This is a genomic window from Ructibacterium gallinarum (genome assembly GCF_014982785.1).
Classification (GTDB): Bacteria; Bacillota; Clostridia; order Monoglobales; family Monoglobaceae; genus Ructibacterium; species Ructibacterium gallinarum.
Map to the genome: position 1 here is coordinate 1 of NZ_JADCKB010000010.1, position 57,671 is coordinate 57,671.

37 protein-coding genes (1 of these 37 running past the window's edge) are annotated in these 57,671 nt (G+C 47.0%); 12 read left to right on the forward strand and 25 right to left on the reverse strand.

The window, feature by feature from the left end; all coding sequences use genetic code 11:
- The first annotated feature begins 134 nt into the window (after positions 1-134).
- The 4 genes from INF28_RS05985 (at position 135) to INF28_RS06000 (ending at position 3,588) form a co-directional block, all read left to right on the forward strand.
- Positions 135-974 (forward strand): YitT family protein, encoded by an 840-nt coding sequence (locus INF28_RS05985; protein ID WP_226392561.1) that lies wholly within the window; start codon positions 135-137, stop codon positions 972-974.
- Between the two features lie 52 nt (positions 975-1,026).
- Complete coding sequence (locus INF28_RS05990; RefSeq protein ID WP_226392562.1) at positions 1,027-1,878, forward strand: transketolase; 852 nt, start codon at positions 1,027-1,029, stop codon at positions 1,876-1,878.
- Positions 1,879-1,886: 8 nt separating this feature from the next.
- A complete protein-coding gene (locus tag INF28_RS05995; RefSeq protein ID WP_226392620.1) occupies positions 1,887-2,828 on the forward strand; it encodes a transketolase family protein in 942 nt (313 codons plus the stop codon).
- A gap of 166 nt (positions 2,829-2,994) precedes the next feature.
- Positions 2,995-3,588 (forward strand): nitroreductase family protein, encoded by a 594-nt coding sequence (locus tag INF28_RS06000; RefSeq protein WP_226392563.1) that lies wholly within the window; start codon positions 2,995-2,997, stop codon positions 3,586-3,588.
- A gap of 86 nt (positions 3,589-3,674) precedes the next feature.
- Here INF28_RS06000 and INF28_RS06005 read toward each other — a convergent pair whose 3' ends face one another.
- Together INF28_RS06005 and INF28_RS06010 are read right to left on the reverse strand one after the other, a co-directional pair.
- On the reverse strand, positions 3,675-4,604 hold the full coding sequence (locus INF28_RS06005; protein ID WP_226392564.1) for an AEC family transporter: 930 nt from the start codon (positions 4,602-4,604) through the stop codon (positions 3,675-3,677).
- Positions 4,605-4,680: 76 nt separating this feature from the next.
- Entirely contained in the window at positions 4,681-6,351 is a 1,671-nt protein-coding gene (locus INF28_RS06010; protein ID WP_226392621.1) for a ribonuclease J, read from the reverse strand.
- A gap of 416 nt (positions 6,352-6,767) precedes the next feature.
- Between INF28_RS06010 and ung the strand changes: the two genes are divergently transcribed.
- Complete coding sequence (gene ung / locus INF28_RS06015) at positions 6,768-7,439, forward strand: uracil-DNA glycosylase (protein ID WP_226392565.1); 672 nt, start codon at positions 6,768-6,770, stop codon at positions 7,437-7,439.
- Positions 7,440-7,516: 77 nt separating this feature from the next.
- Here the strand turns inward: ung and INF28_RS06020 are convergent, their stop codons facing one another.
- The 8 genes from INF28_RS06020 to INF28_RS06055 all read right to left on the reverse strand — a co-directional run bounded on the left by INF28_RS06020 (position 7,517) and on the right by INF28_RS06055 (position 20,801).
- Positions 7,517-8,956 (reverse strand): L,D-transpeptidase family protein, encoded by a 1,440-nt coding sequence (locus tag INF28_RS06020; protein ID WP_226392566.1) that lies wholly within the window; start codon positions 8,954-8,956, stop codon positions 7,517-7,519.
- 186 nt (positions 8,957-9,142) lie between these two features.
- Positions 9,143-10,774 carry a hypothetical protein gene (locus INF28_RS06025; RefSeq protein WP_226392567.1) on the reverse strand — a complete coding sequence of 544 codons (1,632 nt, stop codon included), beginning with the start codon at positions 10,772-10,774 and terminating at the stop codon, positions 9,143-9,145.
- 87 nt (positions 10,775-10,861) lie between these two features.
- Positions 10,862-12,292, reverse strand: a complete 1,431-nt coding sequence (locus INF28_RS06030; protein ID WP_226392568.1) for an MATE family efflux transporter — start codon at positions 12,290-12,292, stop codon at positions 10,862-10,864.
- Complete coding sequence (gene hemZ, locus INF28_RS06035; protein WP_226392569.1) at positions 12,276-13,505, reverse strand: coproporphyrinogen dehydrogenase HemZ; 1,230 nt, start codon at positions 13,503-13,505, stop codon at positions 12,276-12,278. Before hemZ ends, INF28_RS06030 begins: the two co-directional genes overlap by 17 nt.
- On the reverse strand, positions 13,502-14,122 hold the full coding sequence (locus INF28_RS06040) for an MBL fold metallo-hydrolase (RefSeq protein WP_226392570.1): 621 nt from the start codon (positions 14,120-14,122) through the stop codon (positions 13,502-13,504). The genes hemZ and INF28_RS06040 overlap by 4 nt, the downstream gene beginning before the upstream one ends.
- Before the next feature lie 57 nt (positions 14,123-14,179).
- A complete protein-coding gene (locus INF28_RS06045) occupies positions 14,180-16,363 on the reverse strand; it encodes a RelA/SpoT family protein (RefSeq protein WP_226392571.1) in 2,184 nt (727 codons plus the stop codon).
- Positions 16,364-16,480: 117 nt separating this feature from the next.
- A complete protein-coding gene (gene recJ, locus INF28_RS06050) occupies positions 16,481-18,193 on the reverse strand; it encodes a single-stranded-DNA-specific exonuclease RecJ (protein WP_226392572.1) in 1,713 nt (570 codons plus the stop codon).
- Positions 18,194-18,431: 238 nt separating this feature from the next.
- Entirely contained in the window at positions 18,432-20,801 is a 2,370-nt protein-coding gene (locus tag INF28_RS06055) for an endonuclease MutS2 (protein ID WP_226392573.1), read from the reverse strand.
- Positions 20,802-21,235: 434 nt separating this feature from the next.
- Between INF28_RS06055 and INF28_RS06060 the strand changes: the two genes are divergently transcribed.
- Genes INF28_RS06060 through INF28_RS06070 form a run of 3 tightly spaced genes read left to right on the forward strand, consistent with a single transcriptional unit; the run spans position 21,236 to position 24,861 of the window.
- Complete coding sequence (locus tag INF28_RS06060; RefSeq protein WP_226392574.1) at positions 21,236-22,381, forward strand: cysteine desulfurase family protein; 1,146 nt, start codon at positions 21,236-21,238, stop codon at positions 22,379-22,381.
- 30 nt (positions 22,382-22,411) lie between these two features.
- Positions 22,412-23,590 carry a tRNA uracil 4-sulfurtransferase ThiI gene (gene thiI / locus INF28_RS06065; RefSeq protein ID WP_226392622.1) on the forward strand — a complete coding sequence of 393 codons (1,179 nt, stop codon included), beginning with the start codon at positions 22,412-22,414 and terminating at the stop codon, positions 23,588-23,590.
- Between the two features lie 11 nt (positions 23,591-23,601).
- A complete protein-coding gene (locus tag INF28_RS06070; RefSeq protein ID WP_226392575.1) occupies positions 23,602-24,861 on the forward strand; it encodes a competence/damage-inducible protein A in 1,260 nt (419 codons plus the stop codon).
- A 190-nt stretch (positions 24,862-25,051) separates the two neighbouring features.
- On the opposite strand, the gene INF28_RS06075 is transcribed toward INF28_RS06070, so the two are convergent.
- Positions 25,052-27,676: an S-layer homology domain-containing protein gene (locus INF28_RS06075; protein ID WP_226392576.1), complete on the reverse strand. Its 2,625-nt coding sequence runs from the start codon at positions 27,674-27,676 to the stop codon at positions 25,052-25,054.
- Positions 27,677-27,720: 44 nt separating this feature from the next.
- Positions 27,721-28,743: a hypothetical protein gene (locus tag INF28_RS06080; protein ID WP_226392577.1), complete on the reverse strand. Its 1,023-nt coding sequence runs from the start codon at positions 28,741-28,743 to the stop codon at positions 27,721-27,723.
- A 403-nt stretch (positions 28,744-29,146) separates the two neighbouring features.
- Here INF28_RS06080 and INF28_RS06085 point away from each other — a divergent pair, with 403 nt between their 5' ends.
- Complete coding sequence (locus INF28_RS06085; protein WP_226392578.1) at positions 29,147-29,953, forward strand: M14 family metallopeptidase; 807 nt, start codon at positions 29,147-29,149, stop codon at positions 29,951-29,953.
- A 324-nt stretch (positions 29,954-30,277) separates the two neighbouring features.
- On the opposite strand, the gene ftsH is transcribed toward INF28_RS06085, so the two are convergent.
- The 8 genes from ftsH to rhaB all read right to left on the reverse strand — a co-directional run bounded on the left by ftsH (position 30,278) and on the right by rhaB (position 41,539).
- Positions 30,278-32,086: an ATP-dependent zinc metalloprotease FtsH gene (ftsH, locus tag INF28_RS06090; RefSeq protein ID WP_226392579.1), complete on the reverse strand. Its 1,809-nt coding sequence runs from the start codon at positions 32,084-32,086 to the stop codon at positions 30,278-30,280.
- Positions 32,087-32,120: 34 nt separating this feature from the next.
- Positions 32,121-32,924 (reverse strand): prolipoprotein diacylglyceryl transferase, encoded by an 804-nt coding sequence (lgt, locus tag INF28_RS06095; RefSeq protein WP_226392580.1) that lies wholly within the window; start codon positions 32,922-32,924, stop codon positions 32,121-32,123.
- A gap of 13 nt (positions 32,925-32,937) precedes the next feature.
- Entirely contained in the window at positions 32,938-34,224 is a 1,287-nt protein-coding gene (gene yfmH / locus INF28_RS06100) for an EF-P 5-aminopentanol modification-associated protein YfmH (protein ID WP_226392581.1), read from the reverse strand.
- A gap of 4 nt (positions 34,225-34,228) precedes the next feature.
- Positions 34,229-35,506, reverse strand: coding sequence for an EF-P 5-aminopentanol modification-associated protein YfmF (gene yfmF / locus INF28_RS06105; RefSeq protein WP_226392582.1), 1,278 nt, complete (start codon positions 35,504-35,506; stop codon positions 34,229-34,231).
- Positions 35,507-35,669: 163 nt separating this feature from the next.
- Positions 35,670-36,014 carry a histidine triad nucleotide-binding protein gene (locus tag INF28_RS06110; RefSeq protein WP_226392583.1) on the reverse strand — a complete coding sequence of 115 codons (345 nt, stop codon included), beginning with the start codon at positions 36,012-36,014 and terminating at the stop codon, positions 35,670-35,672.
- A gap of 64 nt (positions 36,015-36,078) precedes the next feature.
- Complete coding sequence (gene alaS, locus INF28_RS06115; protein WP_226392584.1) at positions 36,079-38,715, reverse strand: alanine--tRNA ligase; 2,637 nt, start codon at positions 38,713-38,715, stop codon at positions 36,079-36,081.
- A gap of 144 nt (positions 38,716-38,859) precedes the next feature.
- Positions 38,860-40,101 (reverse strand): L-rhamnose isomerase, encoded by a 1,242-nt coding sequence (locus INF28_RS06120; RefSeq protein WP_226392585.1) that lies wholly within the window; start codon positions 40,099-40,101, stop codon positions 38,860-38,862.
- Between the two features lie 34 nt (positions 40,102-40,135).
- Complete coding sequence (rhaB, locus tag INF28_RS06125) at positions 40,136-41,539, reverse strand: rhamnulokinase (RefSeq protein ID WP_226392586.1); 1,404 nt, start codon at positions 41,537-41,539, stop codon at positions 40,136-40,138.
- 153 nt (positions 41,540-41,692) lie between these two features.
- Between rhaB and INF28_RS06130 the strand changes: the two genes are divergently transcribed.
- The 3 genes from INF28_RS06130 to INF28_RS06140 all read left to right on the forward strand — a co-directional run bounded on the left by INF28_RS06130 (position 41,693) and on the right by INF28_RS06140 (position 44,381).
- On the forward strand, positions 41,693-42,331 hold the full coding sequence (locus INF28_RS06130) for an RpiB/LacA/LacB family sugar-phosphate isomerase (RefSeq protein WP_226392587.1): 639 nt from the start codon (positions 41,693-41,695) through the stop codon (positions 42,329-42,331).
- 10 nt (positions 42,332-42,341) lie between these two features.
- Positions 42,342-43,301 (forward strand): type I phosphomannose isomerase catalytic subunit, encoded by a 960-nt coding sequence (locus tag INF28_RS06135; protein WP_226392588.1) that lies wholly within the window; start codon positions 42,342-42,344, stop codon positions 43,299-43,301.
- A gap of 168 nt (positions 43,302-43,469) precedes the next feature.
- Entirely contained in the window at positions 43,470-44,381 is a 912-nt protein-coding gene (locus INF28_RS06140) for an AraC family transcriptional regulator (RefSeq protein ID WP_226392589.1), read from the forward strand.
- Between the two features lie 221 nt (positions 44,382-44,602).
- Here the strand turns inward: INF28_RS06140 and INF28_RS06145 are convergent, their stop codons facing one another.
- From INF28_RS06145 to INF28_RS06165, 5 genes are all read right to left on the reverse strand, one after another.
- Entirely contained in the window at positions 44,603-46,720 is a 2,118-nt protein-coding gene (locus INF28_RS06145; RefSeq protein WP_226392590.1) for an alpha-L-rhamnosidase, read from the reverse strand.
- A gap of 3 nt (positions 46,721-46,723) precedes the next feature.
- Complete coding sequence (locus INF28_RS06150) at positions 46,724-48,865, reverse strand: family 78 glycoside hydrolase catalytic domain (protein WP_226392591.1); 2,142 nt, start codon at positions 48,863-48,865, stop codon at positions 46,724-46,726.
- A 72-nt stretch (positions 48,866-48,937) separates the two neighbouring features.
- Positions 48,938-53,797: an S-layer homology domain-containing protein gene (locus INF28_RS06155; RefSeq protein ID WP_226392592.1), complete on the reverse strand. Its 4,860-nt coding sequence runs from the start codon at positions 53,795-53,797 to the stop codon at positions 48,938-48,940.
- 26 nt (positions 53,798-53,823) lie between these two features.
- Complete coding sequence (locus tag INF28_RS06160; RefSeq protein WP_226392593.1) at positions 53,824-56,538, reverse strand: S-layer homology domain-containing protein; 2,715 nt, start codon at positions 56,536-56,538, stop codon at positions 53,824-53,826.
- 20 nt (positions 56,539-56,558) lie between these two features.
- Positions 56,559-57,671: the final stretch of an S-layer homology domain-containing protein gene (locus tag INF28_RS06165; protein ID WP_226392623.1), read on the reverse strand. Its footprint extends 6,669 nt past the window's final position; only the last 1,113 of its 7,782 coding nucleotides appear in the window; its start codon lies beyond the right edge, outside the window; the stop codon is at positions 56,559-56,561.

A 57,671-nucleotide genomic window follows, 5' to 3' on the forward strand; every position in this document is an offset into this window, starting at 1 on the left:
CATTTTACTCAAAAATCGTACTGAAATCAATCAGATACAATGATTTTATCCATAAACTCATTATGAAACTTTTGAAATTGTAAGAAAAACGGAGAAAATTAAAGAAAAACTAAGATTATATAGGGAGTGATTTTATGTACGGAAAAATTAAAAAAGGTTTTTTTACGATTCTTGGCGCCGCGGTAATGGGATTTTCTCTGGATCTTTTTCTGGTTCCCCTACACATCGCCGCTGGAGGCGTAAGCGGCCTTGCCACTGTAATCAGTTATCTGACTGGGTTGAGCGTTGGTCTGCTGATCTTGCTCATTAATATCCCCATTTTTATTGTGGGTGCGATTAATTTTAACCGCAAATTTCTGCTCTATTCCCTGCTGGGGACGCTTTCCCTTTCCATATCTACACAAGCCTTTGCCCTCATGCCCCCGCTGATCAGCGATCTTTTTCCCGCTTCTATTTTCGGCGGCGCTGGAATGGGTTTGGGTTTAGGTTTGGTACTTTGGATCGGCGGAAGTACCGGCGGAACTGACATTTTGGCCATGGTTTTAAAGAAGCGGTTTCCAAGATTTTCTCTGGGACAATTTTTCCTGCTAATTGACGGGACAGTCATTATAACCGCAGGACTAGTGTTTGGCGGCTGGGAAATCATTTTGTATTCCTCCGCCGCATTATTTGTTTCCAGCAAGGTGATTGATGCTGTTTTATCCGGTGTGGATTACGCCAAAATGGTTTATATCATGTCCGAAAACGCGGAAAATATCGCCTCAGAAATATACAGCCGAATGAAACGGGGCGTTACTGGATTGCAATCCATATCGATGTACACTGGAAAAAACAAACGAGTTCTGCTTTGTGTTATCCGGAAAGCAGAGCTTCCCAAATTGAAACGGCTGGTGCATCAAACTGACCCTGAATCCTTTCTTATTATATCAGATGCCCGCGAGGTATTGGGCAATGGATTCAAAGGCATAATTTAGAAAAAATAAATCACATATATACACATATATTTCAAACGGAGGTAATTATTTCATGAACGCTGAACAAATCTTAGACTTAAAAATTCATGCGGCTCATGTGCGGAAAATGGCTTTGGAAGCTGTTTATAGTGCAGGGGCCGGTCATCCAGGCGGCTCTCTCTCCGCCGCGGACATTCTTACATACCTGTATTTCAGGGAAATGAATGTCAAAGCCGATGACGCCAAAAATCCAGACCGGGATCGCTTTGTCCTTTCCAAAGGACACTGTTCCCCCGCACTTTACGGTGTACTGGCAGAAGCCGGCTTTATTCCCAAGGAGGACATCAAAACTTTTCGGAGCATTGACAGCTATCTGCAAGGGCACCCGGATATGAAAGGGGTAAACGGCGTCGATATGTCCACCGGCTCTCTGGGGCAGGGCATCAGCGCCGCGTGCGGTATGGCCATTGCTGCAAAACTGGATAAAAAACCTTACCGGGTCTATGCCATGATGGGCGACGGCGAAATTGAAGAAGGTCAGGTATGGGAGGCCGCCATGTTCGCCGCCCACTACAAACTGGACAACCTTACCGCGTTTTTAGACTTTAATGGTCTGCAGATCGACGGCGATGTAACCCAGGTCATGAACCCCACCCCCATTGATAAAAAATTTGAAGCTTTCAACTGGAACGTCATTTCCATTGACGCCCATGATTTTAACCAGATTGACGCGGCCGTACAGCAAGCAAAAGCAACTGCTGGAAAGCCAACTTTGATCCTTGCCAAAAGCATTAAAGGCAAAGGTGTATCCTTTATGGAAAATCAAGCGGGCTGGCACGGTGCGGCTCCCAACAAGGAACAATACGAACAAGGTATCCGTGAACTCGATGCTTATATTGAAAGTCTGGGAGGTGAGGCAAAATGAGCTATCAAATTGGAGAAAAAATTGCAACTCGTGAGGCATACGGAAAAGCGCTGGTGGAATTTGGATCTGATAAAAATATTGTGGTTCTGGATGCAGATCTTTCCAAATCTACCAAAACAGAGGGATTTAAAAAAGCCTATCCCGACCGCTTTATCAACATGGGAATTGCGGAAGGCAACATGATGTCCACCGCTGCGGGCATTGCCACCTGCGGAAAAACTGTTTTTGCCAGTTCCTTTGCCATGTTTGCCGCTGGCCGAGCTTTTGAACAAATCAGAAATTCCATTGGCTATCCGCACCTGAACGTAAAAATCGGCGCAACCCATGCGGGTATTTCTGTAGGCGAAGACGGCGCAACCCATCAGTGTCTGGAGGATATTGGTATTATGCGCACCATTCCGGGTATGGTTATTTTAAACCCTGCCGATGCCACCGAATCCCGCCTTGCTGTAAAGGCTGCTATCGAGCATAACGGCCCGGTCTATCTGCGGTTTGGTCGTCTGGCTGTTCCCGTTATTTTTGATGAAAGCTACCGTTTTGCCATCGGAAAAGGTGTTCAGCTGGCCGACGGTACTGACGTCACCCTGATTGGCACCGGATTGCTGGTTCCTGCGGTTATGGAAGCAAAGAAATTGCTTGCCGAACAGGGAATCAATGCGCGGGTCATCAATATGGCAACCATTAAGCCCATCGACAAAGACATCATTGTCAAAGCCGCCCTGGAGACCAGCGCCATTGTTACCGCTGAAGAGCATAATATCATTGGCGGACTGGGTTCTGCCGTAGCAGAAGTTCTGTGCGAAACTGTGCCTGTACCCATGCTCCGGGTAGGGACACAAGATGTATTCGGCAGAAGCGGTAAGCCCTATCCGCTGCTTGAAATGTACGGATTGGACGCAAAAACCGTTGTAGAAAAGGCAAAAGCTGCTGTTGCAATGAAGGCAAAATAGATGCACCGGTTTTCCCATTTCTCATCGGGTTTTGTACAGGGAAAAAGGATGATACTCGCATCTGTAAAATAATCATCGAAACCGGCTTGGATTTTCCCAGCCGGTTTTTCTGTACGCAGTGCTTCTGCTTGCAGAATGATTTATTTGGAAAAAGGAGGATAGAAAAATGATTTCTGCGATCAATAACCGCCGAAGTATTCGACGATTTTTACAAACACCCATTGCAAAAGAAGATATTATGGACATCATTCAAAGCGGGACAAAAGCTCCCTCCGCCAAGAATAGACAACCCTGGAAATACATTATTGTACAAGAAAAAGCAAAAGACGAAATGATAGAAATTTTTCGCCAAGGAATTGCAAGAGAAGAAAACAAAACCGCTCTGCTGCCGCAAAGCAAAAAGCATATTTCCGCTGCAAAATACACAGTTGATATTATCACCAAAGCCCCGGTCGTTATCTTTGCTGTAAATACATTGAGCAAAGACCTTTTTACGGCTCTCACACCGGAAGAACATATTTATGAAATTTGTAATATTCAGTCTGTCGCGGCCTCAATACAAAATATGCTTCTTACCGCTACAGAAAAAGGAATTGGAACGCTTTGGATATGTGATATTTATTTTGCCTATGAAGAATTATCGAAATGGCTAAACACCGAAGGTCAGCTTATTGCCGCCATCGCATTGGGGTATCCGGATGAATTTCCAAAAGAAAGACCACGCAAAAAAATAGAGGAAATCATAGAATGGAAAAATTAGCTATCCCATTTTAGCTAAAAAAATTATGTCCATAGTTAAACGGCATTTTCCTGCTTGTGTAGGAAAATGCCGTTTTCCATTACACGTTAAAATCCAAGGACTGCTTTTGCCAGGGTCATCATCAAGGGAATGGTTATGGCCGAGATCACCGTAGTAATTACCACGGCTCCGGAAGCATACCTAAAATCGCGGTTATAAATATCCGCAAGCATAGATACTGCGGTAGCAGTTGGGGTAACAGAGCAAATGGATGCCACCACACGCACCTGCGGTGGAAGCGGCAATACTGCCAGAATCGCAAACATGACGCATGGAATCAGCAAAAGCTTGATGGCGCTCATTTTATAGAATGCCTTATTCCTCAAACAAGCTTTTAAATCTGTTTGGGCCAAGAAACCACCCAGCACAATCATAGCGACCGGTGTATTTAAAGATCCAATTGAATCCACCGCTTCAAACACCGGTTCTGGAAGTTTCCATGGAGCAACAAACAGTAAAAGGCCAAACGCCACAGCGATGGTACCCGGATTCAGTAATGCCTGCCGTATATTAAACTTTCCCTCTGGGCAAAATGTCCGAGTTCCATAGGTCCAGAAGAGAATATTCAGCAGAATAATATTGGTAGATCCCAAAAACACCCCTTCTTCCCCCGCAAGCGCTAACATCAGGGGAATGGCCATAAATCCATTATTTGGGAAAACCACTGCCAGCCGATTTTCTGGACAGTGGGGTTCTTTTTTATTATAGAAAAACAGGGTAGCTGCGGTAATCAACACAGCATAACTTAAAACAGTAACGCCGAACATGATCAGCCACTGCAAAAACGCTTCATAGGTAAACTGCCGCTGAAATGAAGTAATCAAAATCATAGGCGTCACGATCTTCAGCAAAAGCTGCGACATATCCGCAAGCCCTTTATCGCTAATCATTCCTTTGCGGTAGATGATATATCCTACCACCACCATCAGCATCATGGCAAGAATTTGTTTATCCACAGTTAAAAAATATTCCAGCATTGTTATCCTCCAATTTTTTTCCGGACAAAAGGGCACAGAATTCCAATTCTGTACCCTTTTCGTTATTGAAAACACATTAAACTTCCATAATAATCGGAAGAATCATGGGCCGACGCTTTGTTTTACTGAACAAAAATCCGCCAACCTCATTTTTGATCCGGGTTTTCAAAGTAGACCAATCAATGGTATTCCCCCTGGTACATTGTTCCACCACACCGCAGGCCACATCTTTGACCGCATCCATTAGATCCTCTGATTCACGAACATAAACAAATCCACGAGAAATAATATCCGGCCCAGCCGCGCAACTGCAGCTTGCCCGGTCGATGGTCAGTACCACAATAATAATGCCGTCTTCTGCCAGGTGTTTCCGGTCACGCAACACTATATTGCCTACATCGCCGACGCCCAAACCGTCAACCAACACTTTGCCTGAAGGCACCGTACCCACAATTTTAGCACTGTCTTGAGAAAGCTCTAAAACCTTTCCGATATCCATAATAAATATATTTTTCGGATCCATACCGGTCTGAAGCGCCAATTCCCGATGCTTACATAAGTGCCGATATTCGCCGTGCACCGGAATAAAATACTTCGGCCGTGCCAAAGAAATAATAATCTTCATTTCCTGCTGGCAAGCGTGTCCTGATACATGCACGTTATCCTGCCGTTCGTGAATGACTTCCGCTCCATGTTTAAGCAATTCATTTACCACATTAGAAACCGCTTTTTCGTTCCCCGGAATCGGGTTAGCCGATATAATAACCAAATCTGTAGGCTCAATATTGATTTTTTTGTGAATAGAAAATGCGATTCGCGTCAGAGCCGACATTTCCTCACCCTGGCTTCCGGTGGTGACTACCACCAGCTTATCTTTGGGGTAGCGTCCAATTTCATCAATATCAATCAACGTGTTCTTCGGGATATTCATATACCCCAGTTCAATAGCGGCATTGAGTACATTTACCATACTTCTGCCAGATACCGCAACCTTTCTGCCGTATTTCACCGCGGCATTGATGATCTGCTGCACTCTATGTATGTTAGAGGCAAACGTAGCAACAATGATCCGCTTATCCGCTCCCCGCTCAAACAGGGAATCAAAGGTTTTTCCAATAGAGCTTTCGCTCATGGTATACCCCGGCCGGTCAGCATTGGTACTATCCGAAAACAAAGCCAAAATACCTTTTTTACCCAATTCACCAATCCGAGCTAAATCAATCATATCCCCATCAATGGGCGTAGGGTCAATCTTAAAATCGCCGGTATGCAGCAGTACGCCTGCCGGCGTGTGCAAAGCGATAGCTACAGCGTCTGCAATAGAGTGGTTGGTATGGATAAACTCGGCTTGAAACTCACCCAAACGCACGCTTTCGCCCGCTTCCAAGGTATTGAGCTTGGCAGAACGCAAAAGCCCGTGCTCTTTAAGTTTATTTTTCAGGATCCCCAAGGTGAGTCTTGTACCATACACTGGAACATTAAATTCTTTTAAAACATACGGGATAGCCCCTATATGATCCTCATGGCCGTGAGTCAATACAATACCACGTATTTTATTTGCCACCTTGTGCAGATAAGTAATATCGGGGATCACGATATCAACACCCAGCATATCATCATCCGGGAATGCCATGCCGCAATCGAGGATCACAACATCGTTGCCGTATTCAAATACTGTCAAATTCTTTCCTATCTCATTAAGGCCGCCCAGAGGGATGACTCTTATTTTTTTGCTTTTTTTCAAAATACTTCCTCCTATTTTCGTCTGAGTCCCCTGACTCAAAAAATTACACACCAAAAGAAAAGGGTCAAGGAGGCATGCACTCTTCCCTGTGCCGCACGCGGGCACACAAATAACGGTATGAAGGAATACACCGTGCCGAATTTCTCCTTACCTTTTCATCTTATTGAATTAGTCCGCTCATTCATTTTAACAAACTGTCCGCTCTCACCAGCCAGCCTGCGTTGGGTACTGCTAAATCCGAACAAATCATGTAGTTTTATTATACACTACTTTACTTCGATATGCAAGCCTTTTTCATAGTTTTTTCATATTTCACCGTTTCCTTTATACTAAGTATGGTCAAATTATATTTTTTTATACCCAACTCTTCCCTTTTTGAGAAAAATATAGTATACTATGCAAAAAGGAGGCGTATAGCCATGGTACATATAGGAAACGAATGGGACGACATATTAAAAGATGAATTTCAAAAACCATATTATTTGCGTCTGCGCTCCATTTTGGCACAGGAATACCGAACAAGGACAATCTATCCCGATATGTATGATATTTTTAACGCATTGCGCTATACCTCATATTCTGATGTAAAAGCAGTTATTTTAGGGCAAGATCCATACCACGGGCCGGGGCAGGCCCACGGCCTTTGTTTTTCTGTCAAGCGCGGTGTAGAACCGCCTCCGTCTTTAAAAAATATTTTTCAGGAAATACAAAACGAGCTGGGTATTGCCCCACCCGCGCACGGAGAGCTTACCTGCTGGGCAAAACAAGGCGTATTGCTGCTCAACACAGCGCTGACAGTGCGGGCTGGGCAGGCGAACAGCCATCGAGGGATTGGATGGGAAATTTTTACAGATCAAATTATTTCTCTTCTAAACCAGCGTCAGCAACCCATGGTATTTTTGCTGTGGGGCGCCAATGCCAAACAAAAACGCGCGCTGATCACCAATCCCAGCCACCTGATTTTAAGTTGTGCGCACCCAAGCCCGCTTTCTGCTTATCACGGCTTTTTTGGCTGCGGCCACTTTAAAGCCTGCAACGATTTTCTATCTGCCCGCGGAATCACGCCCATAGATTGGTCGGTAACCCCATAACCTTTTTCACGATAAAAACCGCACGGAAAATAAAATCCGTGCGGTTTTCTTATCCCCCGGGCTTTCTCCACCCGGAATTAAAATACGACTACCGTCGTCCCCACAGGAACATGCGACGCAATCCAATCAATTTCCGCCGACGGCATTCTGACACATCCGTGAGATGCTGGAGTCCCCTGGGTTCCATCCTGCACCGTTCCATTTGGATTAAACAAAATAGAATGCATAGCAATGGCCCGTTCCAGGTTAATGTACAACACAGGTTTGACATAATAGGTGGGATTAAACCAACCGTTGCTGTATGCACAATAGGTAACCACGCCGGTAGGGGTGGGTGTTGTATTTGCTCCGGACGAGCAGGTAGACACCCGAATAAGATCCCAGCGACCTTTGGCGCCCAAAAATACGTTCACCTTCTGCCGTTCTAGATTGATCCAGATCAAATACTCACTCTGGCTCTCATACCCTTTTGCATTGACAAAAATTTCTTTGTCTGTATCTGAAAAATCCTCATACACTGTATAGTTTTTACTGGAAATTCGGATGCTGTAATACGGAACCCAGCAAGCGCGCGCCTCTCCTGGAATCCAGATATATGCCGAGGTAAGTCCATTATGATCCATATAGATTACCTGATCTCCCGCGTTTAATCCGCCGTTGGTGGTTCCCAGCCATTTATCGCTGTATGTATAGGTCCAATTTAAAACAGTAGCTTCAATTTCCACCGGTTTGACCATCGAGAGCACCCGCTCTGCTTCCTTTTGCTCATACCAGCTGTCGTCGTAATTGTTGACCACAATTCGTTTCTCTATTCGGCGCACAACACCATTTAGATGTACCTCCAGCGCCACCGTCATTTCCGTATCGGCCATTCCCTTTTCGAAAGGTACTGATATCTGTATCGCAGTGGTTTTCCCGTTGTAAATGGGAAACTCTGAACTATAATAATCTGCTCGTGCTTCACCGTTCACAAACCATTGTGCCGATCCCAGCCGTTCTTCTGGTACACGTACCAAAACCGCTTGAATTTTTACATGCGGATTGTCAGGATTTATTTCTTCCACGCCGTCCATAAAAGCCATGGTAATGTGGTCCATAAACTCCTGATCCGAAAGCAAAGATGGATCTGTGTTTTGCTCTGGTGCAGACGTTTCATCAGGTTCTGCCGTATCATCCGGTTTAGGAATATCCTCCGGTTTTTCCGTAACATCTGGCTGGGGCATATCTTCTGGCTTTTCCGTAGCATCCGGCTTGGATATTTCCGAACTGCCAGGTATCACAAACTCAGGTTTTTCCGTCTTTTCCGGTACAGCCGTCTCTTCTGCGGGCGGCTCTGTCTGCTTGGGCACATCCGTTTCTTTGGGAGGTTCTGTCTGTTCCGGTGCTGTCACCTCTTCTGTCGGCGAATCTATTTGTCCCGGAATGGTATAATTCCCGTCCGCAAAAACCATTGGCATACTCTGCATCAGCATCAATACCGCCGTGAGTCCTATCATCCACTTGTTTTTCTTTTTCATTTTTCCCACCCTCTCTGTATGCAATTTTCAGCCATATGGTTATACACCCTGATTTTGAAATTCACTCCGCTTTTCTACTTTCATTATAGCTGATTTCTTCCTTCTTGTAAACGGTTTCTTTTTCCTTTTTATAAAAAATTTATTTTCCGGCAACAAAAAAGCCAGCACATGCGCTGGCCTTTTTGACTATATTTTATCTCTGTACCGATTGACGCTCTCATCAAGTCCCGGTTCATTCAAATAATTTCCATGAAACAAAGTGGCACAATCCTTTTGCTGTCCCACTCTGCGATATGCCTCCCAGGCAGCATCATATGCCGCCAACTGTATTTTCAAAGTCTCTATATCATAAACACCGGTATGATCTCCGCAGTATCCTTCAACCATCACCGCCCAGCCGTGATAAATGATACGAAACAGCGCCGCACCATAATTCACACTGACGCCAATATATTCCCCAAGCTCCTTATCCGGGAATTTTATAGAATGATAAAGTTCCTCTATTTCCTCCCAGATCCGCACGGCCTGGCGCTTTTCCACCAATGTCTCTCTAAGTGTACCGTCCTGATACAGCGCGGCAAAAACCTCTTCTAACTGATTAAGACCGCCCAGTTTATCATCCCGTATCCAGTTTCCGCAGGGCATGATTGATTGATGAAGATGAATATCATCATATGCCTGCACATATCTGCCCAGCAATTCTGCCCTGCAGGCCAGAAGACACAGCCGCCGGAATTTTTTACCGTCTTCTTCCTCTAACCCCATATGCTCCCGCGTATAGGTGTAAAAGATTTCCTCTTCCGTTCGACTAGGATCTTGTGCATATTGCGCAATCACATATGTATTAAGGTCACACCAAAATTCATTGTGTAAATATGGCCCTTCCCAGCCTCCGCCCCGAGACCAGGTATAAATCCCGCACACCAGTGGATGTCCTGCCACATCTTTTAATCCTCTGGGAGAAGTATATTCCTCAAAGGTATTGATGACTCCATCCATGACATACATGGGATAAGCGCCTTTTCCTTCATATTCACGCTGACACTGCACTTCTATAATCTGGCGGTGCTTTCCAAGCGTGATACAAGGATTAAATTTCACACGGCGCCAAAAATCCAACGCGGTGTGCTTGATGGAAAACAAAAGCTTTTCATGAGGCTCCACCTGTGCGCAGACCTCCTGATAATATTCTGGATCCGCGTGAAACCGATCTGGAAAACAATCCCAGGCGCGAAAGAACAAATATCTGCCATGCCGCACGCAGACTTCTTCACGCAGGAATTGCAAAAGAAACGCAAAATCCTGTTTTTCCTTTTCCTTATCGCCGTAAATAACCGCACCGTTTCCCACATGATACGGCGTGTCATGCAAATAAGTTTCACCCACTCTGATAATCAGCCCGTCAACGTCTGGGAAACGCCGGAACATGGCGTCAAACAAAGCACGGTGTATCTCCAGTGTTTTGTCCCGCCGCAAAGAAATTTTTCCATTTTCATCACATATTTCCTTCTGGTACCGCTCTACCAATATCCGCGGCAAAACAAACAAATCAATGTGATAATACACCTTAAGGCCGGCCTCTTTTGCCCTTTTGATTTCCGCATCAATCCCCTCGGCAAACTGGTCGATCCATTGTTTTGCCTCAGATCCCTCCGGGAAAATTTCCGGATCGTATTCTGAAAAATCAACTGCTGTATTGATATGTTTAAAAACCTGTGCCCGATAACCATATTCCCGTAATTTAACCGGATTTAAAAACGCTGTTTCTGTAGGTGCTTCTCCGGGATTATGATGCACCATATCCATAATAAATTCCATATTATTTTCCCGCCTTTTTCCTGCCGGCTTTTATTTTATCCGGCGTGATGTACATCAACAAAAGCAACCCATTTTTGTTGCTTTTCGTCATTTTTCCAGTTTTTTTCTTTGCAAAATCTTTTTAAAATTCACCGCAAACATGGTGGCAGTCGTTACCACTGCCAAAAAGTCCGCCACCGGCTCGGCAAGATAAACCGCACATACCTTAGCCGTTTCAAATCCCTGCAGAAGCTCTCGAATATTGTCCGGTATCATCCACGCCAAGGACTCTGCCGGCAAAACACGCGGCAAAATAAAAATCAGGGGAATCAGCAAAATCACTTTTCGCAGCACTGCCAGAAAAATAGAAATCGGCGCTTCATTCAGTGCAATAAATGTCTGCTGACAAGCAACCTGAATGCCAAACAGCAAACATGCCGCCATCGAAATACGGACAGCCCAGACACCAATCACGGTTAACTGAGGATCGGAACTGAACATTCCCACGAAGACTTGCGGCAGGAACATTGCGACACTCCACAGTAACGTGGAATAAATCACAGAACTAATCAGCAATAATTTAAAAGCCGCTTTGACCCGCTTAATATTTCCCGCACCAAAATTGAAGCTCACAATGGGCTGAGCCCCTTGTGTTAAGCCCTGCAAGGGCATCATGGCAAACTGCATAACCGAAGAGACAATGGTCATGGCTCCCACAGCCAAATCGCCGCCAAACTGGTACAAAGAAGTATTAAAGCTGATATTCAGCGCACTCTCTGTAATCTGCATGATAAAGGGCGACATACCCAGGGCAAGCACCGGAAGCATCACACGGGGACGAAACCGAAGATAACACTTACGAATCCGCAGCGAAGTTTTTTTCCCTGTCAAAAAACGCAGTACCCAAATTGCTGATAAACACTGGGACAGAATGGTGGCAAGCGCCGCCCCCTGGACACCCATATGAAAGACAAAAATAAAAATTGGATCCAGCACAATATTTGTAATTGCTCCAATCAGAATCGTTTTCATACTGGTCATGGAAAATCCCTGTGCTGTAATAAATGGGTTGAGTCCCAGCACCATCTGGACAAAAATAGTTCCGATAGCATAAATATGCATATACTGCACCGCATAAGGCAGGGTTGTATCTGCATTGCCGCCAAACATCAGCAACAACGGTTCTGCCAGCCAAAAGGTCAAAACCGTTAAAACAACTGAAATCACTGTCAACGTTGCAGTACAGTTTCCAATAATTTCTTCTGCGCCCTTATGATCATTTTCACCCATCCGCATAGCAACCCGGGGTGCACCACCCATACCTACCAGCATACTAAACGCAGAAATAATCATAATTAAGGGGAATGTCAGACCTACACCAGTCAGCGCCGTTGCGCCTACTTCCGGAATATGCCCGATATAAATTCGATCCACAATATTATAAAGTGCGTTGACCACCTGTGCAATAATCGTGGGTATCGCCATTTGAAAAAGCAGCCGCCCAATGCTTCCACTGCCCAAATCAGCCTGTTGTTGCATTGCTGTCCACAGCCTCCTTCACACTAAGCTTCGTTTCGGTATCACAGGAAAGCACGGCTTTTCTTGCAAGCATTTCATCAATTCTTGCAATATAATCCTGCGGTTCCTTCACATTAAAGATCCGTTCGATCCGGTCGGTACTACGCTCTACCGTCTTTGTAACCCCACCGCATCCCAAGGATAAAATGGTCTGTATTTCTTCCATAATGTAAATATTATACAGACTATCAAACCCCGCTTTCGCATAACCCACGTTTTCCAAATTTCCCAACTGATTCTTCTGCCGGTACAAATAATAGGGATGTTTTTCCTGCCGGGTCAGAAAATCCCGAGCATAATCCACCATTTCCATTACGGTTTCCGCATCTGCCAGCTGGTACTGTTCCAAATATTCGTGCAAGCGGGATGACCGCTTGATACTCATAGTATGTACGGTTGTATTTTCGGGAGAAAGCTTTTCGACCTCCTCCAGCGTATACCGAAACATATCCGGCGTTTCCCCTGGCAGCCCTGCGATCACATCCATATTGATACAGTCAAAACCACAGTCTCTTGCCATAGCCACTGCCTGCCGAATCTGATCCGGCGTATGTGCCCGTCCGATCAAATCCAAGGTTTCCTGATTCATAGACTGCGGATTGATACTGATCCGATCTACTCCATGCCGCTTTAGCGTTTTCAGTTTCTCATACGTTACTGTATCAGGGCGACCGGCTTCCACCGTAAACTCCCTGCATGCAGACAAATCAAAAGCATCATAAACCCAGGAAAGCAAATCATCCAGCTGCGGCGCCGACAGCGTAGTAGGCGTCCCCCCGCCGATATACACCGTTTCTACCCGGTTTTTGTTTTGCGCAACAATCTGGCCGGTATAAGCAATTTCCTTTTTCAAACACGTAAGATACTCTGGAATCAGCTTTGCCGCCTGCCTTGTCCCACAGGTCACAAAGGAACAGTATAAACAGCGGGTCGGGCAAAATGGAATGCCGATATAAATACTGATGCCGTCATCATACATGGCCTCCCGAATGGGAAGCTCACACTTGGCCACTTGAAGCGCCAGGGTGGCTTTTCTGCGGCTGACCCCGCATTCCTTCATAAAATATTCTACCACCTGTCTGCCGTCTTTCCCTTCCAGCAACAGCTTAGTAGCAATCTTAGCCGGACGGATCCCATTCAGGATTCCCCACGGCGCTCTTTCTTCTTCCTTCATCTCAAATATGGATTTTCCTTTCTCTCGTCTCCTATGACAGTTGCCGGTCCATGCCCCGGATAAACCCGAATTTCATCCGATAGCGGCATGATTTTCTGCTGAATGGAGTCAATTTCCTGTTTTAAGTCCCCCGTGGGGTGATCCACCCGACCCACACTCCGCCAAAACAGCGTATCGCCGCTCAGCAAAAAATCATCTCCCAATAGACAAATACAATCCGAAGTATGTCCCGGTGTATGCAATATCTTTAGCCGAATTTCCCCTACGGTAATCTGATCTCCATCCTTTAAATATCCATCTGCAGAAATTGGCGACCACTCTCTGCCCACATAGTGACATAAATTATAGATGCCGTCGTTTAAAAACTGCTGGCCGTTTTCGTGGATCCACACCGGAACAGAAAGTGCTTCCTTGAGCTCCGGCAATGCCAGTATATGATCAAAATGCCCATGCGTGAGTATAATTCTGTCCAGCGTATACTCGTGCTCCGCAAGAAGACCCAAAATAGTTTCCGTCTCATCGGGAGCATCAATCAGCACTGCTTTTCCAGTTTTTTCATCTGCCAGAATATAGCAGTTGGTTCCCAGCTCACCTAAAGTTAATTTATGAAAGTTCATGGTTTTCTCCGTTCTGCCGCCACAGGCGGCCTGTTTTTACATACATCAAAGTGATTTTTATTGTCTCCGGCGCACCACCGACAAAACACTGTCTACCTTTTTCAGCCGTTTTATTGTTTGTTCCAGCTGCGCGGTATCCGAAATTTCCATGGTCAATTCAATAATTGCCAGATTATTCTTGCCGGTTCTTGCATTGACATTGGTCACATGCGTTTTCATTTCCGAAATGGTGGTCATAATATCAAGCAGCAGATTCGCCCGATCCGTCGCCGTAACATACAGCATAGACTGGAAAGTGTTGTCCGTATCATCTGCCCAGCGCACCGGGATAAAGCGATTCAACTCTTCGGAATTGGCCTGGGCATGAATCATATTAATACAATCTGCTCGATGAATCGCAACACCGCGGCCCCGGGTAACATATCCCACGATCTTGTCGCCTGGCACCGGATTACAGCAATGGGAAAAACGGGTCAGACAATTATCAATACCCTCTACAATGACACCACTGTTATTGGGTTTTGAAGTCGTCTTTACCACCATTGGAATCACTTCTTCCGGTGGCAGAACCTCTTCCTCCACGATCCGTTTCTTACACTCGGTTTTAAACCGGGTCACAAACCGAGTGGCATTGGGACTTCCATAACCGATGGCGGCATACATGTCCTCAATATTATTGAACCCATATTTCCTCAGCAAATTCTGCAAAAACGGCTTATCCTCCAGAAAGCTCAGCGGAATTGACAGCTGTTTTAGGGCTTTTTCCAGGATTTCATGGCCTTTTGCCATGTTTTCTTCTCGGTTGACCTTCTTAAACCACTGATTGATTTTATTTCTTGCCTGGGAGGTCTTGCAAATCTTAATCCAGTCAAGATTGGGTCCATGGCCGCCGCCTGTGGTAATAATATCTACAATATCCCCGTTTTGCAGAGTATAATCCAAAGTTACAATTTTTCCGTTGACCTTTGCCCCTGTCATGCGGTTTCCCACCGCACTGTGAATGGCATAGGCAAAATCAATCGGCGTAGCTCCTACCGGAAGACTGATTACATCCCCTTTGGGCGTAAACACAAACACCTCGTCACTGAACATATCTATTTTTAGCGTCTGCATAAAATCCTCGGCATTAGTCATGTCCTTCTGGATCTCAAGCAGTTGCTTAATCCATTCCAGCTTACTATCCATATCGCTGGCACCGCTTTTACCCTCTTTATATTTCCAGTGGGCCGCAATTCCGTTTTCGGCGGTATGGTGCATTTCCCAAGTCCTGATCTGTATCTCAAACGGTGTGCCGTTTGGGCCAATCAGAGTAGAATGCAGCGACTGATACATATTGGGCTTGGGCATGGCAATATAATCTTTAAACCGGCCCGGAATGGGCTTAAAAAGCTCATGCACCATACCAAGCACCGAATAGCAGTCCGCAACGGTATCTACAATAACACGGACAGCAAACAAGTCATACAGTTCATCTATGGTTTTGTTCTGCATAAACATTTTCCGGTATATACTGTAAAAATGCTTAGCACGGCCTTCTACGTGTGCCTTGATATGCAGAGAATCCAGCTTCTCCTGTAAAATATTAATAATATCTTTGATATACTTTTCCCGTTCTTCCCGTTTTTGAGCAATTTTATCTACAATTTCATAATAGCCAATGGGGTCAATATACCGAAGTGCCAAATCCTCCAATTCCCATTTGATTTTGGACATACCAAGCCGGTGTGCCAAGGGGGCATAAACCTCCAGCGTTTCCCGGGCAATTTCACGCTGTTTTTCTTCCGGCTGATACTTTAACGTCCGCATATTGTGCAGCCGGTCCGCCAGCTTAATCACAATCACCCGCACGTCTTTTGCCATAGCAAAAAACATTTTTCTCAAATTTTCAATTTGCTGTTCTTCCTTAGAGGTATACGGAATTTTATTTAGTTTGGTAACTCCGTCCACCAGCATAGTTACAGTTTCCCCAAACTCCTTCACCAATTCTTCCCGGGTGGTTTCGGTATCCTCTACCACGTCATGCAGAAGCGCCGCACAAATGGACTGCGGATCTAACTCCATATCCGCCAGGATATATGCCACCTGTACCGGATGCGTCACGTACGGTTCGCCGGATTTGCGCATCTGTCCCTCATGCTTCTTCATGGCATAGTTATATGCTTTTTTTACAATATCCAAATCATCCGCCTTGTGATACTGACGGATTCGATCCAACAACGTTTCCAAAGAAATCAGAGCCATGAAAAAACCTCCTTTCAAATAAAGACAGAAAACGCTGGCAGAGTGAACTCCCCAACGTTTTTCCCTAAGTAAACAGCACTGCAGCCATCGGGCTTTCCAACCCGGCGGCATCTCTCTTTAAATATTCTCAATCTCACCGGATTTTTTGATATCCTTTAAAATCAACTGGACATTCTGAAAGCCCTTATAATCATTGATGTCCAACGCAAAGGCCACATCAATAAAATCGCCTTCTTCCAGATACTGATAATATTCTCCCATGCCAAAGCCCACGGCATCCAAATATTTTCCGTCCTTAAGCAAGGTCATCCGCAGATGCTTCCCCTCGCTCATCACACTGATTTTATGTATCTTAATATTTCGAACCGCAAAAGCCGGCGTAGGATTATCCACACCAAATGGCTGCAGACGGTTAATATCATTGACGGTTTCCAATGTAATATACGGCACCTTAATTGCTGCATCCAGCAAAATAGTAGGCGTCATCATCTTTTCTGTTATCTGATCCTTAGAACAGCTATTCACTTTTTTACGAAATGCTTCAATGTTTTCTGATTTAATGGTCAGACCAGCCGCCAATTCATGACCGCCAAATTTTTCAAGCAGATCAGAGCACTGCTCTAAAACACCAAACAGGTTAAAACCGCTGACGCTCCTGCCAGAGCCCTTGGCCTCATCACCGTCAATAGCAAACAGGATAGAAGGTTTATAAAATTTTTCGGTTATTTTAGAAGACACGATTCCAACAATGCCGTGATGCCAATCCTTATGCGGAATCACAATCACTTTGTCTTCCTTAACCTCTGGATGCTCTTCCAGATACTCCATAGCCTCTTTAAACATTTTCTGCTCTGTCTGCTGCCGAAGGGTATTCTCCTCACACAGAGATTCTGCCAGTTTTTTTGCTTTTTCTGCATCATCTGTCAAAAACAACTCAACACTTCTGGACGCACAGCCAAGACGGCCGCTGGCATTAATTCTGGGCGCAATGGTGTAACCAATGGTAGAGGTGGTGATGGCCTTTCCATTGGTAGAAACATCAATCAGCGCTTTTAGTCCTACATTTTTGGTGGTCTTAAAACGCTTTAATCCTTCAGTAACAATCACCCTGTTTTCATCAATCAGCGGCGAAATATCCGCCACCGTACCAAGGCACATCAGGTCTGCATATTTGTCCATCAAATCCGGCAGGGACTTTTTATCATCCAGCGCCTGAATTAACTTAAATACCACGCCTACACCCGCCAGGCTCTTAAATGGATATACACAGTCCTTTCTCTTAGGATCAATCGCCGCATACACATCCGGTAGCTGCTCCTTGCATTCATGATGATCCGTCACAATCACATCAAGGCCGAGTTCCTTTGCATATTCACTCTCTTCCACCGCAGTAATTCCGGTATCCACCGTAATAATCAACGAGGTGCCGCCTTTGTGAATCTTATCCAGCGCCTCTTTGTTCACACCATACCCTTCCTGCATACGGTCCGGCACATAATAATCCACTTCAATTCCCATCTCCCGGAGATGCTTATACAAAATTGCAATAGAAGTAATACCATCCACATCATAATCACCGTAAATGGTAATTTTTTCACCTTCATCTCTGGCTTTCCAAATCCGGTCCGCAGCTTTTTCCATATCCTTGAGTAAGTATGGATCATGCATTACTCCCAAATCCTTGGAAAGAAAACGGGTAATCGCTTCGTCATCATGGATACCTCGGTTATAGAGAATGATTGCAGTCAGCGGTGAGATATGATATTGTTTTGAAATCTCCACAACGCGTTTCTTATCAAACTCCCTGAGCAGCCACTTTTTCTTTAACATAATCTATAGTCTCCCTGGTTCTTTAGTTTTACAACTTGAGCGGGGTTACCCCCGATTTCTATCCGGTATTTTCTTGAACCACATTACCGGCATGCATAGCATTAGAACTATTTTATCACGGTTTGTGGCAAATTACAACACCTTTTTCAAATTAAATAGAAATAAAACTTACCAATATTTAATTCATACTTTTATGCAACTGCATGAACACTTCCATAAAACAGCGAAATATCTAGCTTTATTTCAGCTCCACAATGGTAACACCGTCTTCGCCTTCCCCGTATTTACCTAGCCGAAAACTTTTAACCTGCGGATGCCGCCGCAACATATTCTGCACGCCAGCACGTAAGGTTCCGGTTCCTTTCCCATGAATAATGCTCACCGTATGCAAACCAGCCATGGAGGATTCATCCAAGAACTTATCCGTTTGCATCAAAGCTTCCTCCAGCATCATACCCCGCAAATCCACTTCTGCCTTTACTTCACCGCGACGCAGTCCAGTCTGGCTTCTCCGAGGCGGCTCCGTTTTCGGCCGAACTCCCTCTTCTTCCTCCAAAAGTGTTAAATTATCGGCTTTGGCAGTAATTTTCATAATTCCCACCTGCACCACAGCAGTATTTTCCTTTTTATTAACCGATAGTACACTGCCTTTATCCCCTAGGTCATTAATCATAACCGAAGCGCCCAGCTTTAAGGTATTGATATTCACCCCTGCCGGTTTTGCCTGCACTGCCGTCCGCACTTTCGGACTTTTATTCTTTTTTCTTTTCAGCCCCAGCTGACGGCGAATCTCTTCCATGGCACGAAGTTGCTCCTGCTCATCCTTGGCTTTTCTTGCCGCCTTTGCCTCCTCCAGCATCGCATCAGTTTCTCTCTGGGCACGCTCAATAATTTTCTCCGCTTTTTCTCGCGCCCGGTCATAAATCTTATCCTTCTGCTTCTCAATTTTCTCCCGTTCCTGCTCCAACTGCTGGCGCAAAACTTCCACTTCTTGCCGCAGCCGTATGGTTTCCTGAGATTCTCTTTCCGTTGTTTGTCTATTTTTTTCAATGCTGGTTAGGATATCCTCAAACTGCAAATTTTCTTCTGAAAGCCGCTGTCTGGAACGGTCAATAATCTCTTTAGGAAGCCCCAGCCGCTCTGAAATCGCAAAAGCATTGCTCTTTCCCGGTACGCCAATAAGCAGGCGATAAGTAGGGCTTAAGGTTTCCACATCAAATTCACAGGAGGCATTTTCCACCCCGGGCGTAGAAAGTGCATACAATTTCAGTTCGCTGTAATGCGTCGTTGCCACCGTCTCCGCTCCAGCTGCCCTAATATGCTCTAAAATGGATTCTGCAAGCGCAGCGCCTTCCACCGGGTCAGTCCCGGCTCCCAATTCATCAAACAGAACCAGACAATTTTCCCTCGCCCGGCTGACAATCCGTACGATATTTTTCATATGGGATGAAAAAGTGGACAGGCTTTGCTCTATGCTTTGTTCATCTCCAATATCAGCAAAAACATCAGTAAACACCGGCATAATACTATCTTCTGCCGCAGGGATATGCAGTCCCGACTGGGTCATCAGGCAAAACAGCCCGATGGTCTTAAGCACCACTGTCTTTCCGCCGGTATTGGGTCCTGTCACAATCAGACTGTCAAACTCCTCTCCCAGCCTGACACTGATAGGCACAATCTTTTTTCGATCAATTAAAGGATGCCTGCCTTTTCTGATATTCACCCTGCCTTCCCGGTTCAGCTGAGGACACACCGCCTTCATATCCAGCGCCAAATGGGCCTTAGCAAAAACAAAATCCAAGTGAATCAAGGTGTCAAAATTCAGTTCCAGTTCAGGAGCAATTTCAGCGGCCGCCTGAGAAATTTCCATCAAAATCCGCTCTATTTCCGCCTTTTCCCGAACCTCAAGTTCGTGCAGCTCATTATTGGCATTGACCACGCCTTCCGGCTCAATAAATACCGTTCCCCCGGAAGCAGACATATCATGAGCAATTCCTTTTACATCCGCCCTATGCTCCGCCTTTACCGGCACCACATACCGGTTGTTGCGCATGGTAACGATAGGATCCTGCAAAAATTTTTGATAATATCCCGAATGAATCATAGAATCCAGCGTTTCCCGAATCCTGCTCGCCGCGTTTTTGGCTTTCCGCCGAATTCGATAAAGTTCAGGACTTGCATCATCAGCCATTTCCTCCTCTGACAAAATAGCAGACGTAATTCTATCCTCCACCGCTTTCTCCGGTACCAGCTCTTCTATATATCCGCAAAGTATGCCGGTCTGCTCCCACGTCAGCCGCTTTAAAGTCCGAGCATTCTTTAAAATTCTGGCCAGATTCAAAAGTTCTGCCATGTTAAGAGAACCGCCTATCTGAAGCCGTTTCATCTGTTCTTTAATATTGCATATCCGAAGCATATCCGGTGTGCCGTATTTTAAAATCAAAGTCACAGCAGCGTCGGTTTCCAGCAGAGTTTGTTCTACAATACGGAAATCTTCCGATGGCACCAGTTCCTGAATTTTGCGTTTGGTATCCTCGTTTTTAGCAAACGCAGCCAGCATATTTAAAATCTTATCATATTCCAACGTTTTCAAAGTTTTATGTTCCATATTCTCATCCTCCCACAAGCGGGGTATTTCTATACTTTTTGCCTAAAATAATATTATACACAAAAAAACTTAATTTTGTCTACCCTTTTTCAAAAATTCTACGCACACTTTGTCCCGCTTTGCATAGACTAATACTGCGAAAGCCTTTCCGTCCGGCCGGAAACACGCCGCACCTGTTTGCAGCGCTTGTCTGTGCCGGACAAAATTTCTTACAAAGCCAAAGTAGATAACAGATATTGGTTGAAAAAATTCTGCACTTGTGATACAATATGAAGTTAGAAGTTTCAAAGAAATAAAAATAGCCCATGCCAATTTTTCCTTCGCATCGCTTCGGAAACACACATGGGCATTCATTAAAATCTCTTATTCTTTCTGTGTGGATAAGAGCTAGAATGAAGCTTTGCCGTTACACTGCGGCAGACAAGGAGAATGTTATGGAACGATATTTTGATAACAGCGCCACTACACAGCCTTATCCACAGGTAACGGCCAAGGTGGCAGAGGTTATGCAAAACCAATATGGGAATCCGTCCTCCCTGCACCGGCTGGGCATTGCGGCGGAAAAAGAAGTTAAAGCCGCCCGGGAAGCCATTGCCCAAACCCTGAAGGCTTCACCGGGAGAAATTTACTTTACCTCCGGCGGAACGGAATCCAACAACCTGGCTATCCGCGGTGTTTGCGCCGCCAGCCGGGGCCGGCAGATTATCAGCTCCCCACTGGAACATCCTGCCACACTGAATACCTTGATGTATCTCAAAAAAAAGGGTTACCGCATAGACTTTATTCCGGTAGACCATGATGGCATCATCAGTCTGCCGGCTTTTGAAGATCTACTCTGCGATGATACGGCTTTGGTCACCGTTATGCTGGTTAATAACGAGATTGGTTCCGTACAACCCATATCGCGGCTGGCAGAAATAATGAAGAGAAAAAATAAAAGGGCATACCTTCATGTAGACGCCGTACAAGGCTACTGCAAGGTTCCTTGTGATGCGAAAACACTGGGCGCGGATTTGCTCAGTATCAGTGGACATAAAATCCACGGTCCAAAAGGGATCGGTGTGCTGTATGTAAAAAAAGGTACAAAAATAGCGCCCATCCTCTTTGGCGGCGGACAGCAGGACAATCTAAGGTCAGGCACCGAAAACGTGCCAGGTATTGCTGGAATAGGACTGGCCGCCAGTCTTTGCTATCAGCATATGGCAACTGCTGTTCCGAGAATGCATATGCTTCGCCAACGTCTGGAGAAAGGGCTTCGGGAGAATCTGTCTGATATAAAAATTAACACACCGGAAAACTGCGCACCCCACATTTTAAATGTTTCCTTTGCCGGAGTCCGCTCCGAGGTGGTGCTGCATTCTCTGGAAGATGAAGAAATTTATGTTTCCAGTGGTTCGGCATGTTCTAGCCACAAAAAAGAGCCCAGCTATGTGCTGACGGCCATTGGTACCGACCGGAACATGATCGACGGAAGTATCCGGCTGAGTCTTTCTGAATTTACCACCCAAGACGATATTGACGCTGCCGTGGAAGCGCTTACCCGAATTGTCACCATGCTGCGCAGGATACCCCTGCGGTAAGGATACCAAAGAAAACGGAGGATACCTATGATGAAAAAAGCTGATATTGTACTTTTAAAATATGGAGAAATTGCACTAAAAGGGCTGAACCGGCCGATGTTTGAGCAGCAGCTCCTGCGAAACCTTTCCAAGGCGCTATCTCCCGCCGGCCGGTTTCATATTCAAAAATCCCAATCCACCATTTACGTAGAACCCATGGACGATACCATTGACATGGAGGACGCCATAGATAGAATGCGCAAAGTTTTTGGTATTGTCAATATTTGTCCTGCTGTTTCCTGTGAAAAAGATATGGACAGCATTGCCCAAACTACCATTGCATGTCTTAAGTCTATGGACACGCAGGGAAAAAGTTTTAAAGTAGAAGCTAAAAGGGAGGACAAGCAGTTTCCACTTAATTCGCCCCAAATCTGCCAGCAAATGGGTGGTGTTATTTTAAAAAATGTAGACGGCCTTCATGTGGATGTGCACAATCCCGATATTCTGGTTCAAATTGAAATTCGAAAAAAAGCATATATTTTTACTGAAAAATACAGCGGTGCCGGCGGAATGCCCATTGGAACCAATGGCAAAGCCGCTTTGCTGCTCAGCGGCGGCATTGATAGTCCCGTAGCAGGATGGATGATTGCCAAACGAGGTGTTGCTATTGATGCAGTCCACTTTCACAGTCATCCTTATACCTCAGACCGTGCCAAAGAAAAAGTAATTGATCTTGCAAGAATTCTTTCTGTATATACGGGAAAAATAAATTTGCATATTGTTCCCTTCACCGAGATTCAGCTTGCCATTATTGACAAATGCCCCAGAAATTATTTGACCCTAATCATGCGCCGGATTATGATGCAAATCGCAGAACGTATCGCAGTCAATTCCAAAGCCGCGGCACTGATTACCGGTGAAAGCATCGGACAGGTGGCCAGCCAAACCATGGCAAGCCTTGCAGTCACCGACAACGCAGTGAGCATGCCAGTGTTTCGCCCCTGTATCGGTATGGACAAAGAAGAAATTGTACAGATTTCCAAAAAAATTGATACCTACGAAACTTCCATACTTCCCTACGAGGATTGCTGTACTATTTTTGTTCCCAAACACCCAAAAACCCACCCGGATCTTAAAGAAATCCTGGAAGCGGAAAAAGCTCTTGATAATCTGGAAGAAATGATACAAAAAGCAATAGACGGCGAAGAAGTTGTCTACATCAAACCATAGGAGGAATGCATATGAATTTTGAAATCATATCGGTAGGAACCGAGCTTTTGCTTGGACAGATCGTAAACACCAATGCACAGGTTATCAGCCGCATGCTGAGCGAGCTTGGGTATAATGTCTATTATACCACCGTTGTAGGCGATAATCCCGACCGTCTTCAATCCGCATTGGAACTTGCAGCTGGACGGGCTGATGGCATTATAACAACCGGAGGCTTGGGACCTACCGGTGACGATTTAACCAAAGAAACCATTGCCCATTACTGCGGGAAAAAATGCATTATGCACGAAGAAAGCAAACGCCGCATTGAGGAACGCTTTGCCTCTCAAGGGCAATATATGCCCAAAAGCAATTTAAAACAAGCCGAAATGCCCGAAGGTTGTATTGTCCTGCAAAATGACCACGGAACCGCACCCGGGGCGATTATTGAAACTGAAAAAAATATTTTCATCATGCTGCCAGGGCCGCCCAGTGAGATGCGCCCCATGCTCCTTGAGCAAGTACGGCCGTATCTGGAAAAACGTGCCGACTGTATTATTTATTCAGAAAGCCTTCGTATATTTGGCGTGGGAGAATCGGCGGCAGAAGAAAAACTAAAAACCATCATTGACCGCCAAACCAATCCTACCATTGCACCGTATGCCAAAACCGGCGAAATGGAACTTCGGCTTACCGCCAAGGCGTCAGATACGCAACAAGCAAAAAAGATGCTTCAGCCTCTTGAAACAGAAGTAAGAAATATTTTAGGTGACTTTATCTACGCCAAAGGAGAAAACGCCTCGCTGGAAAAAACGGTTGTGGATCTGCTTCGGACGTCCGGGAAAACAGCTGCCACAGCAGAAAGTTGTACCGGTGGCTTGGTTGCCAAAAAAATAACTGATATTCCCGGCGCCTCCGCTTGCTTCCCATGTGGAATGATCACTTATTCCAATGAACAAAAGCAGGCTCTCCTTGGAGTCACTGCGGAAACTTTAGCGGCACACGGTGCTGTTTCTTCCCAAACCGCCCTTGAAATGTGCCGCGGCGTCCGTGAGAAAACAGGAGCGGATATTGGCATTGGAATAACAGGCATCGCAGGCCCAGACGGCGGCACGGATGAAAAACCTGTTGGTCTGGTATATATCGGTATATGTGCCGAAGGCGTTCACCGTGCATTTCGCTTTTATTTGGCAGGCGACCGAAATATGATCAGAGAGCGCGCCAGCCTGTATGCCCTTGACATTATCCGCCGCTATCTTTTGAATAAATTAGACGTAGATTATATTTGGTAATGTTTTACCATTAATTTTATAAAAGATGGATTACCAAATGGCATTTGGCAATAACCATTGAGCAAAAATACCACAAATTATAATATAGAGCCGGATTCCAGATGAATTCGGCTTTTTATTCACAAAAAACCCCGAAAGGCATAAGCCTTTCGGGGTTTTGACCTTCTTATCAAAACAACTGAACTATCAATTATTTTTCAGTAGTCTCTTCGGTGGTTTCCTCGGTAGTTTCCTCAGTTACCTCTTCGGTATTTTCCTCGGTAGTTTCCTCAGTTACCTCTTCAGTATTTTCCTCGGTGGTTTCCTCAGTTACCTCTTCGGTATTTCCCTCGGTGGTTTCCTCAGTTACCTCTTCGGTATTTTCTTCAGTGGTTTCCTCGGTTACTTCTTCGGCAGGAGCTTCACCGGTCAGTTTAGCCATTGCATCTTTTACAATCTGGACATCCAGCTTGGTTACGCCGTCAATAATTTTAGCAGCTTCTGCTCTGGTAGCGTTTGCATTCGGGCCAAAGGTGTTGTCCTCATAACCATTGATTACGCCCATGCCAACCAGTGCCAGAACATAGTCTGCAGCGTAGTCAGCGATATCAGCTGCATCGGTGAATTCCAAAGCAGCGCCTTCTGCCGGAGCGGCATCCAGAACACGACCCAGAACGGTGCAGATATCCTGACGGCTGATCTGCTCGTCAGCACCATAGTAGGTATCAGAAATACCTTTTACATATCCAGCCTCAGCAACAGCGATAACGTAAGGAGTATACCAATCATCTGCTGCACAGTCGGTGAATGCGCTGGTGGTAGAAGTTGCAGTCAAACCAAACAGCTGTGCGATCATCTTAGCAAATTCCGCACGGGTTACATTGCCATCCGGATTGAAAGAGGTCTCAGAAACGCCATTTACAATACCCAGTTCTTTCAGATTCATAATAGCGGCATATGCCCAGTGACTGCTGGGAACATCGCTGAAATCACCAGAAGGAGTTACACTCGGTTCTTCCTCTACGCCCTCTACAAAGGTTACGCTTACGGTAACATCAGAAGACGGCATGGTGAACTGCTTGTTCTCAACCGGAACATTGGTTCCAGCAGAAGTCTTAACGGTAATTACATCAGTCTTATAACCTTCGTCCGGAGTGGTGGTAACGGTTACAACATCACCGCTCTTTGCAGTTTCCGGAACAGTAAAGGTACCGTTTACGCTCTCGGTGGTCTTAATGTTATAAGACTTCGCAGTGCTGGTACCACCGCCGCCGCCGGAAGGAATACCGCTCGGAGGATTGCTGCTGCCGCCGCTCTTTGCAACGGTCTTGCTGGTGGTAGAAGTTGTTTCATCCACCATAACAGTAGCACCGTCTACTTTCACCTCAAAGTTGATAACTGTACCAGCTGCTACGTCAGCGCCAAAGATGGTCTTTGCACTGCCCAGAACAAAGGTCTTCTCCAGTTCTGCAGCTGCTTCTTCGGTTGCGCCAGCCATTACAAATTCTGTGCCATCAGCAGGCAGAGTAACTGTCTTGTCAGCAGTAGAAACTGTAACAGTAACTTTAGAATCTACTGCACTGTATTTTGCTTCGTCTCTCTTTACTACTACGCTGATTTCCGTTGTATTGGTAATATTCAGCGGATTAACTACATAAGATACCGTACCGTCTTTGATTTCAGCCGGGATTACTGTAGCCTCTGCATTTAGTGTCTGTGCTTCAGCAAAATTAAAGAACTTATTGTCAGATTCACCGCTGATAGAAACCGCAATGGTTGCTTTATTCTCAGGATCGCTTCCTTCGGTAACTGTACCTTTGTTCAGCGTTCCAGTAACAGTCAGATCTGCTGCTTCCAAAGTATAAGTATCAGTGATTTCACCCTTAGAAACTGCAACGGTGGGGTTAGCTGCCAGGAAAGCAGTCTTGATCTCGTCTTCTGTGTAGTTATCCTGACTGTCAGCAACCGCATTAAAGGTAATGCTGTTTACTGTACCCAGAGTACCATCGGTAATCGGCTGAAGAGTAACGTTTGCAACTGCAGTTAAACCAGCCGCCGCTGTAATCGGATCAACCGGAGCCAGAGTACCGGTAAATACCTGAGCTTCTGCAGACATAGCGTCATAATCAGCCGGAGCAGTCCATGCACTTACTGCAACTTTGGTATCTTTGATCTTATCAGGTGCTGTAACAGTCACTTCTTTCGGCAGAGCCGCAATCACTTCATCAGCAGTAGCACCAATAGAAGCCGTTGTAAACTCAACCGGAGCAACCGCTGTAATCTCAGCAGATTCTACAACAGATACACTAATTTTGTTGGTTCTATCTAAAGTCTTTAAAGCACCATTTGCCATATTAATTGCTGTAAAATCAGAGAAAGAAAATTCTTTTGCACCAGTAACAGCATCTGCTTTTACATTAAATTTAATTTGGCATACTGGAGCATTTTTACTTACATTGTAAATATTACCTGCAGTTCCTGCCCTTACATAGCCTGCTGTATTAACATCAACCGTTGTTTTGGGAAGACCAGCATATTCCTCGGTATCCGGATTATAGCCATTCGACCATGTTCCAGCTTCTGCTGTAAATGCACTACTATCATAAGTTAACTCAAACATCAAATTTTGAATTTTGATATCAGAATCATCTTTTGCCGTAACAAAAAAGTCTACTGTAAATTCTCCACCGGCTTTTACAGCAGTTGCGCTCGGCGTCATGTAAATTTTAATTTCAGAATCTGCTGTTGAATCTGCAGCAAATACATTCACAGCTACTAAACTTACAAGCATTGCAATTACAACAACAGCTGACATTATTTTCTTCAAATTTCTCATTCTTGCTTTACTCCTTTCGGTAAAAACCTGCATCTATTCTCTATTTAATTACTTTTCCACAAAATAACAATTTCATTTGCATCTGATCCATTAATTGTTCCTTTAGGATCAGCAAGATCAGCTCTTTCACGAATTTCATCTGGTGTCAATCCTTCAATGCTACTAAAATCGAAAGTTTGTTTCCAAATCATAACAGCTGCATTTGCATCTGTACCATTGATTACACCATCATTATTGACATCGCCGATCTTTCCGCTTGGCTCAGGTTCGCCTGCGCTTGCATTAGCAAGATCAATGATAACTGCCTGTGCCGCTGTAGCGGTTGCCGCATCGGAACCCATCTTGACTACCAAAGTAGAATCTGGATTTACGGTCAAACTACCGTTCTTTGCCAGCTTAAAGGAAATGGTGCCATTATAAGTAGAATTCGCATCCTGATCGATCGCACGGATAGAACCGGTTTCAATATTGTCTTCCGCAGTCCAAGCACTACCATCGCCTTCAAACAGATACGCCAGCATGGTAACCTGATTGGTGGCTTCTGCGCCATCGATGGTATATGTCATTTTAACCGTATAAACGCCTGCATCGTCTACCGTTGCAGTTGCCGCGGTAATAGCAATGCCGGTACCGTCTACCATATCTTCGCCCTGCATAACATTACCGTCTCCCTCTGCCAAAAGATCCACGTTCGCATTTGCTTCTTCAGCAGGAACTTCCTCAGCGGGAGCCTCGGTCTCATCAACAACAGGAGCTTCCTCTGCAGGAACTTCGGTCTCGTCAACCACAGGAATTTCTTCTGCGGGAGCCTCGGTCTCGTCAACAACAGGAGCTTCCTCTGCAGGAGTCTCGGTCTCGTCAACAACAGGGACTTCCTCTGCGGGAACTTCAGTCTCGTCAACAACGGGAGCCTCGGTCACTTCTTCAGCAGGAACTTCTACTGCAGGAACTTCAGGGACTTCTGTTTTTTCTTCTTCAGCCGCAAAAGCGCCTGTTCCCATCAAACCTAACATTGCGACAGCTGTCATTGCCGCACCAAATTTCTTAAATTTTTTGTACTCTTTCATTTTTTTGCCTCCTAAATAATTCAAACTAACGTTTTTTCTTTTTTTCTAATCAATAGATCGCCTTACCACAGATGACCTTGTACCACAATTATTATTTAGTCTTCGGCCTCCTCCTTTCCGTCAGAATGTTTATGCTGTACAAATACGGAAAAGAGGTATACTGTATCCTACAGCAACCGATAACTCTCCCGTATTTTAATTTATTTCATATCTATACTCTTGCATTATACTACTTTATCAATCTTTTTTCAATAGATTTTTTGAAATTTTTTATTTTTTTTATAATCTTTATTGACTTTCAACCATTTTTTTCATATTCTTTCGTCCGATTGAATAAAAATAGCTACACAAACCCAGATACTTGTGTTTACATAATGCAATTCTGTAGAAAGGATGAACGAGCATGGAGACCATTTTTAACTATAAATCGTTACAGCGAGCCATCACCGCCTTTCAGGAAAACTATCCCAACATTCCAGTTTTCTGTATTGGAAAGAGTATACAAAACAGAAAACTCTATGCGCTGAAGCTGGGACACGGAAACAAAAAAATATTTTTCAATGGTGCACACCACGGCATGGAATGGCTGACTGCCAAACTTCTTATGCAGTTTGCCAAAGACCTTGCCGCAGATACCTATAGCACACATACTCTTTTAGACGCCTGTACCCTCTATCTTGTTCCCATGGTAAATCCTGACGGAGTAGAAATTGCCGTTTCTGGAAAACAGTGGCAAGCCAACGCACGTGGGGTGGATTTGAACCACAATTATGACGCGCTGTGGCATCTTTCCAAACAAGGAGAACCGGAAGCAGGTGTTCTGGGGCCGGGGCCCACCCGCTTTTCCGGACCTTTTCCCGAATCCGAACCGGAAAGTCGCGCTATTGCTGACTTTACCCGCCAAAATTCCTTTGATTTGGTAATGGCTTTTCACAGTCAGGGCGAGGTCATATACTGGGATTTCTGCGGCTTTGCACCGGACAAATCCTTTGTTTACGCGAAACGCTTTGAGGCCGTCAGTCCATATCGCATGGATTCTCCCAAGGGAATCGCTTCCTACGGCGGATACAAAGACTGGTTTATCCGCACCTTTCGCCGCCCCGGCTTTACCATTGAAATTGGCCAGGGGGAAAACCCTCTGCCGCCAGAAGATTTTCCCAAAATATACGCACGTACGCTCCCGCTCATGCTGGAAGCTATGAAGTTGTAAAGAAAGAGGAGTCTGTCATAAAAAAGACAGCTCCTCTCAGACTGTCGAAAAAGTCGTTATACCGCAAGCGAGACAATAAAAACAAAACGCACTTCCTTTTCATAAACTTTATGTTGTCGTATAAAATGACGCCGGATTCATCGAGAAACCGGCGTCATTGCTTGCTTTTCCCGCAATCGCTCTCTACCGTACCTTTGTACGCTGACGAAAGCAATTGCGGAAAATCTAACTTCCTTTTTCAACATCTGTCAGCGTGTCGATACTTTATCGACACGCTGAGAGGAGTCTGTCATAAAAAAGACAGCTCCTCTTTCTTATTTTATACTATCGATTTAGCATCTGCATAAACTCCTCACCCGTAATGGTTTCCTTCTCCAGCAAAAATGCCGCCAGCTCATGCAGTTTGTCCATTTTATCCTTTAAAATTCCGATCGCTTTTTCATGGGCATGCTTGATCAATTCTACCACCTCGCGGTCAATATCCGCCGCGGTCTGCTGGGAACACGCCAATGACGCATCACCGCCTAAATATTCGTTCCCCACCGTTTCCAGCGCAGTCATATCAAAATTTTTGCTCATGCCCAAGCGGGTTACCATACTCCTTGCCAACCGTGTCGCCTGCTCGATATCATTGGAAGCGCCGGAGGTAAAGGTGCCGAACACCAGCTCTTCTGCCGCACGACCGCCTGTTAAAGTGGCAATTTTATTAAATATTTCCTCCTTACTCATCAAGACGTTTTCTTGTTCTGATACCTGCATGGTATATCCCAGTGCTCCTGATGTCCGGGGTACGATGGTGATTTTATGCACCGGAGCGGAATTCGTCTGCAGCGCCGCAACCAACGCATGCCCTACCTCGTGATAGGCCACAATTTGTTTTTCCTTCTGGGAAATGACCGCATTTTTACGCTGATATCCTGCAAGAACCACCTCGACAGATTCTTCCAGATCTGCCTGAATCACAGTATCCCGTCCGGCACGAACCGCCCGGAGCGCCGCCTCGTTCACCATATTTGCAAGCTCGGCTCCTGATGCGCCAGAGGTTGCACGGGCAATTGCTGTATAATCAATATTCTGATCCATCTTCACATTCCTGGCATGGACACGCAGAATCGCTTCCCGTCCTGCCAGGTCCGGAAGCTCCACCGGAATCCGGCGGTCAAACCTGCCGGGACGCAGAAGCGCCTTGTCCAGTGTTTCCGGACGGTTCGTAGCCGCCAGAATGACCACGCCTTTACTGCCATCAAAACCATCCATTTCTGTCAGCAACTGATTCAGCGTTTGCTCCCGCTCATCATTTCCGCCCACTCCGGCGCCGTCACGTTTTTTTCCAATGGTATCAATCTCATCAATAAAGACAATACACGGCGCCTTCTCCTGCGCCTGTTTAAACAACTCCCGCACGCGGGCGGCACCCCGGCCTACAAACATCTCTACAAACTCTGACCCGGACACGGAAAAGAACGGTACTTCCGCTTCTCCAGCCACTGCTTTGGCAAGCAGTGTCTTTCCGGTTCCCGGCGGACCTACCAAAAGCGCTCCCTTGGGCAAAACCGCACCGATTTTTTTATACCGGGCAGGATTGTGCAAAAAATCTACAATTTCTGAAAGCGCATCTTTTGCTTCTTCCTGTCCCGCTACATCTGCAAAAGTAGTTCCTGTCTGCGCCTTGACATAAATTTTTGCCTTGCTTTGACCAAAGGACAAGGCATCGCCGCCCATACGCTTCTGCATCTGCCGCATCAGCAGCTGTCCGACGGCAACCATCAGCAGCAGTGGGAAAACCCATGACAGAATAAAGCTCAGCAACGGAGAATTCTGTTTTGGAATCACCTTGCCAAATTCTACGCCGGCCTCGTCCAGCTTATTCACCAAATCCGGGTCGTTCATATTTCCGGTAATATAGATCCTGTCCTTGCCTTGGCTGTCTTTGCTGAGCACACCGATCTGTGTATCCTGCACTTCTACCTGCTGTACTTTCCCATTCTTTAAATCATCTAAAAAAACATTATACCCCACCGTTTCCGGCTTGAACATGGTGGGCACCAGTATGGCATTAAGCAGAAGAATGATCAGCAGTCCTACAATATAATAAAATATCAGCGGCCGCTTCGGCGTTCCCTTTTGTTCCATATAACAATCACACTCCTATCCTGGTTCTTGTTTGTCATTGTTGTTTTTTCCGCTGCTGCAGCCGTCCATAAAGAAGGATTCCGGCACCTGCCAGTACGGTCAGTCCAGCCAAAATCTGGCTTACCCGAAGATTCCCTATGTACAGCGAATCCGCCCGCAGGCCTTCAATCCACATTCTGCCAAGTCCATACCAAATTAAATAACCGCAGAAAACCTCACCGCGAAAACTTTTCCATCTTTTATAAACCAGCAAAATTACAATTCCTGCTGCGTTCCATAAAGACTCATACAGAAAAGTGGGGTGAACCCCCTGGGCAATGATTTCTCCGTCCTGGCGAATAGACATTGCCCAGGGCAGCTGGGTGGGGCCGCCAAAGGCCTCACCATTAACAAAATTACCCCAACGGCCGATGGCCTGTCCAATCAACAGACCAACTGCCAGAATATCCAGCACTGCCCCCAAAGACAGGTGTTTGCGCCTACAATAGAAAAAAATCACCAAGCAGGCGCCGATCACACCGCCGTAAATGGCGAGACCGCCGTTTCTGATATCAAATACCGACAGCAAATCGTCCTTGTACATATCCCAGCTGAATATGACATAATACAGACGCGCACATACAATCGCGACCGGTACTGCAATCAAAATCATATTCAAAAGATCGTCCTGGCTCACCCCAGTCTTTTTTGCCTCCCGTATGCCGTAAACAATGGCAAGGATCAAGCCCAGGGCAATTAGCAAACCATACCAGTACACCGATATGCCAAAAATATGAAAGGCCGCACGGTTTACTTCAAAGGTCAGTCCCAGTCCGGGAAAGGTTATCACATTATTCATGTTTCCATTCCCCCTACGCCGGACGAATCACCGAAAGTACGCTGTTTTCCGTATCAAAATGCTCCTTCAGCCGCAGCGCTACCTCTTCTTCGGTTACGCTATCCACCATATCGCCTACCATTAGCGGCTGATAGCCTGCAAAGATATGCCGAATAAAGGCATTGCCCATACTTTCCACGTTGTTGAAAATACGGATATTTCCCGATTTTAATACCTTCCTTGCACGACTGAGCTCCTCTGCCGGAATTCCGTTGTTCTGCAAGCTCCGCAGACGCTCTTTCACCTTCTCATAAACCGCCTGGGGATCTTTTGATTCCCCGCCGATCAGGCTGAACCCGTATGCCTTGGTAATATCCGTCTCGGCATCAAAGGTATTATCAATCAGCCCTGTCTCATAGAGTTCCATATAAAAATCGCTGGTCTTTCCAAACGCGGTTTCCAGAATCAGTTCGGTGGCGATTTCCTTTTTCAGCATTGCATCGCCTGATACCGCCATCTGATTGTCCTTGAACCCGATCCGGAACATGGGCTGGGATACCGTCAGCTTCTGCTCAATATATTCCTGCACTCTCTCCTGCGGTTCTTCCACTTGCGGCCTTGCAATTTTCCCCAGATTTCGGCTGACATCCACATATTTATCAACACACTGAAGTGCCCGCTCCATATCCACATCGCCCACCAGAACCAAAACCATATTCGCAGGGTTATAAAAAGTGTTATAGCACTGATACAATACCTTAGGGGTGATATGAGAAATGCTCTCCACTGTACCTGCAATATCAATCTTGACCGGATTGTTATGAAACATGGCGGTCAGCGTATTAAAGAATACACGCCACTCCGGGTCATCTTCGTACATTTTGATTTCTTGACCAATGATGCCCTGCTCCTTTGCCACATTTTCATCTGTAAAATATGGATGATTCACAAAATCCAACAAAATTTCCAGGTTCTCATAAAACCGGTTCGTGCAGGTGAAAAGATAAGCAGTCATATCAAAGCTGGTAAAAGCATTGCTGCTTGCCCCCGTTGCCGCAAAACGGTCAAAGGCGTTGCCGCCGCCCTCCTCTTCAAACATTTTATGTTCCAGATAATGGGCAATTCCATCTGGAACTGTCGTCATTTCTGTTTCGCCCGGCACCTGAAACACTCGGTCGACCGATCCGTACTCTGTTCCATAAATCGCATAATATTTACTAAACCCTTTTTTGGGAAACACATAAACCGAAAGGCCGCTGTCATGCTTAGCATAAAGCATTTCCTCCTGGAGACGTTCGTTTTTTTGGCATTTGATTTCCATGGGCTTATTCCTCCTTCCCGCCGCTTGGCATACCTTTTAAGAAATATACTGTATCCAGCGCTGTCTTTTGCATCACCGCACTGATCTGTTCTTTGGTCACCTTTTTCAGACATTCCAAAAGCTCCGTCAGGCTCTGCTCTGTACCCATGATTGCCTGGCTTAAGTAATAATCCTCCATTGCCCGCATGCTGTCCTGCATAGCATTTAACCCAGTTTCCAAATATTTTCGTGCGGCTTCCATTTCTTCCGGTTCAATCTCGCCTTTTCGCATTTTCTCAAGCTGTACCATAATCTCATCGTATGCCGCCTGATAATTTTTGGTCTCAATTCCGGAGCTGATCATCATCACACTTTTCATTCGATCTGTCCGGCAGGCCGCATAATAGGCAAGGCTCAGCTTCTCCCGCACATTATTGAACAATTTGGAAAAAGGACTGCCGCCAAAAATACAGCTGCCAAGCATCAGCGCATAGTATTCCTCTGAAGCCGCCGGAACACCACAGCAAAGTCCCATTGCCAGCTTGCTCTGTGCCGCCGGGATTTCCTCGGTAATCACCTGGGGCTCCGCTTTTTTCGAAACAGCCGCCTGTGTATGGATATATCCGCCGCTTCTGGGAGATAAACGGCTCTGAAAGGCCGTAAACACCTCATCAGATGTCTGCGCGTTCACCGTACCACCCATGAAAATATCCACCTTGGCATTTTCAAGCACTTCGCGGTAAAAACCATACAGCCGCTCCGGTGTAATCCCGTCCAAATCTTCCACATATCCCGCTTCAAACATGCCATAGCCGTCCCCGCCAAACATGGCTTCCCGGCATTTGACATCAGCATATTCCTTTTTGTCATTGATCAAACCTAAGATAGCATTTTTCAGATTGTTTTTTTCGCTCTCTACATATTCGCTAAGAAAACCCCCGTCCTTCACCAGCGGCGAAAAAATGAACTCCTGCAAAAAGTCCGCCGCCTGCCGGGTAAGGTTTTCTCCGATATAGGCGTCTGCGATATATTCTATGGTAAAATACAGCACCTCGCCGTCGCCCTTCATCCGGACGCCTGCGCCCAAAGAAGCGCTGTACATATCCGCAAGGTGTCTTGCCATGTCACGAAGCTTGGGGTATTTTTCTGAACCACGCTTTAACACGGACGGCAGCAGCGCCGCCATGGTTACCGTTTCCCGTTGCAGAGGAATATGAAAATAAACACTTAAGCTGTTGGTTTTGAATTTACTGTTTTCAAGGATCCGAAGATCCACTCCGGAACAAACCGGTCTGGTTTGCATCGCGCTCAACTCCTTTTTATAGCATAAAGATAGTATACCATATTTTAGCAGGAAAATGCAACAGAGAAAACACTTTCCAAAGCGAATTCATAAAACTTTTTCGATTACAACACAAAAACGCCCCGATGCTATGCACCAAGGCGTTTTGTTTCCATCTCATTAATCAGCCCGGAGGCCAGCCCAGATTCCGGCCCGCCAGTAGATGAAAGTGCAAATGTCCCACCGTCTGGCCGCCGTCTTCGCCGCAGTTGTTCACGATGCGGTAGCCTTTTTCCGCAAAGCCCTCTCGGGCCGCCAGTGACGCAGCCACCGTGAAAATATGTCCCACCACCGCGGCATTCTCTTTTGTCAGTTCATTGGCCGATGCAATATGCTCTTTGGGCACCAGAATAATATGGGTCGGCGCCTGCGGCTCAATATCCAAAAAAGCATATACCTGATCGTCTTCGTATACCTTGGTGGACGGTATCTCACCCCGGATGATCTTACAAAACAAGCAGTCTTCCATTGCGCTTCTCCTTTCTGCCGGTCTGCACCGGCGCTTTATCTCTCCTACAGAAACCTTCTGCACATTATACACCCAGCTGTTCTGCTACCAAACCAGCTACCTGACTCAGCGCTTCTTCTGCCTTGGCCGGGTCTTTGCCGCCAGCCTGAGCCGACTCTGGCTTTCCGCCGCCGCCGCCGCCCATGGTCTTGGCAACCACAGAAATAATCTTGCCGGCATGGGCACCCTTGGCCGCCGCTTCTTTGGTGGCCATAGCAATGATATTTACCTTACCGCCAACCTCAGATGCCAGCACGATCACCGCATCCTTTTGCTGCTGCTTCAAATTATCCCCGATCTCACGCAGGGTATTCATATCCATACCGGGATCCAAAAGCCGTGCCGCAACCAGCGTACCTCCCACCTCCTGGGCGCCGTCCATAACACTGCCCAAGGCATCCTTGGCAAGCTTACTCTTTAACTGGTCGATTTCACGGCGGCATTCCCGCAATTCTTCATGCAGACCGTCAATCTTGTGCACCAACTCTTTGGGAGTGGTCTTTAACGCACCCGCCGCATGATGCAGTATAGCCTCACAGGAATCTAGCGCCTGCAAAACACCCATACCCGTTACACCTTCAATTCTACGGACGCCGGCAGCAACACCGCCCTCTGACAAAATCCGGAACAGGCCTAGCTTGCCGGTAGATGCCACATGGGTACCACCGCACAGTTCGATGCTGTAATCGCCCATTTTTACCACCCGGACCCTGTCTCCGTATTTTTCACTGAACAACGCAACGGCGCCAATTTTCCGAGCCTCTTCTAGAGAAGTCTCAAAACAGTTGACCGGAATATCTTCTAAAATTTTCTCATTGACCTGCCGCTCAACCTGCGCCAGCTGTTCCGGCGTCATGGCCTCAAAATGAGAAAAGTCAAACCGCAGCCGCTCCTCTGAAACATAAGAACCTGCCTGGGCTACATGGCTGCCCAGCACGTTTCGCAGTGCCGCCTGCAAAAGATGCACTGCAGAGTGGTTCCGCCCAATGGCACGGCGGCGATCCACATCGATCTTTGCCGTGATTTTGGCACCTGTCTTAATGGTGCCTTGTTTTACCATACATTTATGCAAAAACTTCCCGTTTTTCTTCTTGGTATCCAAAACAGCAAGCATACAGTCTGCATTCTGCAAAACTCCAGTATCCCCGATCTGACCGCCGCTTTCCGCATAAAAACAGGTCTTGTCAAGAACCACTATAATCTCATCGCCAGTCTCTGCCGTTTCTGTCAGACCTCCGTCCTTTCCGATTCCCAAGACGACTGCTTCGGTTTCCACAGCATCATAGCCGGTAAATTCCGTATTCCCTTCAAATACCGCAAAAATATCCTCTTCCCAAGCGGCATCTTCCATATCCCCCCGGGCACTGCGGGCACGGCTTCTCTGCCGATCCATTAATTCCTTAAACGCATTCTCATCCACCTGCATATCGCTTTCAGCAAGGATTTCCTTGGTCAAATCAATGGGGAATCCATAAGTGTCATACAGCTTAAAGGCTTGCTCTCCGGGAAGTTCTGTCTTGTTTTCCGCTTTCAGCGCATCAATATACCCTTTCAAAATTTCCAGACCCTGGTCAATGGTCTCGTCAAAACGTTCCTCTTCCGTTTTGATAACCTTTTCAATATAATTGAAATTCCTCTCCAGCTCCGGATAAGCCTGCCGGCTTTCATTGGCTACCACCCGCGCCAACCGATACAAAAACGGACCTTCAATGCCCAGCAACTTGCCATGGCGGGCTGCCCGGCGAAGCAGCCGGCGAAGCACATAGCCCCTGCCCTCATTGGAAGGAAGAACACCATCCGAAACCAGGAAAACAGTACTCCGAATATGGTCGGTAATTACCCGAAGGGAAACATCCGTATTCCGATCCTTCCCATAGGTAAGCTTTGCCATATCGGCAGCGGCATCCAAAATTCTGCGAATGGTATCTACCTCAAAAATAGAGGTCACACCCTGCATAATGCAGGCAATCCGCTCCAACCCCATACCAGTATCAATATTGGGGTGCGCCAAACGATTATAATTTCCATTCTCATCCTTGTCAAACTGGGTAAATACCAGGTTCCAAAATTCCACATACCGGTCACAGTCACAGCCAACCGCACAGTCGGGTTTGCCGCAGCCGTATTCCTCCCCCCGGTCAAAATAGATTTCTGAACAAGGGCCGCAGGGACCGGTTCCAATCTCCCAGAAATTATCCTCTTTGCCAAGGTAAACAATACGGTCAGGAGAAACACCCACGTTCTTGACCCACAAATCTACCGTTTCCTTATCCTCTTCATACACACTGACCCAAAGCCGATCCTCCGGGATCTCCAGCACTTTGGTGATAAACTCCCACGCCCACTGGGTCACCTCTTTCTTAAAATAATCCCCAAAGGAGAAATTGCCCAGCATTTCAAAAAAGGTTCCATGTCTGGCAGTCAGTCCCACACACTCTATATCAGGGGTACGAATGCATTTCTGACAGGTGGTGACGCGCTTAGACGGCGGCGTTTCCTTTCCTAAAAAATATGGTTTCAGCGGCGCCATGCCTGCATTGATCAGAAGCAAGCTGGCATCCCCCTGTGGCACCAGCGGAAAAGACGGCAGCCGCAGATGCCCCTTTGATTCAAAAAATGCCAGAAATTTTTCCCGTATTTCATTCAAACCCAATTTTTCCATCGTTATCCCTCTTTTTTTACATTCTTTCCTTTGTCTTCCGATTATTATAACAGGGAATCGCCTATCCGTCAAGCACCAGCTTGCACAGATTTCATGCAAAAAAATCCGCCTCCTTGTATCGGCGGCGGATTTTCGTTTTTGACTTTATCTTTTTAACAATACGTCCTTTTCGTATGCTTTAATCTTTTCAAACCATCCAAAATCATCCGGAACATTGTTTTTTGCGCAGAAATAATCCCACACATCTCCTAGCGGCAAAAGCTTCATTGCCTCGGAAAGCATCATCAGTTCTGTGGTATTGCCCGCTTCCTGCAGCGCTTTCATTTTTTCATGAGGCATCAGCAAGGCGCTCAGCAGGGCTTTCTGCATATTTCTGGTTCCCACAATCCAGGCCGCTACGCGGTTAATGCTGGCGTCAAAATAATCAAGACCAATCAGCACCCGATCCATGGCATCATTGCGCACAATCTCCTTTGCGATCTCTTTCAGTTCATCATCCAGCAGAACCACATGATCACTGTCCCAGCGCATGGGGCGGGTTACATGCAAAGGAAGCTTGTCAAAATACAAAAGCAGGGACGGGATCTTGTCGGATACCATCTCGGTGGGATGATAATGACCATTATCCAAAAGCACATATACATTTTTGCGGGAAGCCGCATAGCCCATATAAAACTCATGAGAGCCAACGGTATATGCCTCAAGGCCAATACCAAATACCTTGGATTCTACACAGTCAATGATATATTTGCTATCATATTCCACCGAAAAGATTTCGTCAAGGGATTCCTTCAGCCGCCGGCGCGGGCCCAGCCTATCCGCCGGGATATCCTTGTACCCATCCGGGATCCAAATATTATTCAGGCAGGGCGTCCCCAGCTGCTCGCCGATATAAGCCGCGATTTTTCTGCAGGCCTTGGCATGCCGGATCCAGAAATTTCGGATCTCATCATCCGGGCTGGAAAGGGTCAAGCCGCCGTCCGCCTTAGGGTGAGAGAAAAAAGTAGGGTTAAAATCAATCCCCAGCCCACGGGCTTTGGCATAATCCACCCATGCCTGGAAATGCTTCGGCTCAATGGCGTCCCGGTCTACCGTCTCATCTGTAACCAAATAACTGGCATGAATATTGATCCGGTGTTTCCCAGGAATCATGGCCAACGCCTGATCAAAATCAGCAAACAGCTCCTGCGGCGTCCGCGCTTTTCCCGGATAGTTTCCCGTTGCCTGAATTCCGCCGGTCAGCGCACCGTCATTTTCAAAACCGGTCACATCATCGCCCTGCCAGCAATGGATGGAAATCGCTTTGTTTTCCAGCGCCGCAATGGCCGCATCCGTATCAACGCCCAGCGCCGCATATTTTTCTTTTGCTTCTTCGTATCTGTTCATACGATCAAGCTCCCTTCATTACTAAAATATTATATTATGGTTCTATTTTTTTTATTGGAAAGGATGCGCGGATGAAACTGCGTGCTTCCTCCACATCCGCAACGGTGCCGTCTGCCATCAGCTGTGCCAAAACATTGCCCAGCGCAGTGGCTTCTACCGGTCCCGCATATACCGTTTTTCCGGTTGCCCGGGCGGTCAGCTCATTCAAATACCCGTCTTGGCACCCGCCGCCTACGATCCGGATACAATCATATTTCCTACACAAAATCTTTTCTATCGATCCGGCGGACTGGGCATAACACTTTGCAAGGCTTGCATAGGCGCACTGCATCACCTCACCGATGCTTTCCGGCACCTTCTGCCCCGTATCCCGGCAATAGCTCTGAATGGCATCTATCATGTTTTTCGGCGCCATAAACCGGGCGTCGTTGACATCCACGCGGGAAGCAAACCCACTGTTTTCCCGTGCCATACGTTCCAAATCATTAAAGGAATATTTGTCCTCCAAATTCCGCTTGATGGACTGGATAATCCAAAGGCCCATAATATTGCGCAAATACCGATACCGGTAATCCACGCCGCCTTCGTTGGTCAGATTTTCTTCCCGGCTTTCCTCGGTGCAAATCGGCGTTTTATTCTCCACGCCCATCAAAGACCAGGTTCCAGAACTAATGTAGATGCCTTCGCCATTTTCCATAGGCACAGACAACACCGCACTGCCGGTATCATGGGTGGCCGGCAGAATCACCTTGCAGTCAAAACCGACCTCCGCCTGGATTTCCGGCGTAAAGTTTCCTACCTCAGTTCCCGGCATAAAAATTTCTCCGAACAGACTCTCCTTGAGTCCCAGCTCACGAATCAGTTCCATATCCCAAGTCCGGGTTTTGGCATTTAAAAGCCCCGTTGTACTGGCATTGGTATATTCGATCTTTTTCTGTCCGGTCAGCAAAAATTTGAAATAAGACGGCAGCATCAGCCAGCTTTCTGCCTGGTCAAGATATTCCGGATTCTGTTCCTTTACCGCCATCAGCTGATAAATCGTGTTAAACGACTGCTTTTGGATGCCCGTCCGAGCATACAATTCTTCTTCCGAAACGATTTCCGAAACCTTTTTGTCCATGCCCTCGGTGCGAGAATCCCGGTATGCCACCGTATCCCCCAAAATCCGGTCGTCTTTATCCAGCAAAACAAAATCCACGCCCCAGGTGTCGATTCCCATGCTGTACGGAATTTTCCCGGCTTTACCGCAAGCCTTGATCCCGTTTAAGATTTCTTGAAACAGCCTGTCTATCTCCCAGCACAGGTGCCCGTTTTTCTCCACCAGCTGATTTTTAAAACGATACATCTCTTCTAATACAATTTTTCCGTTCTCAATTGACGCCAGCATATGCCGTCCACTGGATGCACCGATATCCACCGCCAAATAATACTTTGCCATTGTAAATCCCCCTTAAACCATATAAAAATTTATCCAATTTCCACTTTGGTATTGCCGCGAAAATCTGTCCAAATCCTCATTGACAAACCTTGCAAGTCCTATTATACTAATAATAGAAAATAATTTCAACTATGCATAAAAGGAGTGTTTATCATGAAAATTGCTTTAATCAACGAAAATTCCCAGGCTGCCAAAAATGAACTGATTTGCAGTACCTTAAAATCTGTGGTAGAACCCATGGGCCATGAGGTTCTTAACTTCGGTATGTATACCGCAGAGGATGATACCCAGCTTACCTATGTTATGAACGGGCTTTTGGCTGCCATCCTGTTAAATTCTAAAGCCGTTGACTTTGTTGTTACCGGCTGCGGTACCGGTCAAGGTGCAATGCTTGCACTCAATTCCTTCCCGGGTGTGCTGTGCGGCCATGTCACTGATCCAACCGATGCTTATCTCTTTGCGCAGGTGAACAACGGTAATGCCGTAGCAATGCCATTTGCGCAAAATTTTGGCTGGGGCGCAGAGCTGAATCTCCAGTACACCTTTGAAAAACTGTTCTCCGGCGAATTCGGCCTTGGCTATCCCAGAGAGCGTGCCGTACCCGAACAGCGGAACAAAAAGATTTTAGATCAGGTCAAGACCATTACCCACCAGGATATTATGACCGTTTTAAAGAATATTGATCAAGACTTTTTGAAGACCGCCGTCAGCGGCAAGCAGTTTGCCGATTTGTTCTTCCCGAACTGCCAAGTTCCGGAGATTGCAGACTACATTAAAAATGTTCTCGACTAAGGAGGAGCCTATGCAGCCAATTCTACTTTCCCCCGCCTTCAAAGATTATCTTTGGGGCGGGACCAAACTAAAAACCAGCTTTGGGAAGAAAAGTGATCTTGCTATTGTTGCTGAAAGCTGGGAACTTTCCACCCATAAGGATGGGCAAAGCCAGGTAGCTTCCGGTCCAGATACGGGCCTGACCCTTTCTGATTACATTCAAAAGCACGGCAATACCATTTTAGGAAAACACGCCGAGGCCTTTAACTATTTCCCTATTTTGATCAAGTTTATTGACGCCAAGGATAATTTATCGGTACAAGTACATCCGGATGATGCTTATGCCTTAAAACACGAAGGGGAATACGGCAAAACCGAAATGTGGTATGTCCTGGAAGCAGAAGAAGGCGCAAGTCTTTACTGCGGCTTTAAATCTTCTATCAGCCGTGAGGAATTTCAGCGGCGCATTGAAGACAATACTCTGCTTGAAGTTTTAAATCAAGTCAAGGTGCATAAAGGTGATGTGTTTTTCATCAAATCCGGCACCGTTCACGCCATCGGCAAAGGCATTGTTATCTGTGAAATTCAGCAGAATTCCAATACCACCTACCGGGTATATGATTATGACAGAAGAGACGCACAGGGAAATCCGCGGCCTCTGCACATTCAAAAAGCGCTGGAAGTTGCTGAATTATGTCCGCCGGCACAAATTGGCAACGATACACCACCCAAAAACTGCGGTGGCTATACGGTAAAACAACTTGCTTCCTGCCAATATTTCACCGTGGAAAAGCTGGATATTGCTTCTTCTGCTACCCTGCAAATCAGCAAGGAAAGCTTTCAATCCATTATTTGTACCGAGGGAGAAGGCTCTCTTACGCTTGACGGAAATGCTTTGCGCTTTCAAAAAGGCGACAGCATTTTTATCCCGGCACAGGAAACATCCTACTCCATTACCGGTGCTTGTGAAATTATCCGTTCTTATGTATAATATCTGAGTTTATGAAAGCGGCACTTTCGCAGATGCGGAGGCTGCCGTTTTTCTTTATTTTATTTGATTTTTACAAGAAATACAATCCCGGTTCTTGCCTATTCATATCAAAATATTGCTTTTTCTTTTGTTTTAAGATATAATAGAAAACAGAAAGGAGAGGATATTATGCTGGACTATTGCCTTGATATTTCCAAAGATTCCCGCTGGCTGATGGTGCCAGAATCGGAAACAGCCCGCGCGTTTCCGTTCCGCATGACAGAGCTTGGAGACTTTGATTCCGGAAAAGATTATTATGTAAAACGTGACAGCCGGTCAGGCTATCAACTGATTTACACCGTCTCCGGCACCGGCATTTTTCAAGCGCAGGATCAGGAGATTTTGCTCTCGCCTGGCAGCGCACTCCTCATTTACTGTCAGCCCCAGCATCGCTATGCCGCACGAAACATAAGATGGCACAATCTTTGGATCCATTTTGAAGGTCCTGGCGCTGACAGCTATGCAGAATTTCTGGAGCCAAACACCCCCTATGCCTTCGGGCAAGTGCTGAACCAAAAACAATTCTATGCCGATTTTACTGCGCTCTCAGAACTAGCTTCCGGAAATAGCCTGCATCATGCCGCACACATTTCAAACTATCTTTCGGATTTACTAACCCTGCTGCTGACCGACTGGATTTCTGCCCCGCTGGTATTAAATGACTCCTCCCGTCAGACAGATATTGCAAGGGCCGCTGAACTGATCCGCCAGCATTTTCAGGAATCCTTATCCTTAGATACTATGGCAGATGCCGCCCGGCTTTCCAGGTACTATTTTGTCCGGCAATTTAAAAAACAAATGGGAGAAACACCCTATGCATATCTGACCGGCTGCCGCATCAGCCGTGCCAAACTTCTACTTCGTTCTACAGAAGACTCCCTAGATGATATTGCGGAAGAGGTAGGCTATAGCAGCAAGAGCAACTTTATTGCCCAATTCAAACGACTGACCGGAACCACACCAAACCGATACAGACAAGAAAGTCTCCGCCTTTTACCGCAGGAATCCAGTCATAGATCTTCCATTTTGCAAAAGAATTGATTTGAATATTTCCTAAAGTTTCTCAAGAGCACATAAAAGGCTATCTTCTAAAATGAAAGATACCCTCAGGCTGTCAAAAAAGTCATTATAGTGCAAGCGAAATGAAACAAAAATAGCGCCGGATATTTGATAAATCCGGCGCTCAGCGTGTTGATAAATTATTGATTGGCCGAGGCGGAAGTCAAAGAGACTTTCCCTCTTAAATCCTATGTGTCATATGCTTATTTTGCCTGTACGGGTGCGTCATAGCAAAACACATGTTTTCCTTTGCCCGCCTGAATTTCATCACCATGAAGCCGAACCGTAGCGGTGGTGGGAACTTCGATTTCATAAGTAATTTTTCCGTTCTCCCATTTCCACCCAGAGCTGACCTTTCCGTTTACGGTATCAATGGACGCTTTTACAAAGCCAAGCCGCGCATCCGGAATCGGCTCTATGATGATATGCGCAAAGGCAGGCGCATTTTCGTCAATCTTGATACCCGCCGCCACTTCATACATCCAGTCCGCCACTGCACCATAGGCATAGTGGTTAAAGGAATTCATTCCCGCGCTCCAAAAACTGCCGTCCGGCCGAATGCCATCCCAGTGCTCCCAGATGGTGGTTGCCCCCATGTTGACAGAGTACAGCCATGACGGAAATTCCTCCTGCAAAAGCAAGCTATAGGCCACATCTGCATAGCCGTTTTCCGAAAGGGCATGGAGCAGATAGGGGGTTCCCACAAAACCAGTCTTGAGTCTGTTTCCGTTCTCTTTGATCATCTGCGCCAATTCTGCGGCAAGCTTCTGCGGGTTTTTGGTCAGATGGAATTTCAGCGCCAGCACATGCTCTGTCTGGGTTTTGCATTCATATTCTTCCTCAAACTGATCACGCAGGGCACTGCAGCGCTTTTCATAATCGGACATATCCTTTCCCAGCACTTTGCCGCTTTTGATCAGCAGTCCCATGGAGTAAATATGAAATGCACTGCTGATAAATTCTTTATCAGTAAGCCCCCGGTCATTTCCCTTTTCTCCATCCAGGGCCAGCCAGTCACCGTAATGGGTCCTGCCTTTTTTGGCGCTGTATTCCACCCACCGTTTCATGCTTTCAAACTGCCGTGCAAGCAGTGCTTTGTTGCCGTAAGTCAAGTACATCTGCCAGGGACAGATCACCGCCGCATCTCCCCATGCCGCAGACCCGTCCTCGTGATCCTCTCCCAGCACATTGGGGACTACGTCAGATACACAGCCGTCCTCTTTCTGATCGGCGCTCAAATCCGCCAGCCACTTTTCAAAAAACCGGTTGACATTGAAATTAAACGATGCGGTTTTTACAAACACCTGCGCGTCACCGGTCCAGCCCAGCCGCTCGTCCCGCTGGGGACAATCTGTGGGAACATCCAAAAAATTCCCCTTCTGCCCCCAGATAATATTATGAAAAAGCTGATTGACCTTTTCATTGGAACATACGAAATCACCGGTGCGCTTGATGTCAGAGTGCACCACGATTGCCGTAAATTCCGTATTTTCCGGGCATTCGTCAAGCCGGATATACCGAAATCCCATAAAGGTAAAATGCGGCTTATAGACCTGTTCCCCGTCCCGGCAGGTATATTGCAGCAGCTGTTTTGCTCCCCGCAGGTTTTCGGTATAGAAATTGCCGTCCTTATCCAGCACCTCCGCATGGGATATCACAATTCTATCCCCCGCCTTTGCCGTGGTTTTGAACTCCACATATCCGGTCAGGTTCTGGCCAAAGTCAATCACCTTTTCCCCTTTGGGGGTGAGCATGGTCTTGACCGGCCGGATCCTTTCGTGTTCGCAGACAATCTCCCCGTCCTGAGGAACCAGCTGCTGCTTGGGCGCATTGAGCACCGCCGCCGGTTGATCAAACATAGGCACAATCCGTGCGTCATAGATCTCTCCGTCATAAATGCCGCTTGCCACAACCGGCCCGTTGCCGCACATCCAGCTTTCATCCGTATAGATGGTTTCCGTCCGGTCGGGATAGGTGATTTCCATTTTCGCAATCATGGCGCACCGATCTCCATAAAGATTGCGGTTATTGACATCCCAGGTCAATTGTCCCCTATACCATCCATCTCCCACAAAAACATTGAGCTCATTTTCCTCTTTCAGCATAGGAGTAATATCATATTCCTGATACAAATGCCGCTTGTTATAACTGGTAAATCCGGGCGCCAAAACAAAATTCCCCACGCGGTTTCCGTTTAAAACTGCCTCATAAACTCCCATTGCTGTAATCCATAATTTTGCGGCGACGGCATCTTTTCCGATATCAAATTTCTTTTGAAAAGCGATACAGTTTTTTCCTGTGATCCATTGTGCATTTTTCATCTTCTATTTCCTTTCTTCATACGGGGTCATGCGGCAGCCCTGTCCTTCCGCATTCCCGGCGTTCTTTTCTTCCGGCCAGACTGTAAGGGAGATCCGGCCGTTTTTCAATTTCTTTTCGACCTTTTTTCCATTGGGCGATTGAAAATGTTCGCCGGTTAACTCCAAAATATCTTCCACCAGAATAATAACCGGAGCACAGGCCCAAGGATGGCACAGGCTGGTATTCCACTTCTGCTCCTTGCCCCACACCTCAAAACAAGTGGTGGCGCCCTCCCGCAGCATATTCACCCAGGAATGCTCGCTTTGGTTCATCAGCAAATCAAATTCTTCCTCCTGTGCGCCAATTCGTCCCAACCCTTTTAACACAAAATACGCAAACTGTACACCGCAGCATAAGCCTTTTTCCATAATCAGCTTTTTCATGCTGTCATGTGCCTCCTGCGGCGCAAGGGAAAAATATAGGGGCAGGGCGTTTGCATGAAGGGAGCTGTGGGTGTGGGCGGCATCGTCATAAAACAGCTTGGTTTTTTTGCTGTAAAATACATCACAAAACGCTTTTTTAAGCACCTGTGCCCTGCCGATTCGCTCCAATCCCAAAAGGTCCCGTATCTCTTCGATGCATGCGGCCGCCCCGGCATAAAAGGCATTGAGCACACAGTGCACCGGGATCTCCTTCTGCCCCTGCTCCGTGTTGACGCAGTAGCCGTCCCGCAGATTTTTCGGCCAGTCCACCAGATTCCATTTATCGGTCACGTTTTGCAGCAGGCCGTCTTCCCTCTCAAACTGCTTAAAATGCTCCATGACCCCTTCTATGATGGGATACAGCTTTCTCACCGTCTCCAAATCCCCGGTAAGACGATAGTAGTGCAGTACCTGCAAGGGATACTGCAAAGAAAAATCTGCGATCTCCTGCATAAAGCTTCCAGGTGCCACCGCCATCAGCCCTTTGCACACCCGTGCGCTTTGGGCAAAATCAAACAGGGTCTTTCGATATATTTCCGCATCTCCCGTCAGATACAAATATGCAAGTCCGGAAACGGTAAAATCCCCCAGATACTGTCCCTTTTCCCGGCTTGGGCAGTCCAAAAACCCCTCCTGCACCCCATAGCGCAGGGTGTTTCTGCAAAGATCCCAGATCTCCTTGAGATAAGGGATATCGGTCTCCAGCCTGCATCGCTCCAAAAAGCGGTGATGCCGGACAATGGCACGTACTTCCTGAGGATCAAAAACCTGTGTATCGCATGCAATCTGCACATACCGAAAAGCCTTATAATCAAAAAAGTCAAAGGTGTCCTCCCCGCCTGACAGGGTGCATCTGTCATAATAATCACAGCAGCACCGGGTTTCAAACCGCACACTGCCGTCTGCTTCCAGTTCTTCCCCGTATTTGACGCACACTTCCTGCCCCGCTGTCCCTTTTGCTGTAAAATATATCTGTCCGGTAATCTCCTGCCCAAAGTCAAACAGCCAGACATTTGGGCTGGGGTTTGTGATTTTTGCCGGCTTGGTTTCATACACATCTACCACCGGCGATGGCTGATCTGCAAACTGCCAGTCCGGCGCAGTTACCAGGCAGGCGTTTTGATATCCAGTTTCATCTGCGCCGAGCGTCGTCCAGTCAGCTTGCTTTTTGCGAAAATCAATATCCTCACGAAACTGGGTGCGGTAGGATGTGGTATCGCCGCTGTATTCTTCCGCCCGGGCACAGCGCCAGCTTTCGTCCGTCCCAAACAGAAATCTGCCGTCACATAGAATTTCCGCCGCAAGCCCCATCCGGTTATCGCCGCTGTTCCAAACCCGGTTGATCACCCCCTGATAATACACGTGCACTGCAATCTTGTTTCTTCCCATATTTAAATAGGAAGAAATGTCTATCTGGTTGTAATGATAGGCGGACACATAGGCCGGCGCCGGCCCCTGACACACAAAGGTGCCGTTGATGTATAATTTATAATAATCATCCGCCGAAATTCGGATCTGATAAACGCCGCTTTTGCGGATCGCAAACTCCTTGACAAAATGCACATGATAGTTTTCATAAACAGAAGGCACAATCTCTCTTTCCTCCGCCTCTTTATGAAAAACATCAATGGGCAAAACGTCCGCAAAATTCTCGGTGGTGATCCACTGTCCAATCCAATCCATTGTCTCATCCCTCTTGTTATAGTATAGATATACAGCGGGCATTGCAGAACATATTCTGCAATGCCCGGTTTCTTATTCGCTGTCGCCGTCTTCATCGGATTCGGATGTATTTTCATCCTTTCCCGTACTTTGCTGGGTATCCGGCAACACTGCCGCATCTTCTCCAGTGCTGTCCGCCGGCGGCTGATTCTCCTCGCTTTCAGCTTCCTCCTGCATGAGGCTCCGGTATACCATCACCATGGATTGCTCACGCAAAGCACTGCCCTGGGGCTGAAGGGTGTTATCCTCCATACCATTGATCAGTCCCAGCGAAATCGCTGTGGCCATATAGGGCTTTGCCCAATCGCTCACCTGATCCGCATCCGCATAGCCGCTCAGATCGCCGTCTGTCAGCTCTGCCTTGCCCTGGGAAACCAGCGCGCTTACCATGATTTTGACCGCTTCCTCACGGGTCATGACCACATTGGGATTGGCATTGCCGCCTGCGCCTTCCAAAATTCCGGCATCATAGGCCGCCTGCATATATCCCGCATACCAGTCATCTGCACTCACATCACCAAACGCCCCGTCATAGGCCTTGGGCTCGATTCCCATGGCGCCCAGCATCATCTTGGTAAATTCTGCCCGGGTGGTTTGATCGGTCAAATGCAAAGAGCCGTCAGAACCATTGACAATGCCGTTGTTTACCAAATAGGAAATTTCCTCTTTAGCCCAGTGATCCTTTAACTCATCCGCAAACTGATCCGCAGGTTTGGTATCCGGTTTTTCTGTGGGGGTGGGACCTACGTTTGTTCCACCATTGCCGCCGCTGATGCTGCCGCCGCCAATACCGCCACCGCCATGGCTGGATCCGCCGCCGGCAGAAGGGCCGGGTGTCGGCTGAGGCGGTTCGATCTCAGGACCATCCTCTATGATTGGTTCCTCGCCGAAATAAACATAGTTGTTTGCCTGTTTGAAAGAAACGCTTTCGCCGTTGACCGTCACAGAGCTGATCTTATTGGGAGCAAACACGGTGAAGTCTTTTAAGAACGCGTCCACATCAAAGCCGCTGTCCATCAATTCGCCGTCATCGCCTCTGCCCTTGCCCGCTTCGATCTCAAGCAGGGACCCCGACCATTTGACGCTCACTTCATTGATGGCTTCCTCTGCCCGGCTGTATGCCAGCTCATAATTCAAAGAAGTATTCTTCAGATGGGTTCCGTTGTGGAAAATGAGGTGTCTGGGATTGGGTTCTTTCTCGTTTCCGCTCACCTCATAATAGGCCAGATCGCCGTCCGTGGTCAGGTTGGAGAATGCCAGTTCATCGCCAGCTTTCTTATCCGGTTCGTGAAGAATCATATAATTGATTTTGTAATCCTCATCCACTGCCGCTTCTTCTGCGGTGATCTCTGCGGTGAACGCGGACGCAGAACCGTCCTGGGCGTCTTCGGTCAGACCCACGATCTCCACTGGGGTGGGAATAACACTGTATTCCTCATTGGCTTTGGTGGGGAAGAGAATGGTGTCAAACTTGGTGGTTCCCACCGCATATTTGTCAAACCGGCCATAAGGCGTACTGTAACCGTCTGTGTAGTATCCATAGCAAAGCTTGGGCTCCACACTGCTGATATCCGCAGGCACTACCTGAATATTGGCCTTTCCGTCAAAGTTTGACTTAAACGCACCGGTACCTGTCCCCGGAACATACTGGGTATTTTCGATCTGCTTGTCAACATCCGCAAAATCATTATGCGTCCACTGTACCGTTTCGCCCGGCTGCAGCTCGTACTGTCCATCAATAGAGATGTTGGCTTCCGGGGCCATATGCCAGTATTGGCTGTATTTGTTCTCTTTTTGATTATCTTCCGGATCCATATAATCCGATACAATCCAGAATCCGTCTTTGATAAACAGAATATTCCGCTTATAGGTCATGCCGGGTTCCAGGGGCGGGGTTTCGCCATTACCGCCGGGCGCCATGACCGGATCCTTGAAATACCCTAAATCCTTATATACATGGGTCAGATTCAGCTTGGAAAAGTCATAGCTGTCTCCGGTGACCACCATCTCATAGTTGCCCACGCCGTTTGATGGCTTGCCGGATCCCGTGCTTTGGTTGTTTTTGACCAAATCACTGTATACCTTCTGCGAAACCAGCGCATAGTCCATAGTATTGGGGGATTTGGATGTCTGGCAATAGTCGTTGATCTCCACCGTGTTGTGTCCGCGAGAGGAAACCTGCCATCTGTGAGGAAGGTTATCCGCCAAATAGCCCAGATATCCCACATCCGCCAGCAGATAGTTGCCATACGCCGCCACAATCACGCCGCCATCGTCCCAGTGGGAGTGAGCACCGTCTGCCTGGTCGGCGTTGGTATGCAGATACATGGCGTTTTCTGTCCAGTTGTTCCGCATGGTAAAGAATTTACCCACCGGATAATAGTAGGAGGTGTAATCCGGCTCTTTGCCTTTTTGGCCGTCATAGGCAATATAGAGAAGCTCCGGATCCTGGGTCAGATCCGCCACATACTCAATGGCCTGGTTCTTATAGGTATTGGTTACTCCGTTGGAGTCTCCGTACTGTGCCTCCTTCACCCCCGGCAAACACGTTCTAAAGAGGAAGTAGGACAAATCCTTAATCTTTCCCATTGCCATATCCGAAAATTCAAAGGGAACCCCAGCATCTTGCGCCGACCGCTTCACATTCAGCAGCCGGTTGAGGGCAACGTGGGTATAGCTTTGAGAAAGCTCGTGTCCTGCGCCGTCCGCAAAAGTGGTAGTACCATAGCTGGCGTGCAGGTTGATAGCCGCTTCCCAGTTGCGAAGATATCCATTTGGTTCATTGGGCTTGGTATAGGCCAGCTCCGGATATTTGAACATGATCTGAGAATGCCCGTCCAGCTGCATGCTTCCCCAGTTTCCGTTCTCAGAACTGCCCCAGGTATCCCGGACTGCCTTGTCACCCAACACCTTGATATACTTCATGAAGGTAACAAAAATCTCCGGCGTCATATATTCGCTCTTGAATAAATACTGTACATTGGTGGCAATCTTGGACCGCTGGGACATATCCAAAGTCTTTGCATATCCGCCAAAGAGCAGATGTCCGCCTGTGGTTCTTCCGTTTGTATTTGCCCCCATCCAGCGCGCCGGCGTTCCCTGCTCACCGGATGCCAGACAATAGGTCACCTTGATAAAATCATGCAGAATCAGCATGGCCGTCCTTGCATAGTCCTCGTTGCCAGTGGAATAATAGGTCTGGGCAAGCTGATCCCACCATCCGCTGAAACGCAAAGGATCCTCGTGCATACGGGCGTTTGGCATCTGAGAATCCGGATAAAAATTCTTTTGAGCATCTTGATTCTTCAAACCGCCCCAGAAGAAGGACTGCTGTTTTGGGTCTCTGCTCTGTTCGGAATAGACACCGTTGACAAGAACATCAGAAAGCCATATTACCGTATCTTCGTCGAAATTATCAGAAGACAGGCCGGTCACCGCGATCAACTTCCGGTAGGACGGGTCATTCCGGGGTGTTTCGGCAATATCGTTCACCTTACCCCGCAGATGCAGCGTGGCATTGCTGATGACGTCGCCTTCCTTGATCTGACTTCCGAAGTCAAACAGCAAATAGGTCCGCCTCATATTATCTCCAACCAAATATCCGTCCTCTGCTGTATGATCTTCCTCGGTATCCTCCGATTCCGAAACCAAAAGGCGATTGGGGTCCGTTGCGCCAAAGGGGGTGGAGGAATTTTCTGCACCGCCGCCTACATAGGCGTCCTCTATCACCGGAAAGGTCAGGGTAACGTTACCCACCGTTGCCTCAATATAGGGTGCGTACTTTCCGTCCTCTGCCTCTTTGCTGTAAAATTCCGCCTGATATTCATCTTTATCTGGCGCGACCAGCACAATGGCACCTTTTCCATTTCGTTTGGCCTCCACGGCAGAGGTCACATCCACCGTTACCTCTCCCTCTTCCTGATCCATAAAGAACCAGCCGGTTGCCGGGAAAGAACTGTGGATATACATATTCCTCATCAGCATATCACTGCGGTTCTTCATATCCGAGGTGATGGTTGGCGTCTGCAGGGGATTGAGCTCCTGCATATTCCGATAATACGCCAGATATGCTTCCTTGGCGCCCTCATAGTCGCCTGCCTTGGCGGCTTCTCCCACGTCTGACAGCTTGTTATTCAGCACCTTTTCATAGGCATTGGTCACAGTATAATCGATCATGGGCTCTGTAGTCCAGGTCTGGGAAGCCTCGTCCCAAACACCGAAAAACCGCTCGTCTGTGGGGAAAGCCCCTTCGTCCACTCTCTCTTTGATATAATCCTTGGCGATAATATCCGAAATTGGCTGAATTTTTTCCATTTCGGTATCCAAAGGATCGTTATAATATTTTTCATTCCAACGGGCAAACAGACGATCCCCATCCGTGGCATTGGCATTCCAATAATCATACTTCTCCCGTGCCAAGTCATTTAAGTACTCTGCCGGATCCGACCAGTCATAGGCGTCAAAATCAAAATACGGCTCCAGCGTATCGTCATTGCTTGATGTGAGTTCTACCTCTGCGCTTTCTGCCTCTGTCTCCGCCGGTTCCGTCTCAGGCTCAGTCTCTGGCTCAGTCTCTGGCTCGACTTCTGCCGGAGCGTCTGTCTGGACTTCTGTCACGGCGCTCGCTTCCTCCTCGGCCACACTCTCTGTCTCCTGTGCCGCAGCTTCCCCGGCCGAAGCAATCTCGGCCGGTTCTTCCTGCGCTTCTTCTGTTTCCGGGGACGGTTCTTCCACCGTCTCTTCCTGTTTTTCTTCTGTGTTCTCTGTCACGCTGAAATTGCTCTCCGGTTCCGCCGCCACAGCTGCAAAAGGAAATCCCAGAGACAGCATTGCAAGGCTTAGAACCAGTGCAATCAACCGTTGGCTTTTTAATACTTTGTGCAGTTTTTTCATATTCTTACCTCTCATTCATCGCTGACTTAAATGATAATAACTACCGCTCTCACCAACATACTCCCTGTTGTATCCTTCACTACAATAGCGTGCTTTTGCTTTGCCAAAAAGTCCTCCGTTGTTCCTATGGTAACCGTTTTTCTGTCAGAATCCCAAACATAAACCGGAGGGGTGCTCTCCCTTTTCACTTCAAAGGTCGTTTGACTCAAACCTTCCCCTGTAAGGGTGATGGTATCGACCCAATCGTTTAAGTCATTGGACACCACCTTATATTCCGCATCGACTGCGGTGCCGGAATATACCTGGAAATTGTATCTGGTTGGATTATAGTCCCCCGGGATCGGATCACAGGACTCCAGTCTGTTGAACCCATCCAAATAATCCTTGGAATCCAGAGAATACAAAATCAGGTCTCCGGGTTTGAGTGAATCAAAGTCCGCCGTGCTGGCCGTATTCTCCGAAATGACATAGGTACCGATCTCGTCTGGCGTTGCCATTACCACTTCTTTTTGCAGATAGCCATCTTCGTTCAAAGAAGAGATCACGCTCTCAATTAATCCGATTTTCTTGCCGTCATTGGCAATTCCTGAAGTATCGTAGACCATATTGGACTGGAAGACCACAATATCAGGACAGCGGGTGTCCTCATTATATTCATAGGCGCTCACCGCATAGTTCTGGTCATCATTCATCTCGATCCTCGCAAGATAGTCATCGGTGGAGCTGACTGAATTGGAAGGAACACACAGCGCCAGTGTGGTATCGCCAAGGCCAAAGGCGCCGCCGGCACCTGCAAAGGTCTTAGAATACGCATTGTACTGCTTTGTATTCTGCAAAACAGTATGCTCCTCCAAGGCATCCATCCGTTTGATCAACCCGTCCGTACTCAGCTTATAGGACATGGCAAGATAAGATTTTCCGCCCATAGCTTCCCGAATGGCTTGCTCTAACTTGACCGCATCGCTGTAAGAAACACCGTTAAAAGACACTTTGGACGCAAAGGTAAAGGTTTCCACGCCGCTGTTTTGCGCTTCGATCATGGGAACCGCCTGCGCAGAAGGACCATCGCCTTCTTCCTCTTCGTCGTCCACAATCTTGCCCGGCAGGACAACCTGGGCGATCAGTTCTTTGGTCAATCCGTCTTCCACCTTTAAATTTACAATGGCGCCATACTGCCCGGCCGTCGCCAGATCAAAATCCAGTGCGGAAATCCGACCCAAATAGTTCAGCTTTACTACAACGGTCTGTCCAAGAATATTCTCTACATCCAGTCCGCTTCCATAGGAATAGACTTCCTCATTGATCCGCATTTCCCGTTCCTCTGTTTTCAGCTCGGAAACAGTTCCGGTTACGCTGTCACTGCAAACATAAAATTTGCCCAAAGTTCCATCCTGACTTCCATAAGCAGTCAACACATCGCCCGCCTTTACATCCTCAAGGGTAATGTCTTCGCCCTGGGCATTTTTCAGCACTCGTATTTTATCCGTATCACTTTCATCAAAGGAAATGATTTTGGAATTGTCAAATTTCTTTTCATTGGCCAAGGTCAGTCTTTGCGCTTCCGCATTCACCGACTCTACTACAAAGTCCTCATAAACATCGACAAAAACAACGTTAATGGCAGAACCGCTCTGGTGGCTGATCAGTTTCAGGCTTCCATCCGAAATCGCCGTCAGATCCAGTTTGGTCAGATCGTTACCCTCAAGCGGACGGCCGTTATAAAGCACCAGCGTATCACTGAGCAGTTTCTTGCTGACCGTCCTCTTGCTGTTCTCTGTATAGTAAGAAATGGTATCATCGGTAATGCTGGTGACGTCTTCTACCGCAAGGTCGATCACACTGCTGTCTTTGACTGCCTCAATGCCTCTGATCACACCCCGGTTAGAACCGTTGATTCTCTGGACAAACGCCCGTACCTTCATGCCCAAATATTCGTCTGCGTTGGTTTCGCCTTTATCATAAATCACGCCGTCAATCTCAACCTGATATTTTTCGATTCCCGGCACCGGATCTAACAAATAGGATTCATAGTTCGCGGTCACAACGCCCTCGATCTCCGCCAGACCGTCGTCCTCACTTCCCATCAGCAGGTCGCGGTAAGTCTTGGAAGAAACCTCTGCCACAACGTCATCATTATTGCTGTAAACCGTAACCAAGCGGTCGGCATCCAAACAGTTATAAATCATCCGCATGGTTTGCTCTCTGGTCAGTCCGTCATCCGGGCCGGCAGAAATGCCGGAAGTAACCCCATGCCGGCTGGCAGAGGACAGATATCCGGTAGGATATCCGCCCAATTCCTCTGCCTCTATGCCATAACCCAGCATGTGTACCAGAATTTTGGCCGCTTCGCTAAGTGTGACTGTGTTGTCCGGATAAAAATATCCGTCCGGGTTACCGTTGAGCAGGCCAAGCCCGCTCAAAATCACAATATACGGAAAAGCCCAGTGATCCGACGGTACATCCTCATAGATAATACCATAATCTTCCGGATAGCTGATGCCGTCAAGCTGCATAACGACCGCAACAACTTTGCTCAGTTCTGCCCGTGTGACAGGCTGTTCCAAATTTAACGCACCATTCTCGTCTCCCTGCAAAATCTCAAATGCTTTTAGATCAAGAATCATTTCATCGCTCAAAGTTTCCGCCGCGAAAGCCGAGACAAATCCGGCTGAAAGAAATACCGTCAAGCAGCATATGGCTGCAATCAGTGCAATTCCTTTTTTTGGTAATTTATTGTACATAAATTTTTCTCCTCCTCTGCCTACTCTGCCATATCAGCAATCACAGAAACAATCTTTGCAGCCTCTGCACGGGTGGCATTTGCCTCCGGCAGGAACTGATTGTTTTCATTTCCATTCATAATGCTCAATCCGGTCAGTGCAGAAACCGACTCTGCCGCATAATCGGCAATCTCAGACGCATCGGTATAATTCAGCGCCGCATCTTCGCCGGTAATTCCCTCTGCCGCAAGCATTCTGTCTGCCATAACCGCCATATCCTGTCTGGAAATGGGCTGGCCAATTCCAAAGGTGGTTTCATCCACACCTTTTACGATGCCCATCTCATATGCAGTGGCCACATAGGGTGCATACCACTGACTGCTGTCCACATCCGCAAACGCTGTATCTGTACCGGTTGTTTCCACATCCATTGCCAGAAGCAGCATCTTGAGGAATTCTTCCCTTGTCACGCTGTTTTCCGGATAGAAGTTGCCGTCACCGGCACCGTTTACAATCTGTTTGTCGGTCAGGTCTTTGACATACGCATAAGCCCAGTGACTGGATGTGATATCCCGGTACAGCCCGGTCTGCATATCCGGGTTCTGGTCAGGCTGTATGGTGCCTTGATCCGCACTTGGAATATATGGCAAACCACTGCCGCTGCCGCTACCGCCGCCGCTGCTGCCGCCGCCGTAGGAAGGTGTACCGCCACCGCCGCCGCTACTGCCGCCGCTGCTGCCAAATCCAAGTACTGTTACCGGTTTTTCCTCTGACCTTGACTGTCCGTTATAGGTAACCGTTGCCGTCAAAGTGACTGTTTCGTTTCCCTCACCACGGGTAACCTTTCCGGTTTCTGAAATCACCTTGGGATCACTGGACGCCCAGCTGATCACCGCACCGTTGATTCCCTCTGTGGGAAGAACCAGATCTTTGGTAGTGGTCTTTGGCAGGTCAATCAGGTTAAAGGTTGATTCAAAGACTTGCTCATCACTCAGCGCTTCTGCAAAGAGTAAAAACTCGCCGATTTTGATAGCGCTATCCGCCTTTGGCGTAAACTCTGCACGGAAATACGTGGGCTTCTGCTGCGCCAGCATTACGGGAACCTGTTTTGCGTTCCCCAATGTTCCGCCGCTGTAAATTGTTGTCCACTTTTC

What these genes read in the sequence shown, in the direction of transcription:
- INF28_RS06025 (WP_226392567.1), bottom strand. Translation starts at nt 10,774, where the DNA reads ATGGAATTTATTATGGATATGGTGCATCATAATCCCGGAGAAGCACCT.
- INF28_RS06020 (WP_226392566.1), bottom strand. Translation starts at nt 8,956, where the DNA reads ATGAAAAAGAAAAACAAGTGGATGATAGGACTCACGGCGGTATTGATG.
- INF28_RS06135 (WP_226392588.1), top strand. Translation starts at nt 42,342, where the DNA reads ATGCAGCCAATTCTACTTTCCCCCGCCTTCAAAGATTATCTTTGGGGC.
- INF28_RS05990 (WP_226392562.1), top strand. Translation starts at nt 1,027, where the DNA reads ATGAACGCTGAACAAATCTTAGACTTAAAAATTCATGCGGCTCATGTG.
- ung (WP_226392565.1), top strand. Translation starts at nt 6,768, where the DNA reads ATGGTACATATAGGAAACGAATGGGACGACATATTAAAAGATGAATTT.
- lgt (WP_226392580.1), bottom strand. Translation starts at nt 32,924, where the DNA reads ATGAATAATGTGATAACCTTTCCCGGACTGGGACTGACCTTTGAAGTA.
- rhaB (WP_226392586.1), bottom strand. Translation starts at nt 41,539, where the DNA reads ATGGCAAAGTATTATTTGGCGGTGGATATCGGTGCATCCAGTGGACGG.
- thiI (WP_226392622.1), top strand. Translation starts at nt 22,412, where the DNA reads ATGAAAAAAGCTGATATTGTACTTTTAAAATATGGAGAAATTGCACTA.
- ftsH (WP_226392579.1), bottom strand. Translation starts at nt 32,086, where the DNA reads ATGGAACAAAAGGGAACGCCGAAGCGGCCGCTGATATTTTATTATATT.
- yfmF (WP_226392582.1), bottom strand. Translation starts at nt 35,506, where the DNA reads ATGCAAACCAGACCGGTTTGTTCCGGAGTGGATCTTCGGATCCTTGAA.
- INF28_RS06155 (WP_226392592.1), bottom strand. Translation starts at nt 53,797, where the DNA reads ATGAAAAAACTGCACAAAGTATTAAAAAGCCAACGGTTGATTGCACTG.
- INF28_RS05985 (WP_226392561.1), top strand. Translation starts at nt 135, where the DNA reads ATGTACGGAAAAATTAAAAAAGGTTTTTTTACGATTCTTGGCGCCGCG.
- INF28_RS06070 (WP_226392575.1), top strand. Translation starts at nt 23,602, where the DNA reads ATGAATTTTGAAATCATATCGGTAGGAACCGAGCTTTTGCTTGGACAG.
- recJ (WP_226392572.1), bottom strand. Translation starts at nt 18,193, where the DNA reads ATGTTAAAGAAAAAGTGGCTGCTCAGGGAGTTTGATAAGAAACGCGTT.
- INF28_RS06030 (WP_226392568.1), bottom strand. Translation starts at nt 12,292, where the DNA reads ATGCAACAACAGGCTGATTTGGGCAGTGGAAGCATTGGGCGGCTGCTT.
- INF28_RS06080 (WP_226392577.1), bottom strand. Translation starts at nt 28,743, where the DNA reads ATGAAAGAGTACAAAAAATTTAAGAAATTTGGTGCGGCAATGACAGCT.
- INF28_RS06060 (WP_226392574.1), top strand. Translation starts at nt 21,236, where the DNA reads ATGGAACGATATTTTGATAACAGCGCCACTACACAGCCTTATCCACAG.
- INF28_RS06085 (WP_226392578.1), top strand. Translation starts at nt 29,147, where the DNA reads ATGGAGACCATTTTTAACTATAAATCGTTACAGCGAGCCATCACCGCC.
- INF28_RS06120 (WP_226392585.1), bottom strand. Translation starts at nt 40,101, where the DNA reads ATGAACAGATACGAAGAAGCAAAAGAAAAATATGCGGCGCTGGGCGTT.
- yfmH (WP_226392581.1), bottom strand. Translation starts at nt 34,224, where the DNA reads ATGGAAATCAAATGCCAAAAAAACGAACGTCTCCAGGAGGAAATGCTT.
- INF28_RS06075 (WP_226392576.1), bottom strand. Translation starts at nt 27,676, where the DNA reads ATGAGAAATTTGAAGAAAATAATGTCAGCTGTTGTTGTAATTGCAATG.
- INF28_RS06160 (WP_226392593.1), bottom strand. Translation starts at nt 56,538, where the DNA reads ATGTACAATAAATTACCAAAAAAAGGAATTGCACTGATTGCAGCCATA.
- INF28_RS06045 (WP_226392571.1), bottom strand. Translation starts at nt 16,363, where the DNA reads ATGGCTCTGATTTCTTTGGAAACGTTGTTGGATCGAATCCGTCAGTAT.
- INF28_RS06145 (WP_226392590.1), bottom strand. Translation starts at nt 46,720, where the DNA reads ATGAAAAATGCACAATGGATCACAGGAAAAAACTGTATCGCTTTTCAA.
- INF28_RS06000 (WP_226392563.1), top strand. Translation starts at nt 2,995, where the DNA reads ATGATTTCTGCGATCAATAACCGCCGAAGTATTCGACGATTTTTACAA.
- INF28_RS06150 (WP_226392591.1), bottom strand. Translation starts at nt 48,865, where the DNA reads ATGGATTGGATTGGACAGTGGATCACCACCGAGAATTTTGCGGACGTT.
- INF28_RS06055 (WP_226392573.1), bottom strand. Translation starts at nt 20,801, where the DNA reads ATGGAACATAAAACTTTGAAAACGTTGGAATATGATAAGATTTTAAAT.
- INF28_RS06005 (WP_226392564.1), bottom strand. Translation starts at nt 4,604, where the DNA reads ATGCTGGAATATTTTTTAACTGTGGATAAACAAATTCTTGCCATGATG.
- INF28_RS06110 (WP_226392583.1), bottom strand. Translation starts at nt 36,014, where the DNA reads ATGGAAGACTGCTTGTTTTGTAAGATCATCCGGGGTGAGATACCGTCC.
- INF28_RS06130 (WP_226392587.1), top strand. Translation starts at nt 41,693, where the DNA reads ATGAAAATTGCTTTAATCAACGAAAATTCCCAGGCTGCCAAAAATGAA.
- INF28_RS06140 (WP_226392589.1), top strand. Translation starts at nt 43,470, where the DNA reads ATGCTGGACTATTGCCTTGATATTTCCAAAGATTCCCGCTGGCTGATG.
- hemZ (WP_226392569.1), bottom strand. Translation starts at nt 13,505, where the DNA reads ATGAAGGAAGAAGAAAGAGCGCCGTGGGGAATCCTGAATGGGATCCGT.
- alaS (WP_226392584.1), bottom strand. Translation starts at nt 38,715, where the DNA reads ATGGAAAAATTGGGTTTGAATGAAATACGGGAAAAATTTCTGGCATTT.
- INF28_RS06040 (WP_226392570.1), bottom strand. Translation starts at nt 14,122, where the DNA reads ATGAACTTTCATAAATTAACTTTAGGTGAGCTGGGAACCAACTGCTAT.